This window comes from Micromonospora antibiotica, assembly GCF_017599305.1.
Lineage (GTDB): Bacteria > Actinomycetota > Actinomycetes > Mycobacteriales > Micromonosporaceae > Micromonospora > Micromonospora antibiotica.
Genome location: NZ_JAGFWR010000020.1, coordinates 56,587 through 112,648 on the forward strand (window position 1 = coordinate 56,587; position 56,062 = coordinate 112,648).

Consider the following 56,062-nt stretch of genomic DNA (forward strand, 5'->3'; position numbering starts at 1 on the left):
GAGGATCGGCAGCGCGAACAGGTCGGCCTGGGACGCCTCGTCGACGATGACGACGTCGAAGCGCGCGCCGCCGGCGAACTGTTCGATGGCCCGGTCGACGGACATCACCCACACCGGCACGGCGTCCACGGCGGCGGTCATCGCCTTCTGGGCGTGGGCCTGCCACTGGGCGGCGTTCTTCCCGGTCCCCTTTCCGATCTTGCGCAGCGCGGTGGTCCAGTCGGCGAGGGCGGCCCGCCGCCGGTCGTCCAACGCCAACGACACCTCCAACCAGGCGGAGGCGACCACGAGTTCCCTGGTGAGCTGGCGGATGCGTTCCCGGGTGCGGTCGACGCGCCGGCCCAGGGCCACCGGGTCGACGCTGCCGACGACCTGGTCGAACCAGGTCTGCGCCCGCCGCCACCGCCACCGGTCGAGGCAGTCCGCGCCGGTGCCGTGCAGGGCGACGGCGGTGCCGTCCTCGATCTGGGCGGCCCAGTCGGGGGCCACGGGTCGCAGCCGGTCGGTGAGCTGGGCGAGGCGTTGCGCCCCGGGGCGCAGGGCGGCGAGCCGGCGCACCTCGTCGAGCAGGGCGTCCCAGCCGTCGACGTCGCCCTGGAAGCTGTGGTCGAGCAGCCGCCACAGGTCGCTGGCGTCGACGCCGGACATGCCGTGTTGCAGCAACGCGTCGAGCCGGTGTTCCTCGGCCACCAGCTCGTCGTGGGCGAACACCGCCGTGGCCCGGCCGAGCAGGGTGATCAGCGCGGTCAGCCGGCGTACGTCGATGGTGTGCTCGGTGCGCGGCAGCACCCGGCGGACGGCGCCCAGCAGGGCCGGCCAGCGCCGCCGGTCCCAGTCCAGCGCGGTAGCGGCGGCGGTGAGCAGCTGGCCGGTCCAGTATTCCGGCTCGTCGCCGACCTCGGCGGGCAGCCCGAGCGACGCCCGCCACTCCGCCCACCGGGTGGCCAGCGCCTGCCGCAGCCGACGCCGGGTGACGTACGCGACGACGATGTCGACGTCGTCGGCGCTACGCAGCATCTCGCCGTCGATCCGGCATTCGGTGGCGATCCGGGCCAGGGTGCCCTGGAAGAGCCTGCTGACGCCCTTGCCGGTGGCGAACCGCTGCCGCAGCTCGTCGAGCAGGGCCAGCAACCGGCGCGGCTCGGTCAGGTGGACCTCGGCGACGGTGACCTCGTGCCCGGCGATGACCCGGGCGGCGGTGGCCAGGTCGGCGAGCGCCTGCTGGCTGGCGGCGACGTGGTCCTCCCACCGGATGCGCCAGTTGGCGTCGGCCTGCAACAGGGTGCCGAGCCGGTCGGTCCACGCCCCCTCCCGCTCGGTGAGCAGGGTCAGCGCCTCCCGCAGTTGCCCGCCGAGCTGCTCCATGGCGGGCTGCCCGACGGCGCGCACCTCGGCGACGAACATCCCGGCGTCGGCGAGCCGGTCCAGTTCGCGTCGGGTCGCGGCCAGCTCGTGGCGGTCCGCCCGGATCGCCTCGGCGGCCGGCAGGTCGGCCGCCGTCGGCAGCTGACGCAGCGCCTGCGCCCGGTCGGGTCGCCGGGTACGCCGGGCGATGTCGAGCAGTTCACTGAACTCCTCGCCGGTCAGCGGGGCGTCCAGGTCCGGGGTGAGCGGGTCGGGGATGTCGCCGTACCGGTCGGCCCGTTCGCGCAGCCACACCCCGACGTCGCCGGGGGACAGCCGGATGCCGTCGATCTCGTAGCGGGCGGACTCGTGTTCGGCCAACGCGCGCAGGCCGGCCAGGGCGAGCCCGAGGTCCCGTTCGGCCTCCTCCAGTTGCCGGCGCAGCCGGTCGACCCGCTGCTGCTCGGCGCGACGGTCCAGGGTGGCGCCCCGGTCGGAGAGTTCCCGGGCGGCGAGTTGGAGCTGCACCAGCTGGTCGGCGGAGCGGCCGAGCACCGCCAGGCAGAGCGGTTGGATCTCGGCCGGCAGGCCGTCGCGCAGCACCCGCAGCGGGTCCTCCTTCTGCGCGACGACCAGCACCCGCTTGCCGTGTGCCATCAGGTGGCAGATCAGGTTGCGGATGGTGTGCGTCTTGCCGGTGCCGGGCGGCCCCTGCACGGCGACGTTGCGGTGCTGGGCCAGCCGGCGGGCGATGGACTCCTGCGCCTCGTTGGTGGGCAGCGGCATGAGCAGCCGCTCCCCCAGCGGCTGCCACCGTTGCGGCTGGTCCTGCGGCATCTCCAGCCGGCTCGGCTCGTGGGCGAGGATGGCGGCCAGCGCGCCGATGCCGGTGGTGTCGCCGGCCAGCAGCCGGGCCCGCAGCTCCTCCAGGAAGCGGCGCAGCATCCGCTGCCGGGGCCGGACGAACAGCACCCCGGTGTCGTGTACGTACGCGCCGGTGGGGGCGGGGGCGTCGGCGTCGCGCAGCACCGGGTCGTGGCCGAGGCGGCGCAGCGCCCGCTCGAAGAACTCCCGCCGGTCGAGGTCCGCCCAGACGTCGAGGTCGAGTTGCCCGCCGACGCCGGCCAGGGCCAGCAGCTGCCGCAGGTAACGCTCGTCGAGGCCGGTCAGCGGGTCGGTCTGCAACCGGGCCGGCCCCTGCGGTACGACCCGCACGACCGACCGGTCCGCGTCGAACTCGACGGCGACCGGGGTCACCACCAGCGGGTACCGCACCGGGTGACCGGCGACCTCGACGCGGATGACGCCGTGGCCCCAGACGAGTTCGTGACTGGCGGCGGTCATGTCGACCCGGTGCATCAGGTCGAACAGGGCGCGGTGCAGTTGGCGTACCCGGTCGGTGCGGGCGGCCTGCTCGGCCCAGGGCCGCCAGTCCTGCTCCCGCCACTGCTCGAAGCGGGGTCGCAGCCGTGCGACCGTCTCCTCGTCGCCGGTCAATCTCGGCTCGGCCGGGTAGGGCGGGGTGTCGGCGAGGTGCGCGACGAACTCGACGGGGGTCTTCAGTCGCCGGGGTGCCGCCGGCAGGCCGACCTGGAGCCAGCTCACCCCGTCGGCCGAGACGCCCACCTGGCAGTCGGGGTGCTCGGGCAGGTCGTGCTGCCAGAGCGCGTCCGCCGTGGGCACCGTCCGGACCGGTTTCTCCAGCTGGGCGCGGACCGCCATCAGGTAGTCGACCAGCGCGGTGGTGCGCTCCAGGATCAGCGCGGGCGGTTCAGTGTCGGACGTGGCGCGGGGGAGCATGCGGCACCTTTGCTGGCTGTGGCGGTCCCCGGCACCCTACCGGCGAATTCCTCCCGGACGGGACCTCCGGTCGGCATTCCTGACCGCGACCGTGTCGGTGGTCCGTTGTCGGAGGTCCGTTCTAGCCTGGGCCGGCAACCACACCCGAGGGAGACCATCGTGCTCGACCACCTGGGCATCCAGGCCCGCGACATCCCCGCCAGCCTCGCCTTCTACGACGCCGTCCTCGCCCCGCTGGGCGCCCGGCGGCTGTTGGAGTACGGCGACGTGGTCGGCTACGGCGTCGAGCGGCCCGACTTCTGGCTCAGTCCGACCACGACGTCCGGCCCGGCCCACGAGGCGCACATCGCCTTCACCGCCGCCGACCGGGCCGCCGTCCGGGCGTTCCACGACGCGGCGGTGGCGGCCGGCGCCGAGGTGCTGCACGCCCCGAAGGTCTGGCCGGAATACCACCCGACCTACTTCGGCGCGTTCGTCCGCGACCCGGACGGCAACAACGTCGAGGCGGTCTGCCACCGGCCGGAGTGACGGTCCACCCCCGACCCACGGCTACCGGGCCCGACGCGCTGCCGGTCAGCCCGGCTCGGCCGCCGCCAGCGCGAGGTTCTCCGGCACGTCCCGGTCGTGATAGATCCGCTCGCTCGGCTCGATGCCGGCGAGGAACATCGCGTACACCGCCGCCATCCGCAGCCAGGCCACCGGCCGCAGCAGCGCCACCGCCCGTTCCGGCCGGCAGCCGGGCACGTCGGCCCGCCAGCGTGCGCACCAGTCGGCCACCAGGGCGGCGGCCGGCCCGGCGGGCAGCTGCTCGGTCAGCCGCAGGATGTCGAAGGCGGGGTGACCGACGAACGCGTCGCCCCAGTCGATGATGGTGTACCGCGACCCGTCGGCGCGGACGTTGCCGGGGTGCAGGTCACCGTGCACGAGGGTGTCGGGCAGCCCGCACCGGGCCACCTCGTCGAGCCGCCCCTGCAGCCCGGCGACGAGCGGGTCGGCGGCGGGGTGCGGGGCGAGCTTCGCGCGCAGCCACCGGGCCAGGGCGGCACCACGCAGGTCCGGCACGCCGGCGGCGACGAGCCCGTCGACGGTGGGCACCGTGCGCACCTGGAGGGCGTGATGGTCGACGGCGATCGCGGCGCGTTCGGCGGGGTCGGCGCCGTAGCGGTCCTCCCCCGGCACGTGGTCGAGCAGCATCCGCCCCTCGTCGTCGGCGGCGAGCAGCGTCGGGGTGGCCGGGTCGTCGGCGAGCAGCCGCAGCACCGCCGCCTCGTGCCGGAAGAACACCGGCACCTGTTTGAGCCAGGCGGTGCCGTGCGGCCCGTCGAGTCGCCATACCGCCGACAGGTTCCAGGTGCGCTCCTGGGCCGACACGGTCGCCGGCCGACCCAGCCGGTCGAGCTGCGCGGCGGCCCAGGCCAGGCTCACCGCCGGCCCGCCCGGCTGCGCGTAGGGCGCGCGCAGCGGATGCGCCGCCGGCTGCACCGCCTCCGCCGGCAGCAGCGGTACGCGCACCGGGCCGGCCACCTCGGCCAGGTAACTGACGTGGCCCCCGGGTGGCCGCCCGCGCTGCCCGGCGAGCAGCCGCAGCACCGTCACCTCGACGCCGTACGCGGCGCGGGCCCCCGCGACGACCGCCGTCGTGTCATGCCACCAGGGCACCGGCACGTCGAAGTCGGGCAGTGCGCCGAGGAGGCGGCCGGCGGGGTCGACCAGGACGAGTCGGATGGTGCGGGACATGCCCCGGACGGTAGCGGCGGTCCACGCGACAGGCGAGCCGAATACCGCCGGTCCGTAGGCCGCCGGTGGTCCGTCCGACGGCCGGGAGGCTGCGGTCAGCTGCCCGGTCGGGTGGCGAGGATGACGTCGAGGCCCCGGCGGAAGAGGTCGTCGTCGCTCCACTGTCGATCGTCGAGGTGCCCGGAGGCGGTGAGGGTGGGGTAGCTGGCGGCGTTCGCCACGAGGTGCCGGCGGGCCTCGGCACGTACCTCCGGGTCGCCGGTCTGGTGCCAGGTGGCTTCGGTCAGCGCGGCGCCGATCACGTAGTTGGCCACCAGTCGGGTGACGACGGCCAGGTCGAGGCCGGTGAAGCCGGCGCGGACCAGCGCCGACTGGAGGAACTCCGTGCGGGCGAGGACGTGCGGGCCGAGCATCGGCCGGCCGATCAGGCCGGGCGCCCAGGGGTGGCGGAGCATGGCCGCCCGCCATCCCGAGGTCAGCAGGTGTACGTCGTCCCGCCAGTCGGAGCCGGCTGCCGGCAGCGGCACCTCGCCGAAGATATGGTCGACGGCCAGGTCGAGGACGTCCTCCTTCGTCGTGACGTGCCAGTAGAGGGCGGTCGGGGTGACCGTCAGGTGTTCCGCCAACCGGCGCATCGTCAGCCCGTCGATGCCGTGCCGGTCGAGCAGGGCGACGGCCGCCGTCACGATCCGTTCCCGGGTCAGCGGGGTGGCCCGGCGGTTGCGGGTCGGCTCCGCGCGCAGCCAGACCGCGCCGGCCCTGGCATCGGACCGGCCGCCGTGCCGCTCGGCGGAAGCCCCACCCAATTCAGTCGCGTCCACCCGCAGCAGCCTAGTACAGTGCTCAGTTGAATTAACGTCGTTAAGTTAACTGTTCAGCGTTAGAGGAACTGCCTGAGCCGGACCCGCCGGACCCCTCGGCGGGCAGTGGCGATGCCAGGAGGGACGGTGGCACCCCGTGCCGCTGATGCGGATACAGCTGGACAGCGACCGGCAGACCGCCCGCCGGGTGGTGGAGCTGCACCGGACCGGGAAGGTCCATCGCGAATCCCGGGATGCCGCCCGCGCCGAGGTGTGGCGGCGCGGGCGCACCCCTGCCGGCGAAACGGTCTTCGTGGGCACCACCAACGGCGAACCCGTCCGGCTCATCTACGACGTCGAGGTCTACCGCGACGTGACGGCGTGAGGCGGGCCGGGCTGGTCAGCAGCAGCCGGTGCCCGTCGGCGGCGGGGCCACCGGACGGTCAGCGGACCGGGTCGTGGGTGCCGCGCGGGACGCCCGGCCGGCAGCGGCGCAGCCGGTCCGCCGCCATCCGGCCACCGACGGCCAGGCCGTGCCGTTCGACGGCGGTCAGGCCGTAGGAGCTGCACGTCGGGGTGTAGCGGCACTGGCCCGGCCAGCGGTGCGACAACCACCGCCGGTAACCGAGGATCGCCGCCCGGCCCGCCCGGTCGACCACCGGTGCCCGGCTCACCCGGGCCGTGGTCGCGCCGAGGGTGAGCAGCAGGGAGAACAGGCCGAAGTCGCAGCAGGGCAGGCTGTCGCAGCCGTCGCAGTCGGCATCGCACCAGTCGCGCTTCTTCTTGCGCTGCTTACGCTTGAAATGGATCACGCCGTACATGATGCGACGGCCGCGCCAGTCCCACTGTCGGGCCGATGGGCCGGAGCAGCGGTATCGGCCCGGGCCTGACACCGCTACTTCGCCCCAACCCGCGAGGAGCTCCGGTGGATCAGTGGTGGACGGTGCGGCGTACCCCGTCGTGGCCGGCGCAGGGCTTCGGCTGGCCGCCGGTCAGGCTGACCGCGCCGTCGCGGCACGACACCAGGTAACCCCGCCCGGCCCAGAACTGCGGCACGCAGTCGAACCAGTCGCAGACCCGGTGGTCGGGCTTACGCACCCGCTCGCCGCCGCAGTAGTCGTACCCCATCGGGTTGGCCGGTGCCCCGCAGCGTCGCTCCCGCACCACCGACGGGGACGGGACCGGCGACGGGGGTCGGGTCCGCGCCGGGACGGGGCCGGGCGCGGCGGTGGCCGCCGCCGCCACCTCCGGGGAAGCCGGCGGGTCCGACTCGACCAGCACCGCTGGCACCACCAGGGTCAGCGCGGCGGCCACCGCGACGGTCCGCCGACCACCGGGGATCCGGGCGCTGATCCGGGCCTGCGCGGGAGTGGCGATCTCCGGCCGGAACGGCGTGGCCTCGGCATGGGCGGCGATCAGCTCGTCGAGCTGGGCGAGGACGGCGGGCCGCTGCTCGATGGCGTCGGCGAAGGCCAGGGTCAGCACGAACCGGAACTCGGTCGCCACACCCGCCGGCAGCAGCAGACCCGAGGTCTGCCGCCGGTCCAGGACCTGGATCAGGCTCACCGGGGCCGCCGGATCGTGCAGCAACCCGGTCATCCTGCCGTACGCCCAGTCGCGCCGGCCGCGCCCGCCGACCAGGACCAACCGACGGTTGGTGACCACCGCGATGCCGGCGTCGGTGACCCGGACCCCGTCGGGCAACCGGTGGCGCAGCCGCCCCGGATCCGCCTCGACGACCAGGTCGGGGGCGGGCAGCACGGTGGTGTGCCGCAGCTCGACCAGCTGCACGCCGGGCGTCGTCCAGAGCACCGACTCACCGGGGCTCAACGCCAGCGGCAGGCCACCCCCGGCCGCCGCGCTGCCCCGCAGGCCGACGGCGAGGGCCCGCAGCCGACGCAGCTCGTCGTCACGGCGACGCCAGGCCCGCTCGGCGGTGCGGAAGACCCGCCGCCGTCGTTCGTTCTGCTGGCGAGCCCAGGTGTAGCGCCAGGTGGAACCCGTCGAATCAGTCATCGCCACGCCGATCCCTCCGCCGTGCGAGCCACCAACCGGTGTTCACCCGGCTCAACGGCAGGGACAAGCCCGACGGACCCGGCATTGCCGATTTACCACCCGATCGGGGGATGGATTTCCCGCCGGGCGGCGCACCGCACGATGCCTCACCTTCCGGTCCGACGCCGTGCGGGGTGCTGCCGGCGTGGGTAACGTCAGCCGCAGCCGGGCCGCACCGCCCGCACCGCCGACGCCAAGGGGGACCCGTGACCGGCCCGGACCAGCGCCGCCGCGTGGTGCTCGGCGTCGACATCGGCACCACCAGCACCAAGACCGTCGGGTACGACACCGACGGCCACCAGCTCGCCAGCCACTCCGTCGGCTACCCCCTCGACGAGCCGCACCCCGGCTATGCCGAGCAGGACCCCCAGCTCATCTTCGACGCGGTGGTGGAGACCATCCGCACCGTCGTCACCGAGCTGGGCACCGGCATCGCCGGCCTGTCGTTCAGCACCGCCATGCACAGCCTGATCGGCCTCGACCCGGACGGCGTACCGCTCACCCCGTCGGTGACCTGGGCCGACTCCCGGGCCAGCGGTCAGGCCGAACGGCTGCGTGCCGCCCCCTGGGGTCTCGCCCTGCACCGGCGCACCGGCACCCCCGTGCACCCGATGGCCCCGCTGCCGAAACTCCTCTGGTACGCCGAGCAGGAGCCGACGCTGCACGCACGGGTCGCCCACTGGGTCGGCATCAAGGACTACGTGCTGCTGCGGCTGACCGACACGCTGGTCACCGACCACTCGGTCGCCTCGGCCACCGGCCTGATGGACATCCACCAACTCGCCTGGGACGCGCAGGCGCTGCGGATCGCCCAGATCACCGAGGAGCAGCTCCCCCGCCTCGTCCCCACCACCACCGTGCTGCCGGGGCTGACCGCCCGCGCCGCCATCGCCACCGGCCTGCCCGCCGACACCCCGCTCGTCGTCGGCGCGGGTGACGGCCCGCTGGCCAACCTGGGTCTCGGCGCGGTACGCCCCGGCGTCGTCGCCTGCTCCATCGGCACCTCCGGGGCGATGCGGGTGGCCGTCGAACGCCCCGCCGTCGACCCGCTCGGTGGGGTGTTCTGCTATGCGCTCACGGAGGACCGGTGGGTCGTCGGCGGGGCGATCAACAACGGCGGGATCGTGCTCCAGTGGGCCGGCGACGCGCTCGCCCCCGAGTTCGGCGAGCACGGTGAGGAGGAGCTGCTGGCGCTGGCCGCCACCGCCCCGGTCGGCTCCGGTGGGCTGATCATGCTGCCGTACCTGCTCAGCGAGCGGGCCCCGCACTGGAGCGCGCTGCCGCGCGGGGCGTACGTCGGGCTGACCCACGGGCACCGCCGCGAGCATCTCGTCCGGGCCGCGTTGGAGGGGGTGTGCCAGCAGCTCGCCCTGGTCCTGGCGTCGGTCCGGGCCGCCGGCAACGAGGTCCGCGAGGTGCGGGCCAGCGGCGGCTTCGCCCGCAGTCCACTGTGGCGGCAGATGCTCGCCGACGCGCTCGGCATGCCGGTGCGGTTCCCCGCCGGCCACGAGGGCTCCAGCTTCGGCGCGGCGCTGCTCGGCATGCAGGCGCTCGGCCTGATCGACTCCATCGACGTCGCCGCCGACCTGGTCCGCATCGACGAGACGGTACGCCCCGAGCCGGCCTCCGCCGCCACCTACGCCGCCCTGCTCCCCCTGCACTCCGAGCTGTACGACGCGCTGGTGCCCACCTTCGCGTCGCTGCGCCGGCTGGCCCCCAGCCTGCCGGCGGAGCCACCGCCCACCCCCGCACCCATGTGACCGCCCGCACCGCACCGGGTCGGACACCGTCCGAAGGTCGTGATTACCGTGCTCACTCTCCTCGCCGCACCGGCGGAACCGGCCACCAACGCCGGTGACGCCCAGCTCGTCGTGGCCGCCCTGCTGGGCATCGCCGCGGTGGTGCTGCTCATCGCCTGGGGCAAGGTGCACCCCTTCCTGGCGCTGATCCTCGGCGCCGCGGTGCTGGGCGTGGCCGCCACCATGGCCCCCGACACGATGATCGAGTCGTTCAGCGCCGGGGTCGGCTCCACCGTCGGCGGGGTGGGGCTGTTGATCGCGCTCGGCGCGATGATCGGTGGGCTGCTCGCCGAGTCCGGTGGGGCCGACGGCATCGTCAACCGGGTCGTCGGGCGGGTCTCCGGCACCGCCCTGCCCTGGGCCATGGCCGGGGTCGCCGCGCTGATCGGCCTGCCGCTGTTCTTCGAGGTCGGCGTGGTGCTGCTGGTGCCGATCGTGCTGCTGGTCTCGCTGCGGACCGACGTACCGCTGATGAAGATCGGCATTCCGGCGCTGGCCGGCCTGTCGGTGCTGCACGGCCTCGTCCCGCCGCACCCCGGCCCGCTGGTGGCGATCTCCTCCCTCAACGCCGACCTGGGGCTCACCCTCGGGCTGGGCCTGATCATCGCCATCCCCACCGTGATCGTCGCCGGCCCGGTGTTCGGCAACTTCATCGCCCGGTACGTGCCGGCCACCGCCCCGGCCGCGCTGCTGCCCACCCGGCAACCGGCCACCTCCGGCGGTGGCCGGCGCGGGCCCGGCAGCCCCGACGCCCGCCCCGACCGGAAGTCGGCCGGCCGGGACGCCGGGCGGGGACCGGCCGGCGACGACGACCTGCTCACCGACGACGACCTGGTCAACCCGGGCACCGGCCGGCCGGGCGCCCCGGTCGACGACAGCGGCACCGAGACCGCCCGGCGTGCCCCGAGGTTCTGGCCGGCGGTGCTCACCGTGCTGCTGCCGGTGGTGCTGATGCTGCTGCGCGCCGTCGGCGAGCTGGCCCTGACCGAGGGGACCTTCGCCCGACAGGCCCTCGACATCGTCGGCACCCCGATCGTGGCGCTGCTGGCCGGGGTGATCGTCGCCATGTTCACCCTCGGCTACCAGGCCGGCTTCAGCCGCAGCCAGGTCTCCTCGGTGCTCGGCGGCTCGCTGCCGCCGATCGCCGGCATCCTGCTGATCGTCGCCGCCGGTGGCGGCTTCAAGCAGGTGCTGGTGGACGCCGGGGTGGGCGACCTGGTCGCCGACGCGGCCAAGGACGCCAACCTCTCCCCGCTGCTGCTGGGCTGGCTGGTCGCCGTCGGCATCCGGGTCGCCACCGGCTCCGCGACGGTCGCCACGATCACCGCCGCCGGCATCGTCGCCCCGCTGGCGGCCACCCTGGACCGGCCGGAGGTGGCGCTGCTGGCGCTGGCCGTGGGCTGCGGGTCACTGTTCTTCTCGCACGTCAACGACGCCGGCTTCTGGCTGGTCAAGGAGTACTTCGGGCTGACCGTGGGGCAGACCATCAAGAGCTGGTCGGTGCTGGAGACGATCATCTCGGTGGTCGGCTTCGCCGGTGTGCTCCTGCTCGACCTGCTCCTGTGACACCCCGACCCGGCGACGAGACGGGTCAGACCCCGGCGACGGTGCGGGTCAGGCGCCGGGGTCGTTGCGGGGCGGGTCAGGCGCCCGGGTCGTTGCGGGGCGGGTCAGGCGCCGGGGATGTTGCTGGGCGGGTCCTCGCCGATCAGGCCCGCCGCCGGCTTCTCCGCCGACACGGGCAGGCCGAAGTCCGCGTACGTCAGGTCGAGCGCCGAGGTCTTGCCCGGCTCGCCGGCCAGCTCGATCCGGTAGCGGACCAGCCGCCCCTGCGCGTCCACCGTCGCGGTGAACGGCACCGTGGCGGCCCGCTCGCCGAGCACCCCACCCACCCCGTCGCCGAGCACCTCGGTGCTGCGCCGCAGGTCCAGCGTGCCGGCGTAGGCCCGTTCGCCGGTGGCGCGTACCCCGGTGGCCGTGCCGAGGGTGCTGGCCAGCCGGGTGTTGTCCAGCCCGGTCCGCTTCGCGGCAGCGGCCTCGGCGGTGCCCAGGTGCCACCAGGTACGCCCGTCCCAGACCGGCACCCGCCGGTCCGGGGCGGTCACCTTCACGTAGACGTCGGTGCCGGTGGCGAGCCGTTCGATGACCACCTTGCCGTTCGCCACGGCCAGCGTCGTCGTCTCCAGTCCACGCCGGCCCTTCGGGTCCCAGACCAGGGTGGTGGTGTCCCCGCCGCCCGCGCCGTCGCCCAGGGTCAGCCGGTAGGACTGCTGGTCGACCCGCTGCGCGGCGGTGGCCAGTACGGCGGCCGGCTCGGTCGGGGCCGGTCCGGTCGTGGCCGACCCGGCGGTCGGTGCCGGTCCCGTGCCGCCGTCGTCCGAGGTGCAGCCGGCCACTGTCACCAGCGCGACGAGGGCGGCCATGGCGACGGCCAACTTCGGGTGCTTCACGGCGGTCTCCCCGGGTGACGCGCCCGCCGGCCGAGCCGATCGACGCTGGTGACAGAGCGGTCGCGCCAGCCTAGCCCGGCACCCGGCCGCCGACCGGCCACCCCCGACCGCACCGGTCCGGCCCGGGCGATGACGGGTCCGACCCGCGTACACCCGGACCCTCCGACCGGTCCGGCGACTGGACGCCGCGACCACCGCCGGGGCACCGGGGGCCACCGGAACCGGGTGTGCCCCGGCAGAAACGACAGGCCGGGGTCGGTCAGGGGGCCTCGACGGCGGAGATGCGGTAGCGGTGCACCTCCGCGCCACGGATCGTCGCGACCTGCTCCTGCTCCGGGCCGGACCCCCGGAACGCCAGCAGCTCGTCGTCGGACTCCCAGCGTTCGTAGACGTTGATCCGGCCCGGCTCGACCAGGTCGGCGCCGATGGCGAAGTCGACGCAGCCGGGCGCCGAGCGGGCCTGCCGGACCACCTCCATGCAGGAGGCCAGGTAGGTGTCCCGCTCGGCGGGTTCGACGTAGAGACTTCCGGCGACGATGAACACGGACGACCTCCGGTGGGTGGGCGGGACGAACCCCCATCCTCGCCCACCGCGGGCGGCACCGTTCAGGCCCGGCTGATCGCGTTGGCGTGGATCGCCTCCGCCAGGTACTCCGTCAGCCCCGGCACGATCGCCTCGTAGTGGGCGGTGAACCGGGGATCGGCCAGGTACATGTCGGCCAGCCCGGTGTGCACCTCGTACGAGCAGTCGTAGAACCATCCGACGATGAGCTGCCGGTGTTCCTCGGCCAGCGCCATCGCCTCCGCCGAGTCGGCAGGCGTCCCGGCGGTCAGCGCCGCCACGATCCGCCCGCCCCACTCCTCCTGCGCCGCCTTGAGGCGCAGCCAGTCCTCCTTCGAGTAGTTCGCCGCCCGCTGGGTCGACACCCGGTACGCCTCGGTGTCGCCCCAGCGCTCCCGGGCCTCCTCGGCGTGCTCCTCCGGGTCGACGTCACCGAAGACCTCGAACCGTTCCTCCGGGGTCAGTTTGAGTTCCATCCGTCTCGCCTCCATCGCGATCTCGATCGCCGCGACCATCTCCTGGAGTTTCCCGATCCGCCCGGTCAGCAGGTCGTGCTGCCGGCGCAGGTGCGCCGCCGGGTCGGCGGTCGGGTCGTCGAGGATCGCCGCGATCTCCTCCAGCGGAAACCCCAGCTCCCGGTAGAAGCGGACGTGCTGCAACCGCTCCAGGTCCGCGTCGTCGTAGCGGCGGTAGCCGGCCGCCGTCCGGCCGCTCGGCGAGAGCAACCCGATCTCGTCGTAATGATGCAGCGTCCGGACCGTCACCCGGGCCGCCTTCGCCACCTGACCCACCGTGTACGCCATGGTCTCCTCCTTTCCGACACCAAGGTTCCGGCCTGCCGCGACGTGAGGGTCAAGCCCGATTCTGCGCCGCGTCCCCGACCCGTGGGCCCGCGCCACCGCACCGCACCACAAAGCGCCGGGCCGGAACGGGCAGGCCGGAAGCGCCGGGCCGGAAAGTGCAGGCGGAAAGGGCAGGCCGGCAGCATCGCGCCGCAACGGGCGGTCCGGAAGGGGCGGGCCGGGGAGGGCGGAAGGCCGGGTGGGTCAGCGTGGGGTGTGCAGGGCGGCCAACCGGCCCGGGCGGCCGTACCGGTAGCCCTGGCCGTGGACACAGCCGATCGCCGTGACCGCCGCGTGCTGCCCCTCGGTCTCCACCCCCTCGGCCACCACCTCCATGTCGAAGGCCCCGGCCAACCGGGTGACCATCTCGACCGTGGCGTACGCCCGCGCGTCGGTGTCCAGCCGGGCCACGAACGACCGGTCGATCTTGAGGTCGGTGGCCGGGATGCGGTGCAGGTAGCTCAGCGACGAGTAACCGGTGCCGAAGTCGTCGATGGCGATCCGGATGCCCAACTCCCGGAGCTGGGCGAGCCGCTCCAGCACCGCCTCGCTGCCGTCGATCAGCGCCGACTCGGTCAGCTCCAGGGTGAGCGCGCGGGGCGCCAGGCCGGCGGTGGCGGTGGCCGCGGTGACGGTGGCGATCAGGTCGGGGCGGCGCAGGTGCGCGGCGGCGATGTTGACCGCCACGGTCGCCTCGGGCACCAGGGCCCGCCAGGTCGCGGCGGCCCGGCACGCCTCGTGGATCACCCACCGGTCGATCGGCACGATCAACCCGGTCTCCTCCGCCAGCGGCAGGAACGCCGCCGGGGCGAGCAGGCCGAGCCGGGGGTGCCGCCAGCGGACCAGCGCCTCCGCGCTGCGGACCACGCCGGTGGCCAGGTCGACGATCGGCTGGTACTCCAGGTGCAGTTGCCGCTCGTCGACGGCGCGTCGCAGGTCGGCGATCAGCTCGGCCCGGCTGACCGCCGACTCCCGCAGCGCGGGCGTGCAGGTGCGGTACGCGGACTTCCCGGCGGCCTTCGCCGCGTACATGGCGATGTCGGCGTCGCGCAGCAGGTCGGTGTGGGAGGCGTGCTGCGGGCCGAACTCGGCGATGCCGATGCTGGCCGACGGGTGCACCCCGACGTCCTCCTCGCCGACGGACGGCTCCAGGGCGGCGAGGAGCCGTTCGGCGAGCCGTTCCGGGGCGACCGGGCGGTCACCGGCGACCAGCACCGCGAACTCGTCGCCACCGAGCCGGGCGATGGTTCCGTCGCCACCGACGGCCGCCCGCATCCGGACCGCGATGCTGGACAGCAGGGTGTCGCCGGTGGCGTGCCCGAACCGGTCGTTGACCTGCTTGAAGCCGTCCAGGTCGAGGAGCAGGACGGCCACCGGCGGCCCCTCGCGCAGGGCCTGGCGCAGCCGACGGTTGAACATCAGCCGGTTGGGCAGGCCGGTGAGCTGGTCGGCGTAGGCGAGCCGACGCAGCCGGGCCACCAGCCGCAGGTTCTCGTTGGCCGCCAGCCCCTGCCGCAGGGCGAGCACCCCGAGCAGCGTCATCATGCCGACGAAGACCAGGGGCGGGGTCTGCCCGGTGGGTCGGCGGGCCAGCACCACCGCGATGATCGCCCCGCCGACCGGCAGGTAGGGCAGCGCCACCCGCCACCACGACGGGAGCGGGGACTCGCCGATCTCCTCGGCGCCGTCGCAGGTCGGCGGCGGTGGTCGGGTGGTGGCGATGCCGATCAGCAGGTAGCTCAGCGGCCAGCAGACGTCGATCGGGTGCCCCGGGGCGTAGGTGCCGTGCGCGACCAGCGAGACGTAGACGGCGTCCGCGCCGGCCCGGGTGACCAGGCTCGCCCCGATCAGGGTCAACGGCGGCCACACCGGGCGGGCCGAGCCGGCGACCGCCACCAGGATGGTCAGCTGCATCAGGTCGATCATCGGGTAGAGCAGGCCGAGGGTCCGCAGGGGATCGTCGAGGTCGGCGGCGGCGATGTCGCGGAACACCACCACCCAGCCGATCGGGATCAGGGCCAGTCCGACGATCACCCCGTCCAGCACCGTGCGGGCCCGGCCGACCACGCTGCGTGGTGCGGTCAGCGCGGCCAGCAATGCGGCCGTGCCGGTGACGATGCCGGCGGTGAAGACCGCCCCGATCAGCGGGGTGTGCGGCAACTCGTCGGCACGCAACCGGTCCACCGTCCACAGCAGCCGACCGGCGGCCGCCAGGCCCATGGTGAGGGCGAGCAGCGCCCAGAACCGGCGCAGCGGGGCGGGGTGCCGACGAATCGTCCGGGTGCAGGCGTAACTTGCCCAGCTCGCCAGTGCCGTGGCGGTCACGTCGCTGGCCAGGGCCGCCCCGGGCAGCGCGGCGAGCAGCCAGCCCAGCTCCAGCACGACGACCACCGCGGCGACGATCGCACCCACCCGGGGAAGGGCCAGCGGTCGGGTCGGGGCGCCGGAGACGGCGTCCTGGGGTAGCACGGTGATCGCTCCGGCTCTCTCTCCAACGCGCACCTCGACCGTGCGGACGGGCCACGGACGGCGAACCATCGAAGCCTAGCCAGCCGGGCGGGTAGCCGCCACACTCACCGGGTCGGTTATCCGACCACTGAGGACAGCCCGGACGAGGGGTCGGTGAGCGGTGGCCCGCCGTGCGTCCACGGTGTCTCGTCCGCCGTCGGAAACGCGCCGGCCGGCAGGAACGCCTCCGACAGGGTGGTCAGGCAGAGCCGCTCCCCCACCTGCGGCACGGTGCCCGGCGGCGCGGTCAGCCCCCGGCCCATCCCGCCCGACAACTCCAGCACCACCTCGGTCCGGCCGTCCGCCGCCGGGGTCACGAAGACCACCTTCGCCTTCTGCCCCGGCCGCGCCGTCGACCACAGGGTCGCCCCGACCGGCACCCGGACCGCTTCGGTGGTCACCACCTGGATCCTCGGCCGCAGCACCGGTCGTTTGCCGCTGTCGTCCACCCGCGCCGGGTCGGCCAGCGTCACGTCACCGACGAACGCCTCCCCGGTCAGCCGGTGCTCGGCCATCACCAACGGGTCGTCGTAGGCGCGCTGCACGGCGTAGCTGGTCGCGGCGCGTTCCAGCCGGTGCAGCCGGACCGCCGCCGCGACCGCGCCGTCGTGTCGGGGCTGCGGCCCGCCGTCGGCGTCGAGATGCTCGGCATACGATGTGAAGGCGTCCCGGTCACCGGCCCACCGCCCGGCCACCCGGGCCCCCGGTGGCAGCGCGCCGAGCAACCCCAGGCCACGCCACATCAGCTCCCAGGTGGGCGCGAGCTGCCCGCGCAGCAACCCCACCAGCTCCGCGTACGCCTCGTCGCGCGCGGCCGGGTCGTCGTCGGCCGCCGCCCACGAAGCCATCGCCGGGGCGAGCGCCGCGTTGTCGAACTCCGGGTCGGTGGCCGGCCCGGCCGGCGGGCACACCGCCGGGTCCTCGGCCCGGGCGGCGACCTCGACCCCGGTCGAGCCGGCCGGCGGGTCGATCCAGCCGAGCAGCGCCGGCAGGTGCAGGTCCTCCACCGCGCTCTGCCCGGTCGCCCAGTGCAGGGTGAGCGCGTCGGTCATCGCCAGCAGCGCCGACGAGCCGGGCTGCTCGGCCCGTTCGGCGAAGAAGGTCAGCCAGCGGCCGAGCAGCGGCACCGCCGGGTGCACCGGATAGTCGCCGTCCGGCCGGCGGAACCGGGTGGACCGGCCGAGCAGCCGCAGGAAGGTGATCCCGGCCGGGTTCGGCACCCACAGCTGCGGGGCGTCGGAGTAGCGGTAGCGGACGTCACGTCCCCGGTCCACGGCCACCGCCTCCGCCACGCCCCGGAAGTCGTCCAGCCAGGGCAGCACGATCCCGGCCAGCTCGGTGACGAAACGGAACCGCTGGTCCCGGTTGCGGGGCTGCGGCACGATCAGCAACCGGGCGTCGTCGGGGGCGGTGCCGACCAACGCGGCGAGCGGGGCATGCGCCTCACCGGCCATCGCCAGCGGCACCAGCACCAGTGGGCGCTGCGCCACGTGCAGGTGCCGGACCGTGGCGACCGGCTGGGCCACCCCGGCGGCGACGGCCTGCGCCCGGGCCAGCGCGCGCAGCGTACTCATGCGTGGTGGCCGGCGAGGGCGTCGGCGCGCAACCGGGCGGCGGCCCGCAGCAGCGCGGCGGCCTCCTCCCGCTCCGGGTCGGCGGCCCGCTCGCCGGTCGCCAGGGCCAGTACCTCGGTCACCTCGGCGATCCCGCCGAGCGCCTCCCGCACCGGCCGACCCAGCGCGCCGGTCTGCCCGCGCGCCTCGTCCCGGCAGAAGTACGCCAGCTCGCAGCCGGCCAGGCAGTCCGGCGCGTAACGGGCCGGCACGGTACGCAGCGCGGCGGTCAGCGTCGCCGGCTCGGCGGCCGGATCGGCGGTGAAGCCGGCCGGTACGGCGGTGAGCAGGTCGTCCAGCCGGGCCATCCGGTCCAGCTGGCGACGCAGCACCAGCAGTTGCTTACGCACGTCGATCAGGCTGGCCACCGGTTGGTTGGCGAAGTCACGTGGGCAGACCAGCACCACCTCGTGCGACACCGACTCCGGGTCCCGCCCCTCGGCGGCGAGCAGCTCCCGCAGCGCCAGCACGTAGACGGCCGACTGGACGGCGGCGGCGGACACCTTCGCCGGGTCGGCCTGGCCGTCGATCACCGGGAACGACTTGATCTCCACGACGTGGAACCGGCCACCGAGCCGGGCGGCGACCAGGTCCGGCTCCAGGTGCACCCGCTGACCCGCGACGTCCAGGCCGAGCAGCGGATGGTCGAACAGCGCCGCGTCCGGCCCGGTGGCGGTCAACGCGGCCCGGGACCGTTCCCGCCGGTCCGGCAGGTCGTCCGCGCCACCCAGGTCCGTCCAGCTCGCCCGCTGCGGCACCGGTACGCCCAACCGCGTCGCGACCAGCCGCAGCAGCTCCGCCCCGCCGTCCGCCTTGACCTGCGCCTCGAACGCGTTGCCGCGGGTGATGGCGAACCGGGACTGGCCGAACCGGGCGGGGAAGCCGACCCGCTGCGCGAGCGCCGACTTGTCCACCCCGGCCCCGTCCAGCACGGCCCGCCGGGCGCAGCCGGGGTTGCCGGTGAGCGCGGCGATCGTCCGGGCGTTGTGGCGTTTCGGGGGCGCGTCGCCCCGGATCGCGGCCAGGCGTCGTGCGGTGCTCGTCACGACAGGCCACGATAGCGGCCCCGACCGACCCCGGCCGACAGCCGACGGTGCGGGGTGGCGCGGGCGGGTCAGCGGCCGGCGGACCGGTTCCAGGGCGAACGGGGCGAACGGGCACCGGCAGCCGGCCGGTGGCGGCGGCGCGACGGGCGACGACCGGGGGTGCAGGGTGGGCGGGAGGCGGCGGGCACCGGCGCGGTCGGCGGGCCCGGTGGGCGGCCGACCAGCCAGCAGAGGAAACGGGCCACGGTCAGCCGACCGGGAGGCGGCGGGCCTCGTCGGCGTCGACGGCGTACTCGACGCCACAGAACGAGCACTGCTGCACGTATTTCGTCCGGATCGGGATCAGCGGGACGAAGAACAGGGTGAACTTCGTCGACCGACGGCTGATCACCTGCGCGGCCTGGTTGCCGCAGTGCCGGCAGACGGCGGTCATCACCCCCGACCGGGTGACCTTGGTACGGAGTCCGAAGATGAAGAACATCGCCCGGCATTACCCCGCCCGACACCCCGGGAACCACCGGCGGAAAAATCCTGCCCACCGCTGTCCGGAACCGTGCCTCCCGAACGTCACGCCGGTGACGACAACGACACCGAGGAGCGTCCCGATGAAGTACCTGATGCTGGTCTGCACCGACACCGCACCGGACACCGACCCGGAGGCCGCCCCCGACATCGAGGCATGGGTCGCCGAGCGAGACGGCAGCGGGCAGCGCGTGCTGGGTAGCCGGCTGGCGGACGTGTCGGCGGCCACCACCGTCCGGGTACGCAACGGTGAGCTGCTGCTCACCGACGGGCCGTTCGCCGAGACCAGGGAGGTGATCGTGGGCTTCGACCTGCTGGAGTGCACCGATCTCGACGAGGCGGTGGAGGTGGCCCGTCGCCACCCGATGGCCTACGAGGGGCGGCTCGAACTGCGTCCCCTGGTCGACCTCTGAGGGCCACGGCCGTCGACCCGTGCGGACCGCCGGGCCCGCACCACGGGGGTGGGCCGGCGGGCCCGGTCGCCGGGGACCCGGTCGGCGCGGTCGCGGTGGCGGGCGCCGAGGCGTACCCGCGGATCGTGGCCGCGCTGATCCGGGTGACCGGGGACTGGACGCTCGCCGAGGACTGCGCCCAGGAGGCGCTGGTGGCCGCCGTGCAGCGCTGGCCCCGCGACGGCGTGCCGGGCAATCCGGGCGGCTGGCTGATGACGGTGGCCCGGAACCGGGCGACGGACGTGCTTCGGCGGGCCACCGTGGAACGCCGCAAACTACGCGAGCTGGCGGTGCTCACCGACCAGCACCCCACCCCGGACGATCCGGAGGACGTGGTGGACGACCGGTTGCGCCTCGTGTTCACCTGCTGCCATCCGGCGCTGACGCTGGAGGCCCGGGTGGCGCTGACGCTGCGTACCGTGGCCGGGGTGCCGACCGCCGACATCGCGCGGGCCTTCCTGGTCGGCGAGTCCACCATGACCCGGCGGATCACCCGGGCCAAGGCCAGGATCGCCGCCGCCGGCGTCCCCTACCGGGTGCCGACCGGGTCCGCGCTGGCCGAGCGGCTGCCGGGCGTCCTGGCCGTGCTCTACCTGCTCTTCACCCGGGGGTACGACGCGGACGGCGAGCCCGCCTTCGCCGACGAAGCGGTCCGGTTGGCGCGGCTGCTCGACGAGCTGATGCCGGCCGAGCCGGAGGTCGCCGCCCTGTGTGCGCTGCTGCTCTTCCAGCACTCCCGGCGGGCTGCCCGCCGCGACGCCGCCGGTGATCTGCTCACCCTCGCCGAGCAGGACCGCTCCCGCTGGGACCACGCCGCCATCGCCGAGGCCCTGACCGCCCTGGCCCGTGCCGAGCGCCGGTCGGCACCGCCCCCCGCCGACAGCCCGTCGACCACGGTCCCCGCCGACAGCCCGTCAGCCTCGGCCCGCACCGACAGCCCGTCAGCCTCGGCCAGGGCCGACAGCCCCTCGGGCGCGGCCCGCACCGACCGGCCCGGCCCGTATCTGCTCCAGGCCCGGATCGCCGCCTGCCATGCCACCGCGCCGGACGCCGGCCGTACCGACTGGCCGGCCATCGCCCACTGGTACGACGAACTGTCGCGGCTGCGGCCCACCCCGGTGATCGGGTTGAACCGTGCGGTGGCCCACGGCTACGCGTACGGCCCCGCGGCCGGGCTGGCCCTGCTCGCCGAGGCCCGCGCCGACGGGGCGTTGGACGGCCACCCGCCGGCGCTGGCGGTGGAGGCGGAGCTGACCGCCCGCAGTGGCGACCCGGTCCGGGCGGCCCTCCTGTTCCGGGCCGCCGCCGACCTGGTGGGCTCGGCCGCCGAACGCCGGGCCCTGCTGCGCCGCGCGGACGGGCTGACCCCGCCCCGCTGAACCGCCCCCGCCTCGGCCGGCCCGGCCTCGCCCTGCCGGTCCGACCCTGCCCGCCGGTCCGACCCTGCCCCCACTGGTCCGGCCCTGTCTCGCTGACCGGGAAGCGGGGCGGGTCAGCTCGCGGTCAGTCGGGCGACGACCTGGCGGACGGTGTCCACCGGGATCGCGAAGCCGAGGCCGACGCTGCCCTCGTCCTCTCCGGTGGTGGCGATCGCGACGTTGATGCCCACCACCCGCCCGGCGGTGTCGACAAGCGCGCCGCCGGAGTTGCCGTGGTTGATCGCCGCATCGGTCTGTACCAGTCCGGACAGGTCGTCCACCGACCGGTGGAGGGCCGACACGATTCCGGAGGTGACCGTCCCGGCCAGCCCGAGCGGGCTGCCGAACGCCAGCACGGTGTCCCCGACGGTCAGGGTCGAGTCGCTGCCCAGCGTCGCCGGGGTGAGCCCGGACAACCCGGTCGCCCGCAGCAGCGCCAAGTCCGCCGTGGCGTCCTGCGCGACCACGGTCGCCGGGGCGGTACGGCCGTCGGAGAGGGTCACGTCGACCTGGCCGCCGGAGTCCACCACGTGCTGGTTGGTGAGGACGAGTCCGTCGGTGTCGAGAATGACGCCGGATCCGAGGCTGGACTCCCGGGCCCCGGTCACCTCGACGGTGACGATGCTGGGCGACACGACGGCGACCACCGTGGCGAGGGAGTCGATGGTGGCGGCGGAGACCGGGGCGGCGGCCGTCGTGCGAGTGACGGACGAAGCCGGGGCGGTGAACCGGTCCACGACCAGCGCGCCGGTGCCACCGCCCGCGAGCATCAGCGCCATCGCCGCGCCGCCGGCCACCACCCGTCGACGCCACCGCGACGACGGCGGCGACGGCGAGGACGGCGACGATTGCGGTGGCGAGAACGGCGGCGGTGCGGGTAGGGACGGCGGTGGCGGCTCGGATACCGGGCCAGCCGGTGGGGTCGGGCCAGCCGGTGGGGTCGGGTCGCCGGTTACCGATACCGGGCGCAGCATGGTGTCGGACACCAGGTCACCGCCCCTCGACGAGGATCGACCGGCCGGGCCGAAGACGGTCGGGCCGGTGGCTGTCGGACCGGTGGCGGTGGTTGTCGGGGTGCGGCATGGGCCCTCCTCGGTACGGCGATGGAGCCACCGTGCCGCGCCGCGCTGAGGCCCCCTTGTGGCGTGCCTGTGCGTCCGCCGTGCATGGTGGGCGGACCCGGTGTGTCCTGCCCTGCCACCCGTGAATCGGCAACGTCATCAGCTCTACAGGAGTCGCCTACATGACGCCACCGCCTGGCGGTCCGGGCCGGGCCACTCCGGCCAGGGACAGGCCAGAAACGGCCGCGCCCACCCCGCACCTGCGCCCGAACCTCGAAGACCGGCCCGGGCGCAGGTGCGGGGTGGTGGTGGTTCAGGTGCCGGGGGCACCGGTGTGGATCTCCTCGGCCACCCAGATCGGCTGCCAGTCGGCCATCTCGTGGAAGCGGCGCAGCTCGGACAGGCCGGCCACCGACCCGCTCCACGCCGCGTACGGCGGGTTGCCCTCGTCGAAGCCGCTCTGCACGAAGGTGAGCCGCGTCTTTCCGCCGGACTCGGCCAGCTCCCAGGTGGTGACGCCGACCGGCCCCCAGTCCACCGACATCTTCCGGCCGGGCTCCAGGTCGATCACCTTCGCGGCATATCCGCTGTCGAAGCCGCCCATGGCGTACCGGCCGCCGACCCAGGGCTCGATGCCGATCGGGTAGCCGAACCAGGCGCTGGCCTGCGCGGAGTCGGTCAGCGAGGTCCAGACCCGGTCGATCGGCGCGGCGATGGTCAGCTCACCGCGCAGGTCGGTGGAGGTGAAGTCGGTCCTCGGCAGCAGCGGGCGGCCCTCCAGGTGCGCGGCGAGGTTGGCGATCGACAGCGACCACCAGGTCTGCAGGACGCCACGGATGCTGCTGCCGTCCATCGCCTCGGCGAAGTCGAAGTGGCTCTGGCTGAGGGTCAGCGACGTGGTGTCCGGCCCCTGCGCCGTCAGGCGCAGCTCGCTGGTCGTCTCGACCCCGTCGAGCAGCCAGTCGAAGCGCAGCGTGTACGGGTCGGCGTGCCGCAGCCGCTGGTGGGGCGCGTCGCCCTCGGGCGTGTGCCGACCCCAGAACTCGTACCGGCCGGGCAGCTCGACCTCGGCATGCTCGGTCAGCCAGACGCGCAGCTCGGCCGGGTCGGTGAGCGCCCGCCAGACGGCCTCCACCGGCGCGGCGAGCCGGACGCCCAGCGTGAGTGGTTCAGCCATGCTCTTCCCCCTTGGGGTAACAGGCCACGGCGAGTTTGAAGGCGTCCCCCTCGACGCCGCCGTAGCGGGTGAACAGGTCCTGCAATGTCGACTGCAGGTCGTGCAGAAACTCCTGTCGGCGCTCGGCCGGCACCCGGATCTCGCCGGACACCCCGATCGAGGGCAACTCCGGCACGCTCCGGTCGAGCGCGGCGACGTCGGCCTGCACCTCCTCCATCAGGTCGAGCAGGTGGCCCAGGCTCAGCTCGTCGGAGGCCCGGCGGACGCCGCCGATCCGGCCGACCAGCCGGGGCGAGAGCCAGTACGACCGGGCGACGGCCTGCCAGATGCCCTCGCTGATACCGCGCACCTTCCGGCTGGCCACCTGCTCGACCAGGCCGGCCGTGGCGAGCTGCTTGACGTGGTAATAGACCCGTTGCGGGGTCTGCTCCAGCCGGGCCGCCACCTCGGTACAGGTGCGGGGCTCGGCCAACTGCCGCAGCACGTCCACGCGCTGCGGCTTGAGCAGGGTCTCGGCCTGCTCGATCTGCTCCAGGTACAGGACGTCTCTCATCTCAAAAACAATCCTGTACGTAAAAATTCTCCTTGTCAATCGGACCGACGAAAGCCGCGCCGAGGTGGCGCGGCTTTCGTCAGGGCGTCGGCGCGTGCGGTCGGGGCGTGCCGCGCAGGCTGGTCAGGGCGTCCAGTTCGGGCGCAACGGGTAGCCGTTCACGCCGTGCGGGGCGTTGCGGGTCGCCAGCACCTGGTGCAGTTGGATGCCGTTACGCTCGAAGGCCAGCCGCGACCCCGCCATGTAGAGGCCCCAGACCCGGGCGGTGCCCAGGCCCACCTCGGCGACGCAGGAGTCCCAGTTCGCCACGAGATTGCGGCACCAGGCGGCCAGGGTCAGCGCGTAGTGCTGCCGCAGGTTCTCCTCGTGGTGCACCTCGAAGCCGGCGTCGTGCACCTCGCCGACCAGGCGGCCCGGCCCGGCCAGCTCGCCGTCGGGGAAGACGTACCGGTCGATGAACGCGCCGGAGCGGTGCGGGGCCCGGTTGTCGGCCCGGGTGATGCAGTGGTTGAGCAACCGGCCACCGGGCCGCAGCCGGTCCCGCAGCGCCCGGAAGTAGGCCGGATAGTTGCGCACCCCGATGTGTTCGGTCAGCCCGATCGAGGAGATCGCGTCGAACTGCTCCCGGGGCGCGTCGCGGTAATCGAGGTGGCGCACCTCGGCCAGGCCGGTCAGCCCCTCCCGCGCGATGGCCTCCTGCGCCCACTGGGCCTGCGCCCGGGACAGGGTCACCCCGATCGCCTTGACGCCGTACTCGCGGGCGGCGTGCCGGACCATGCCGCCCCAGCCGCAGCCCACGTCGAGCAGGCGCATCCCCGGCTGGAGTGCCAGCTTGCCGGCGACCAGTTCGTACTTGGCCGCCTGGGCCTGCTCCAGGGTGTCGGTCGGGCTGCGGTACACCGCGCAGGTGTACGTCATCGAGTCGCCGAGCACCTTCTCGTAGAAGGCGTTCGACACGTCGTAGTGGTGCGAGATGGCGGTGCTGTCGCGGCCCCGGGAGTGCCGCAGCCCACCCATCACCCGCCGCCAGCGGGGCAGTGCCTCCTGGGGTGGCGCCGGTGGGGGCCGCAGCCGTTCCCAGCCGAGGCCACGCACCAGGGCCAACCCCTCGGCCACCGAGGGCACCCGCAGCCGCAGGTCCAGGAGCACCCGCAGGGCCTCGTACGGGTCGCCGGGGTGCACCCCGCCCAGCCCGAGGTCGCCGCTGACGTAGGCCCGCGCCATGCCCAGGTCACCCGGGGCGGTGAGCAGGTAGGACAGGCCCCGTTCGGAGCGGATGTCGAGGGTGATCCCGGCGTCGGTCGGGCCGATCACGCTGCCGTCGTAGCCGGTGACGCGGACCGGCAGGTCATGGGTGGTGACCGCGCGGACGACGTCGGCGACGGTCGGGCCGGGCCGACTTCCCGCCGGCGGGCTGGCCGGGGCGCTCGCCGCCCCCTGTTCTCGGTCGGTCAGGCTCATTTTCGGGCAACCGCCTTCTCGTAGAGTCCGGTGAGCCGATGGTCCGGGTCGTAGCGGTCCTTCACCACACGCCAGGTCTCCCCGCCGTAGAGCTGGTCGAAGGCCGCCCGGTCGTAGTACGCGTCGGAATAGAGCGACTTGTGTCCACCGAATTCCGACACCGCCCGCTCGATGGAGCGGTTCACGTCGCCGTCGACGGCACCGTCCACGACCTCGACGGTGCCCCAGAAGCCGATGTTGAGGTAGGTCACGCCGGGGCGCAGCGGGTAGAGCGGCCACGCCCGGGCCGAACCGGGACCGGCGGGCTCGCGCAGCCGCAACGGGCACAGCCACACCGGGGTCATCCCGACGTTCCGGTCGAACCAGCGTAGGAAGTCGGCCGTGCCGTCGAGCGGGATCTCGACGTCCTGCACGACCCGTTCCCGGGCCGGCCGGCCCCGCCACCGGTCCACCCGGGCGGCCACCTGGTGCCGGTGTTCCAGCCGGACCAGCCGGTGGTAGACGTCGCTGCGCCGCCAGCGGGCCGGCCAGAGCCGACGCACCACCGGATGCTGCGCGCCGAACGCGGCCGAGCACCAGAACCAGTCGGTGTCCCACCGCCACAGGTAGTCGTAGGTGCCCAGGGTGTCCCGCACCCGGCGACGCAGCGACCGGTAGTAGATGTCCTGGTCGGTGTAGTCGCTGAGCCGTTCGGGCTCGTCGGTGAAGGAGCCGAGCACCAGGTAGGACTCGCCGGGGCTGAACATCACGCCGTCCATCGCGTCGACCGGCCGCCCCTCCCACTCCCCCTTGGCGGTCACCTCGGCGACCGCGTCGGTCAGCTCCTCCAGCCGGGTGAACCGGATGTTGCGCAGGGCCACCGCCCGCCCCACCGGCTGGAGTTCGATGCGCAGCCGGGTGGCGTACCCCAGGCTGCCCAGCGAGTTGGGGAACGCGGCGAACAGGTCGGCCTGCGGGCCGTCCGGCCGGGCGGTGACGACCTCGCCGGCACCGGTGAGGACGTCCAGCTCGACGACCGACTCGTGTGGGAGCCCGTTGCGGAACGACGTGGACTCGATGCCCAGCCCGGTCACCGCGCCGCCCAGGGTGATCGTGCGCAACTGGGGCACGACCAGCGGCATCAGCCCGTGCGGGAGGGTCGCGTCGACCAGGTCCTCGTAGGTGCACATGCCCTGCACCTCGGCGGTGCGGGTGACCGGGTCGACCGACAGCACGCCGTCCAGCCCGCTGACGTCGAGGCCGGGCACGCCGGTGGCCGACCGGGGCCGGAACAGGTTGGAGGTGCGTTTGGCCAGTCGAACGGGTTGCCCCGCAGGCACGGCGGCGTACGACCGCCGCAACGCGTCCACCGCCAGTTCATGATCACGCTGCGCGCGCATGAGATCACTTTACGCGCGAAGCGCCGTTCTGGGGGGACCCCACCGCTGGCCGTTTCGGATCAGCCGAGCCCTCCGGGAGGCGGGTGCGGGGCGGGGCCCGGCGGCCGGCACCCGGGCACCGGCCGGAACCGCCGGCGGCGAGGGGTGCGGGAGCATCGACCGGGGTGGGGCGTAGCGTGGTGGCATGCCGAAAGCCGTGTGGAACGACCAGGTCGTGGCCGAGAGCGACGACACCGTCCTGGTGGAGGGCAACCACTACTTCCCCCGCAGCACCCTGCGCGACGACCTGATCACCGAGTCGACGACCCGGACGGTCTGCCCGTGGAAGGGCACCGCCTCCTACTACTCCCTCACCGACGGTGGCCGGACCAGCCCCGACGCGGTCTGGTACTACCCCGACCCGAAGCCCGAGGCGGAGCAGGTCCGCGACCGGGTGGCGTTCTGGAAGGACGTCCGGGTCGTCGACTGATCCCTCTCGGGAGCGGGCCGACTGGCCGTCGGCCCGCCCGGTGGGTCACCATGCCTGCATGGCCGTCCCCGATCCGCACCGCGACCCGTCCGGCACCGTGTACGGCGCCCGGCGGGCCGCCCGCCCCGGGCTGCCCCGTGATCCGCTGATGCGGTTCGCGCTGGCAGCCGGGCTGGCCGGCGTACTACTGGGGGTCTTCTTCGCCACCGGCGTGCTGGGCGGCGGCGACGGGCGGACCCAGCCGGTGGTGCCGGCCGCCGCCGCGCCGACCCCCGCCGCGCCGGCCACGGCGGCCCCGGAGACCAGCGCACCACCGGCGACCACCCCGCCGCCCTCGCCGACCCCGCCACCCACCACCCCGGCCACGTTCAGCGGGCCGACCGTGCTGCGGGCGGTCACCTCCGGTCTCTGTGTCGGCACCGACGGCGCGGGTGAGACGGCCACCGCCGAGTTGGCGCCCTGCACCGGTGGCGCGGAGCAGCGGTGGGTCGCCAACCCGGTCGCACCGGACCTGGTGACGCTCACCAACGCCGGGCACGGCCAGTGCCTTGACGTCGAGGGCGGCAGCGGTGACGACGGAGCCAGGATCCAGCAGTTCGGCTGCCACGGGCAGGCCAACCAGCAGTGGCGGCTGACCCCGGTCGGCACCGGCCCGGTCCTGCTGGTCGGCGTCCAGTCAGGCAAGTGCGTGCAGGTCAGGAATGACGGCACCGCGGCCGGCGACGACCTGGTGCAGGCCACCTGCACCGCGTCGGCCGGCCAACAGTGGGCACTCGGCTGACGGGTGCGGCGGGGGTGGCCGTAGCCCGGACCGACCTCGACCCCGCTGTCCGGCCGGCGGACCGGCGGCAGGCCCGACCGGCGTCGGTCAGCCTCGGTAGCTCCACGCCCCGGCGGGGCGGGCCGGCACCAGGAGCGGTGGTGGCAGCGACCGACGTCGGCGCAGCAGCAGCGACAGCACCGCGGCGCCGACCGAGAGCGCCCCCGCCACATACCAGGCCAGCGCGTAGTCACCGAGCCGGTCGCGGACCAGACCGGCGCCGGTCGCCGCGACCGCCGCCCCGAACTGGTGCGCGGCGAAGACCCAGCCGAAGACCACCGCCGCCGAGGCGCCGAAGTACTCCCGGCACAGGGCCACTGTCGGCGGCACGGTCGCCACCCAGTCGAGGCCGTAGAAGACGACGAAGACCAGCATGCTCGGCCCGGTGCCGCCGGTGAACAGGCTGGGCAGCAGCAACAGCGACAGACCGCGCAGCGCGTAGTAGCCGGCCAGCAGCAGCCGGCTGTCCACCCGGTCGGTGAGCCACCCCGAGGCCACGACGCCGCCGATGTCGAAGAGCCCGACCAAGGCGAGCAGGCCCGCCGCCGTGGTCTGCGGCATCCCGTGGTCGTGTGCGGCCGGCACGAAGTGGGTGCCGACCAGACCGTTGGTGGTCGCGCCACAGATCGCGAAGCCGCCGGCGAGCAGCCAGAACGGGCGGGTCCGGGCGGCGGCGGTGAACGCGCCGACGGCCCGCGCGGCGGCCCCGCCGGCTGCCGGGGGCCGGGGCGTCACCTCGGTCGCGCCGTAGGCGGGCAGGCCGAGGTCCGCCGGGTGTTCCCGCAACCACCACACCACCAGTGGTACGACCGCCAGGGCGGCCCCGGCCACCACCAGTGCCGCCGTCCGCCAGCCGTGGTCGCGGACCAGCACCGCGAGCAGCGGCAGGAAGACCAGTTGACCGGCGGCCCCACCGGCGGTGAGCACCCCGGTCACCAGCCCCCGTCGGGCGACGAACCAGCGTCCGGTGACGGTGGCGACGAACGCCAGCGCCATCGACCCGGTGCCCAGCCCGACCAGGACACCCCAGCAGAGGATCAGCTGCCAGCTCGCCGTCATGAAGACGGTCAGGCCGCTGCCGAGCGCCACCAGTGCCAGCGCGCAGGTCACCACCCGGCGGATGCCGAACCGTTCCATCAGCGCGGCGGCGAACGGCGCGGTCAGGCCGTAGAGCAGCAGGTTGACCGAGACGGCGGCGGAGATGGTGGCCAACGGCCAGCGGAACTCGGCGTGCAGCGGGTGCAGCAGCACCGACGGGGTGGCGCGGAAGCCGGCCGCGCCGACCAGCGCGACGAAGGCGACGGCGGCCACGGTCCAGGCCGGGTGGAGACGACGGGCTCGGGTCACGCTCCGAGTCTCGGGGCCCGACCCGACCGGCGACGAGTGGCCGGAAAGCCATCGTACGCAATAATCGGGCCATGACTCTCGTCCCGCACCGGATCGGCGTGCTCGCCCTCGACGGCGTCGTCGGCCTCGACCTGGGCACCCCGGCCCAGGTCTTCGGGGCCGCCTGCACCGCCGACCGGCAACCGCTCTACACCGTCGACACCTGCACCCCCGGCGGCCACCCGGTCCGCAGCTCCTCGGGTTTCCGAGTCCTCCCCGACCACGGGCTCGACCTGCTGACGACCGTCGCCACGGTGGTGGTGCCCGGCCTGCACGGCGGCCCACCGATGACCGACGGCACCGTCGACCCGGCGGTGACCGAGGCCCTGCGGCAGGCCCACGACCGGGGCGCCCGGATCATGTCGATCTGCACGGGCGCGTTCGCGCTGGCCGCCGCCGGGCTGCTCGACGGGCACCGGGCCACCACCCACTGGGCGCACGTCGAACCGTTCCGCCGGCTGTACCCGCAGGTCGACCTCGACCCGGACGTGCTCTTCATCGACTCCGGCCAGCTGCTCACCTCGGCCGGGGTGGCCGCCGGGATCGACCTCTGCCTGCACGTCATCCGCAGCGACCACGGCAGCGAGGTCGCCAACCGGGCGGCCCGGCGGTGCGTGGTGCCGCCCTGGCGCGACGGCGGCCAGGCCCAGTACATCGAACGACCGGTGCCACGCAGCCCGGCCAGCGGCACGGCGGCCACCCGCGAGTGGGCCCGCCAGCAGTTGCACGAGCCGGTCACCCTGCGGGAACTGGCCGCCCATGCCCGGATGAGCGTACGCACCTTCACCCGGCACTTCCGCTCGGAGACCGGGCTCAGCCCGGCACAGTGGCTGCTCCAGCAGCGCACCGACCACGCCCGGCTCCTCCTGGAGACCACCGACCTCACCGTCGACCAGGTGGCCCGTCGGGCGGGCTTCGGCACCACCGCCGCCCTGCGCCAGCACCTGCACACCCGCATCGGCGTCTCCCCCTCGACCTACCGGCGCACCTTCCGCCGCCCCCCACCCTCCGTCGATCATGCGGTGGTGGGGTCCGCCACGACCGCATGACCGACGCGGGGTGGGTGGGGGTCAGGTCGTGTGGCGCGAGCGGAGATAGTCGGAGACCACGTATTCGCCCAGGTCACCCAAGTCGGGGGTGAAGAGGCGACCCCGGGAGCGCTTGGCGACGGCATCCATGAAGCGCCGCAGGCCGGGGTCGTCGCCCAGCAGGAACAGGTTGAGGGTGACACCGGCGCGGGCCAGCCGGTCCACCTCGCGGATGGTCGCCTGGACCGTCTCGGGCAGCGTCGGCCAGTGGAAGTACGCCTCGCCGTCGTCCGGGTCGAGATGCGCGGTCGGCTCACCGTCGGTGACCACCAGCACCACCGGCTCGGCCCCCGGATGCCGGCGCAGGTGCCGGCCGGCCAGCCGCAACGCGTGCTGCAGGTTGGTGCCCTGCTCCATGTCCGGCTCCACCGCCGCCAGCTCCCGCTGGGTCAGCGTCACCGCCTCCCGACCGAACCCGACGATCTGCAACGCGTCCTGCGGGAACCGGGTCGCCATCAGGTGCGACAGGGCCAGCGCCGTCTGCTTCATCGGCCCCCACCGCCCCTGCGACACCATCGAGTACGACAGGTCCACGCAGAGCGCCACCGCCGCCGACGCCCGCCGTTCCGTCTCCACCACCTCGAAGTCCTCGACGGCGAGCTGGAGCGGCACGGTGGGGCCGGCCCGGCGGACCGCCCGGGTGAGCGTGCGCACCACGTCCAACGGCTGCTCGTCGCCGTACTCCCACTGCCGGGAGGCGCCGCTGACCTCGCCGGCCGCCCCGGCCGTACGCAGGTCGTGCTGGCCGCGCGGGCCGGCGGTGAGATCGGCGAAGACCCGGCGCAGCGCGGTCCCGGCCAACCGGCGCAACGCCTTCGGGCTGAGCGTCAACCCGTCGGCGTCCCGGCCCACCCAGCCCTGCCGGCGCAGCTCCCGCTCCAGCTCCCGCAGCCGGCGTACGTCGTCGGCGGCGTCGCGGCCCAACGTCCGGGCGACCGCCTCGACGTCCACGTCGTCCAGGGTGGCCCCCGGCTGCTGCTGGTCGAGGGAGTCGAGCAGCTCGTCCAGCTCGGCGATCTCGTCCAGCGCCCCCGTCGCCTCGCCGTAGCCGAGCGGCTGGTCGCCCCGGACCCGCTCGCCGCGCTGCCAGTTCAGGTCGGGGCGCAGGGCGCGCAGGTGGGCGTCGAGGGCGGACAACTCACCGGCGAGCCGGTCACCGAGCGACTGCCGCATCAACCCGGCCAGCTCCTCGCGCTGGCGGTCGGACAGCGACCGCATCAGCCGCTCACCGGCCGCCGACCGGCGGGCCAGCACGTCGACCAGTTCGTCGACGGTGCCCGGCTGCTCCGGGAAGAACTCGCCGTGCCGGCGCATGAACTCGGCGAACGCGTCGGTGGTGTCCTCCGCACGGGCGTGCCGGGCCAGCAGGTCGTTGAGGTCCCGCATCATCTCGGCGAGCTGCGCCTGCACGGCCGGGTCACCGGCGGCCCGCGCGGCGTCGCGCAGCCCGGCGAACCGCTGCTCCAGCACCTCCCCGCGCAGCCCGTCGAGAATCCGCTGGTACGCCTGCCGGGCCTCGTCGCTGGTCCACCGGTAGCCGGCCAGCTCCTGCACCGCGCGGGCGGTGGACCGGGGCAGGTTGTCGAGCACCGCCTCGGCGAACCGGGCGTCGTCGTCGGTGCGCTCACGCAGCGCGTCCCGCTCCGCCGCGAGGGCCTGGTCGAGCAAAGCCCGGGACCGGGTCACCGCGCCGTCCAGGTCACCCCGGCGCAGCGCCTCCCGGCGCAGCCGGCGGGCCCGGGCGGCCAGGTCGTCCAGGCCGCCCCGGCCCTGGGGGCCACGACGCAGCAGGTCCCGCAGCGCCTCCCGCAGACTGCCGCCGGCCAGCACCTCCGCGCCGACGGAGTCCACGGCGGCACGCACGTCGTACGGCGGGGCGAGCGGGTCGGGGCCGCCCTGCCACTGGCCGTACCGGAACCGGTTGCCGGCCATCCTCAGCTCCGACCGCCGTAGACGGTACGACCGGAATCGGTGACGTCCTTGCCGAGCCGGCGGGTCAGGTGCAACCCCTCCAGCACGAACTCGACCCCGGCGGCGGCCTGCTCCGGGGTGGGCGCGTCGCCCAGCCCCAGCCGGTCCAGCGCCTTGGCCAGCCCCGGCACGGTGCCGACCTGACGCAGCAGCTCCGCCGAGGAGACCAGCTCACCGGTCTCGATGACCGCCCCCTCGGCGACCAGCGCGGTGAAACCGGAGAGGTCCAACCCGGCCAGCCGGGCCAGGAACGTCTCGGCGGTGGCGGCCCGCAGCAGGTGGGCCAGGACCTCGATCTCCCGCCCCTCCTCGCCACTTTCGAACTCCACCTTGCCGCGCAACGTCGAGGTCACCGACACCGCGTCGCCGACCCGGGCGACCGGCTGCTCGGGCCGTACCGTGGCGTCGCCGGCACCCGACGCGGAGCCGGCGGCCGACGCGCCGGCCGGACCGGCGAGCAGACCGGCGCGGCGCAACGCGGCGGCGGCGACCGTCTCGGCGGCGGCGATGGCGAACCGGGCCGAGACACCGGAGCGCGGATCCACCGACGGCGACTCGCGCACCGCGCGGGCGAACCGGGCCAGCACCTCCAGGACGTGCTCCGGCACCTCGGCGACCAGGTCGGCCTCCTGCCGGATCAGGGCCAGCTCCAGCTCCAGGTCGACCGGGTAGTGGGTGCGGACCTCCGCACCGAACCGGTCCTTGAGCGGGGTGATGATCCGGCCCCGGTTGGTGTAGTCCTCCGGGTTGGCGCTGGCGACCAGGAACAGGTCCAGCGGCAGCCGCAGCTGGTAGCCGCGGACCTGGATGTCCCGCTCCTCCAGCACGTTGAGCAGCGCCACCTGGATCCGCTCGGCCAGGTCGGGCAGCTCGTTGACGGCGAAGATCCCCCGGTTGGTGCGCGGCACCAACCCGAAGTGGATGGTCTCCGGGTCACCGAGGGTACGACCCTGGGCGATCCGGATCGGGTCGACGTCACCGATCAGGTCACCCACGCTGGTGTCCGGGGTGGCCAGCTTCTCGCCGTACCGCATCGAACGGTGCAGCCAGCCGATCGGCAGGTCGTCGCCGGCCTCGGCGACCGACGCGCGGGAGGCCGGGGTGAGCGGGTGCAACGGGTGCTCGTTGAGCACCGAGCCGGGCAGCACCGGGGTCCACTCGTCGAGCAGCGCCACCAGCGCGCGGATCAGTCGGGTCTTGCCCTGGCCGCGTTCGCCGAGCAGCACCATGTCGTGGCCGGCGAGCAACGCCCGCTCGACCTCGGGCAGCACGCTGTCGTCGTAGCCGACGATGCCGGGGAAACGGTCCTCGCCGGAGCGCATCCGGGCCAGGAGGTTGTGGCGGAGTTCCTGCTTGACGGTCTGGTACCGGTGTCCGGCGGCGCGCAGTGCGCCGAGGGTGCCCGGCAGGTCGGCGGGCGGGACCGGGAGAGCCTGGTTGGGCGCAGTCACCCGACCCACGCTAGCGCGGTCGGGCCCCCTGTGCCGCTGGCACCGGGATCGCTCTTCCGACATGCCGGCCCGGGCCGGGCGGCGGGGCTAGGGTCGACGGCGTGACCTACCTCGCCGCTGACGACCGCTACGACCAGCTGACCTACCGCCGCAGTGGGCGCAGTGGCCTGCGACTGCCCGCCATCTCGCTCGGGTTGTGGCACAACTTCGGGCCCGACCGCCCCTTCGCCCGCCAGCGGGACATCGTCTGCCGGGCGTTCGACCTCGGCGTCACCCACTTCGACCTGGCCAACAACTACGGCCCACCGCCCGGCGCTGCGGAGGAGGCGTTCGGACGGCTGCTCGCCACCGATCTGAAGCCGTACCGCGACGAGCTGGTGGTGTCCAGCAAGGCCGGCTACCTGATGTGGCCCGGCCCGTACGGCGAGTGGGGCTCCCGCAAGTACCTGATCTCCTCGCTGGACCAGTCGCTGCGGCGGATGGGCCTGGACCACGTGGACATCTTCTACTCCCACCGTTTCGACCCGGACACCCCGCTGGAGGAGACGATGGGCGCGTTGGACGCCATCGTCCGGTCCGGTCGGGCGCGCTACGTCGGCGTCTCCAACTACGACTCGGAGCAGACCACGCGGGCCGCCGCGATCCTGCGTGACCTGGGTACGCCGCTGCTGATCAACCAACCGTCGTACTCGATGTTCAACCGGTGGACCGAGGCCGACGGGTTGCTCGACACGCTGGCCGAGGTCGGTGCGGGCTGCATCGCCTACAGTCCGCTGGCCCAGGGGCTGCTCACCGACCGCTACCTCGACGGCATCCCCGCCGACTCCCGGGTGCGCACCAGCGTCTTCCTCGACGAGAACGACGTGACCGAGGAGAAGCTGGCCACCATCCGGGGCCTGGCCGGGATCGCCGGGCGGCGGGGGCAGACGTTGGCCCAGCTCGCGCTCGCCTGGGCGCTGCGGGACCCCCGGATGACCAGCGTGATCATCGGGGCGAGCAGCGTGGCCCAACTGGAGGGCAACATCGCCGCCGTACGCCATCTCGACCTCACCCCCGACGAGCTGACCGAAATCGATCAGCTCCTCCCCTGACCCGCCCCGCCGGGGGGTGACTGCCGGGCGAGGCCGGGGGCGACCGTGGCGACGGGGTGGAGACGGACGTCGCGGCGGGACCGCCGCGGATGCCCGGACGAGGCGCGTCGGCTGAAGTAGCGGTAGCCCTGCCTGGGGATACCGCTACCTGGGCGACGTTGTGTGGATCATGCGGGCCCGGGTGGCCCGCACGGCGGGCTCACCAGATGCGGCGGCGGCCGGCACGGTGGTTGCGGACGCCACACGGCCGGCCGGGCGGTACGGGAGCCGGTCGGCGCAGCCTGGTCGCCACCGCCGCCACCAGCAGTACGGTCACCACCACCGCCGCGCCCACCACCAGCCGCAGGTTGCCGCCCCCGACCTGGGTCACCGACGCCACCGGCACGCCGGCCTCCTCCCCCGCGCCGCCGGACCCGTCGACGTCCGACGTGGCGTCGGCGGGGGCCACCGGGTCAGGGTCGGCACCGGTCGCCGCAGCGGTCGACGACGGGGTCGGGGCGGTGTCCGTCGGGGTGGCCGCGAGCACCCTGCCCGCCGATCGGAACAGCACGTCCGAGCAGGAATAGTAGGTGTCCGGGGTGTCGGAGTTCTGCCACACCGTGTAGATCAGGTGCCGGCCGGTCAACCCGGCGGGCAACCGCCCCGGGATCTGGTACGACCCGTCCCGCAACGGCGGGTCGGTCACCGACAGGAACGGGATCGTGTCGAGGTCGGCCCAGCGCAGCGGCGTCCGCGGGTCGTACCCGGAGCGGGTGGTGTAGAGCCGGAAGGTGCCCTTGTGCGGGATCGTGCCCCGGTAACGGAACGTGTACCTCGCCCCGGCGGTCAGCTCCGTCGCCGGCCAGTCGGCCCGGGCCAGGTCCAACCCCCGGTAGGCGGAGAGCCCGCCGCTGCACAGCTCACCGTCGGGGATGCGTTCCCGGTCCCGGCCGGCCACGCCGTACACCCGGATGTTGTCCCACTCGCGCAGCGCCGCGCCCGCCGACACCGCGGCCAGGCAGGCCGGCGTGGAGACGTGCGGCCCCTCCGGGCCACAGGCCGCCGAACGGCTCAGCGGGCTGGTCGGAGCGCCGTGCGCGGCGGCGGGAGCCGCCGGGAGCAGCACGGTCACCGCCACGACCGCGAGCGCGGCGAACGTTCGGCGTACGGTCATCTGGTCGACCTCCCGCCCTTGGTACGGATGCGGGCGGGCAAAGGTTCGACGATCCGACGCGCCGGTAACGGGGCCGCAGCAGGGACCGGCTCGCTCTACAGTGACCGCACTTCCCGCATCAAGGAGCACACCGTGTCCGAGCCGGAGCCGACGAAAGACTCCCCGGGGGGCAGCCCACCGCCGCCCGGGTCCCCGCCCGCCGACGGGGTGCCCCATCTGCTGACCATGCCCACCGTGGCGGGGATGCCCCCGGCCATCAGGTGGCCCGGTCGGGAGGGTGAGCCCGGGTGGGCCATCCCCGTCCAGGTTCCGGACGGCACCCTCGGGTACGCCATCTTCCTGCCGCTGGTGCCGGCAGGCGACGTCACTCCGGTCGCGGTCCCGCCCGCCGTCGCGCCGGCCGACCACGGAGACGGCAACCCCACCGCGCCGCCCGGCGACGAACCGGCCGGTGGGCCGGCAACCGGTGCGCCGACTCCCGGTGCGGCGGCTCCCGGTGCGCCGACGGCGACTGCGTCCGGTGGGTCGGTGGTCGGCGAGCAAGCCAGGTCGGTGACCGTCCCGGCACCACGCACCGCCGCCACCCCGACCGGCAGCACTCCAACCGCCGCCACCACGGCCGATGGCACCACGGCCGATGGCGCTCCGACCCCACCGACCTCGACGGTGGGCGACCCGCAGCCCGGCACCGGCCAACCCGCGACGCCCGCCACCAGCGGGCCCACGCCGTCCGGGGCCGGCCAACCCGCGACGGCCGGCGGCGGCACGGCGACGCCGGGCGCGGCCAGCCAGCCCGCGACGCCCCGCACCGACGGGACGGCGACCCCCGGGCCCGAGCAGCCCGGGGTCGGGCAGCCCGCGACACCCGGCACCGGCGGGACGGCGACGGCGGGACCCGGTTGGCCCGGGACGCCCGGGCCGGCGGCCGGTGGGCGGCCGGCTCCGCACTGGGGTGGCCCCCCGGCCAACTGGCACCCGACCTCACCCCCGCCGTCGTTCCTCAGCACCCGGTGGCCCGGCCCCCGGCCCGCCACCGGGTGGGCGGTGCCGGCGGGGGTCCTGGCCGGGGCGTTGGGCGTGGCGTTCTTCGTGCCCCTGAGCCGCACCGGCATCGGCTGGTTCCTCGGCTGGTTGATCCTGACCGTCGGGGTGGTCGCCGCCGTCCGCCACAGCACCGGGACGCTGACCCGCACCGACCGTCTGATCCGGGGTGGCTGGGCGGCGGGCGCGTTGGCGTTGCTGGCCGTGCTGGCCTTCCGCAACGCCTGGTGGTTGGTGACGTTCTGCGTGCTCGGGGCGCTGGGCTGCGCGACGTTGGCCATCGTGGGCGGAAGACAGGTCCGTTCGATCCTGTTCAGCCTGGTCGCGGCCCCGTTCGCGGCGCTGCGCGGGCTGCCCTGGGTGCGCCGGCACGTGAGCGCCACCGGCTCCGGCCAGCTGGTGCCCCGGGTCGTCGGATCGGTCGCCGCCACCGCCGTGGTGCTGCTCGTCTTCGGGCTGCTGCTCTCCTCCGCCGACGCCGCCTTCGACCAGGTCCTCGGCGCGATCGTGCCCGAGATCAACGCCGGTACGGTGTTCCGCTGGCTCTTCCTGGCCGTGGTGGGTGGGCTGATCGCGGTCGCCGCCACCTACACCCTGGCCGCCCCGCCGGACCTGTCGACGGTCGACCGGGAGGGTCGACGTCACTGGGGGACCCTGGAGTGGGCGCCGGCCATCGCCGCCCTGACCCTGCTCTTCGTCGGCTTCGTCGCGGTGCAGTTCACCGTGCTCTTCGGCGGGCAACGGCACGTCCTGCGCACCGCCGGCCTGAGCTACGCCGAGTACGCCCGCAGTGGGTTCTGGCAGCTGACCGTGGTCACGCTGCTGACCGTGGCGGTGCTGGGCGGGGTCAGCCGGTGGGCCCGCCGGGAGACCAGGGTCGAACGGATCCTGCTGCGGGTCCTGCTCGGACTGATCAGCGCGCTCAGCGTGGTGATCGTGGTGTCGGCACTGTCCCGGATGTACACCTACCAGAAGGTCTACAGCTTCACCGGTGAGCGGATCTTCGTGATGGCCTTCGAGCTGCTGCTCGGCGCGGTCTTCCTGATGATCCTGGTGGCGGGGGTACGGTGGCGGGGCCGGTGGATCCCCGGCGTCACCGTCGGGCTGGCCGTGGTGATGCTGCTCAGCCTGGCCGTGCTCAACCCGGAGGACTACGCGGCCCGCCGCAACATCGCCCGCTACGAACAGACCGGCAAGATCGACGCCTGGTACCTGCGGGCGCTCTCCGCCGACGCCACCCCCGCCCTGGCCAACCTGCCGGACCGGGTCCGCCGCTGCACGCTGAGCTGGATCGACGACGACCTCGCCGAGCCCGACCCGTGGTACGCCTGGAACCTGGGCCGCAGTCGGGCCCGTGCGGAGCTGGACCGGCTGGGCCCCCGCGCGATCGGCGGGCAGAAGGACTGCAAGGCCGCCGACCAGTTCGACCTGCCGAAGACCCGACGCACCCCGCGCTGACCTACCTGCGCCGCCCGGCACCCGGCCTCCGACCGGGGGCCGAACCGACCTCGCTGCCCGGCCCGGTGACGCACCGGCCGGGCAGCGGCGTCAGGTGGGCCCGGCGACGGCGCGGGCGGGCCACCACCGGACCACCGGTGAACGTTTTCCGCCCGCCCAGGCAACCCCCCGCCCCGAAACCGCGTGACTATCTCGAATCGGTGCTCGGAGGCCTGAATGGGTGATCGCGACACGGCGTTCGCGGCGTACTTCGCGGCGAGATCGGAGGCGATGCGCGGCACCGCATACCTGCTCTGCGGCGACTGGCACCGGGCGGAGGACCTGGTGCAGACCGCGTTCACGAAGCTCTACCTGGTCTGGAACCGGGTGTCCCGGCACGAGGTGCTGGACGCCTACGTACGCCAGATCCTGGTCCGGACGTTCCTCGACGAACGGCGGCGCGGCTGGTGGCGGCGGGAACGGGTGGGCGACGAGCAGACCGACCGGCCGACACCCCCCGAGTCACCGGAGACCCGGTTGGTGCTGCTCCAGGCCCTGGCCGCCGTACCGCCACGACAACGGGCCGTCCTGGTGCTCCGCTACTGGGAGGACCAGTCCGTCGAGGAGGCCGCCGCGTTGCTCGGCTGCTCCGCCGGCACGGTGAAGAGTCAGTCGGCGCGTGGCCTGGACACCCTGCGCGGCCTCCTGTCGCCCACCCCCAGCGGAGCTCGGAAGGGACAACCATGAACGGCGAAGAGTTGCGCGAGGCACTACGGACCGAGATGGCGGTCGCCACCCGACCGCCGTCGTTGAGTGTGGACGCCGCGCTGCGTACCGGCCGCCGGGCCCGGGTACGCCGTCGTGCCACCTGGGCCGGCGTCGGGTTGACGGCGGCGCTGCTGACGGTGGTCGGGGTCGGGGCCATCGGGGCCGTCGGCGCACCCGGCTCCGACGGGTTCACCCCGGGCGTCGGCCCCGTCCCGCCGCCGTCGGTGCACGACACCAAACCGGCCTGGCCGACCGGGCCGGACGGTCGGCCCCAGGAGGACCGGACGGCCCGGGCCGGCACCCGGTACGACCAGGCGGCCCAGCTGCTCGACGACCTCGTCGCGGTGGTGCCGGCCGGCTACACCGTGCCGGCGGACCCGGCGAACCCCCCGGCCGGCCAACCACTGCTGCGCGACCACCAGGCACAGTTCGACGACAGGGTGAACGGGGTCGAGGTGTGGAGCTACACGTCCTCGCTCACCCTGCTGCAGGGGCAACGGATGGGCCGGTTGCTCGTCGAGGTGCACAGTGCCGGTAACCAACTGCCGACCGAGCCGTGCCCGCTGGCCCGGCAGTTCTGGGGCATGCCGGGCGACTGCGAGGTGGTGACCGTCGGGGCGACGCAGGTCGGGGTGGTGGTCCGCCCCGGCGACGACGACCGGTTCGACCAGTGGGCGGCGTACCGGCATCCGGACGGGGCGGTGGTCTTCGTGGCGCAGTCGCGGCGGCTCGGCGACGGGCAACCGGAACTGGCCGCGCTGCCGTTCACGGTGGATCGACTCGCGGCCCTCGCCGCCGACGACCGGTTTCAGGTGCGCTGACCCGACGTGACCGGGATGAGCGGGTGGCCTGATTGGCGACGGCCATCCGCAATTCCAGCATCCGTCCGATCACCCGCCGGATCACCGTCGATGGCGCATTTCCCCTGGTAGGACAGTATTCGATCAGCCGGAAAACGGCTGTCAACGGAAACCTCGGAGAAACGGGGGCTGGTTAGCGTTCGCGATCGTTGAACGCTCAACTCGCTCCGAGGAGAATCCTTTGACGGTACGAACATCGAGGAGCATGCGCGTACTCCTCCCGGTGATCGTCGCGATGACCGCCCCGCTGGCGCTGGCGGCGCCGGCCGCCGCGGCGTCACCCACCGTGGTCGCGCCGCCCCCGGCGTCCACGACCGACCTGCCCGACCCGACGGCCCGTGGCCCCTTCGGCCACCAGGCCGTCCAGGAGGCCAAGTTCGGCCTCGCCAGCATCCAGGAACCGAACTCCTCAGGCGCCGACCCGACGGCCGGGACCGCGCAGGCCGCGGAGCGGATCGAGATCCGGGGCCAGCTCTACACACCGGACTTCACCCGTCGCACCACGCCGTCGCCGGTGCTCGTCCTGGTGCACGGCAACCACGGTTCGTGCGACTCCGGTCAGGACACCGCCCAGCTCACCTGCGCCCAGTTCAAGCACAACGAGAACGGCTACGCCTACCTCGCGGAGAACCTCGCCACCTGGGGTTACACCACCTTCTCGGTGTCCCAGGACCAGCTGATGATGCGGCAGGACGGCAACAAGGGCAAAGGCATGCACAGCCGCCGGATGCTCATCGCCGCCACCCTGGACGCGCTCAGCGCGGCGAACCGCCCCGGTGGGCTGCCGGTCGACGCGCACACCACCGTCGGCACCACGCTCGCCGGCCGCCTCGACCTGACCCGGATCGGCCTGATGGGCCACTCGCGCGGTGGTGACGCGGTGTCGAGCTTCATCGACTACAACCGGATCCGCACCGACGGGCCGCGTTACCCGCTGCGCGGGGTCATCTCGCTCGCCCCGGTGGACTACGAGCGCAAGGCCCCGTACGGGATGCCGTACCTGTCGATCCTGCCGATGTGCGACGGTGACGTGTCCAACCTGCAGGGCGCGCGGCTGTTCGAGCGCAGCCAGTACGTCAACCCGGGCGACCCGTTCCCCCGCATCCAGGTGGAGCACCTCGGCGCGATCCACAACTGGTACAACACCGTCTGGTACGCCGACGGCGGCGCGGACGGCCAGGCCAACAACGACGCCGCCTGCGGCAACTCCGCGCCGTTCGCGACGAACAACATCCACCCGAACAACCTGCGGCTCAGCGGCGCGGCCAGCTACACCGACCCGGCCCTGAACTACGCCATCGACAACTCCGACCCGCTGAACCCGGCCGTGAACACCAAGTTCTCCGGTGACCCGGCCCGGATGGGCGACCAGGAGAAGCTGGGGTTGGCGACGATGGCCGCGTTCTTCCGCCGCTACGTCGGCGGCGAGGGCGCGTTCCAGCCCTACCTGACCGGTGAGCTGGCGAACACCCCCGGCGGGTTGCAGGTCCCCGCGTCGGCCTGCCCGACCAGCCCGTCCGGCACGGCGATCGGATGCAACGAGCGGGTCAACACCAGCTACTTCGCGGCCCCGCAGGAGCGGGTGGACGTGATCCGGCCCGAGGTGAACAGCCCGCTGACCCGTAACGCCCTCGGCGGCACGCTGACCGGCACCGGCTTCGCCGACCCGTACGCGCAGGCCGCCGGGGTCACCCCGAAACCGGCGGGCACCCCCGGCGGGTACGACTGGTGCAACCCGGAGCCGCAGGACTTCGCCCCGACACAGCTCGGCAAGACGGGGCTGCCGACCGCCGCCAAGCCCTGCCCACTGCCGGCGGCCGGAGCGCTCGGCGGGCAGAACGGCACCCGGGAGAACAGCCCGATCAACCACTCCTACGGCCGACAGCTCACCCTCGCCTGGGAGCCGGGTTCGGCCGCATCGCTGACCGCCGCGATCCCGGCCGCGTCCGCCGACGTACGGCACCTGAAGGCGTTGGCGCTCAGCGCCGCCGTCAACTTCTTCGACACCCGCAACCCGGGGGCCGACAACCGGGGCGACAATACCCGGGACACCACCGTCAACGGCACCCCGACGAACCCGGTGTGGCCCAACGAGAAACCCACGTCGTACGACCCGGCCTCGACGACCCAACGGTTCCAGATCGCGCTGCGCGACGCCGCCGGTCACGAGGGGACCGTCGACGCCGGTGACCCCCGCTGGGGCAACGCCCTGCACATGTCGACCGGCACGAACACCCCGAACACCCACATCGTCCTGGACCAGATCCGGGTCCCGCTGGCCGAGTTCGCGGCGCAGGGCGTGGACGTGGGCGCGCTGGCCAAGCTGGAACTCCGCTTCGGCGTGGGCGACCTGCCGAAGTCCGGTTCGATCGAGCTGGCCGACGTACGCTTCCAGGAATCCGACGCGGGGGCTTCCCTGTTGTCCGACGGCGACCGGGCCGACGGCGCGGGTCACGGCCCGTCCGCCCTCGGCGGCCCCGACCCGGCGACCTACCTCGCCGGCTTCGACAACACCCCCGGCAACGTCGCGCTCGTCGACCCGGTGGCGAACCCGCAGGGCAACACCACCTGGACGGTCGACGACGACCGCAAACAGTGCCCGACGGCGGACTTCACCTCCATCCAGCGGGCCGTCGACTTCGCGTCGCCGTGGGACACCATCGTGGTCTGCGCGGGCGTCTACCAGGAGTCGTCGACGCCGGTGAACCACGCGTCCAACCCGGTGCAGACCGGTGCCCGCAACGGCCTGACCATCACCAAGCCGCTGAAGATCAAGGGGGCCGGCGCGGACAAGGTGACCATCAAGCCGGACCCGTCGCTGGGCAACCTGGCCGGCGACCAGCCGTACCTGCGTGACGGCGGCGGCAACGTGATCACCGTGTCCCGGCAGTCGCTCGGCTCGACCGACACCAACGAGATGTTCCTCGACCTCTCCGGCGTGACGGTGACCTCCGGCGACGTCTGGGCCGAGGCGGGCATCGCGTTCTTCGGCGCGGCCGGCCGGGTCGCCGACAGCGTCGTCGGCCCGCTGCGGGTGGCGACCACCGACGAGGAACTGGCCGCGCACCCGCACGGCTGGGGCATCGTCAAGACCGGCATCATCCGGGGGGCGGGCACCGGCACCGTCGAGAGCGAGGTGACAGTCACCGGCAGCGTGGTCAGCGGCTACCAGTCGGGCGGCATCCTCTTCGACGGCGCGCGGGGCCGCGACGGCACCCCCGACACGACCGTCCGCTCCGGCATCCGCCAGCACGGGTACGTGACCGACACCGTCGTCACCGGCGAGCCGAACAGCCGCTTCCCGCAGACCGGCATCGCGTACACCAGCGGGACTGACGGTTTCGTCACCACCAGCCGGATCACCGGGAACTACTTCACGCCCGCACCCCAGCGGTCGTACGGCATCCTGCTGACCGACGCCGGCACCGAGACGGCCGGGGCGCTCACCGGCACCCGCAACGTGCTCACCGGCAACGGGTTCGCCGTCTACAACGCCAACGCCGACAACACCGCCGTACGCGAGGGTGCCCCGTTCGCCCTGACCGGCAGCTACCTCGGCGCGGGGCCACCGGTGTCGGGCGGGCCGGCGGTCCCGGCCACCGGCGTCGAGGCGATCTCCGGAGTGGACGGCACCGGCACGGCCACGGTCACCGTCACCAAGCGCCGGCCGACCCCGCCACCGGCGGTGCCGACCACGGTGGGTCGGGTCGCCGACGCCGCCCCCACGGCCGAGGTGGCCGACCCGGGACGCGGCGCGGTGCTCCAGGTCGGGTCGACGGTGCACCCGCTGATCCGGGGCACCGACGACTTCGCCATCGCCTCGACGAGCCTGTTCGTCAACGGCACCCTGGTCGGCACCAGCACCACCGCCCCCTACCTGTTCGACTGGACACCGGCGGCGAAGGACGCCGGTAGGCAGGTCAAATTCCAGGCGATGGTCGTCGACTCGTCCGGGCAGTCGACGCTGTCCAAGCCGATCGTCGGCACGGTCGACCCGGCGACCCCGGCCCCGACCGTACGGATCGGGTCGGTGCAGGCCGACCCCATCTCGGGTACGGCGACGCTCACCGCGACGGTCAACACGGCCGGCACCCTCACCCTCAGCGGAGAGAAGGTGAATGTGGTCAGCCGGCAGGTGGCGAAGGCGAACACCGTGACGGTGACCGTGACGGTCGCGCCCGCGTACCGGCAGACGCTGGTCAAGACTGGTCGGCTCGACGTGACGTTCACTGTCGGGTTCGCCAACACGGCCGGTCAGAGCCCGGGTGAGACGGTGCAGGTGACCCTGATCAAAACCTGACGCTCCGGTGCCGGAAGGACCCCTGCGGGTCCTTCCGGCACCCTCAGGTCGTGCGGCCGCCCGGAACCCCACCCGGCCACCTGCTCCCTGACGGGGCAGGACGTACTCCTTCCGCCCTCGTGCTGACCCTTGGCAGGGCATCAGCAAACTCCGTCACCTGCTCCGGCTCGGCCACGTAACGCCAGGCGGGCACTCGGTGTACGGGCGTAAGCCCGCCAGAAAGCCCTCCGTCACAACTGCCCCTCAATCGCAAGCCAAGCCTGGACTTCCCGACGAACTTCTGGATTCGTCAAGTGATCGATAATCCATGGCAGCGCGGACAATATTCTCTCAACCCCCATTAGCGCCGACTCTTGGGCATCAGGCTCCTGACTTGCAGAGTCGTAGAGAGACCCGACATGAGCGAAGAATGATTCATCGGCGGCCAAGTACTGCCCTCGCCTAGACTGAGCCGCTGCCACTGCCTCCGCCCGCGGCAACGGAACATGCTCCAGCGCCCAAGCAGCAGACCCGTCAGGCGTCAGCACGACCGGCAAATCACTATCCGGCAAGTCGAGACGAACCGCTGCCGCCGCAAGCCTAAGCAACCAGTACGCCCCCAACGATGCATCAATATCATGGCGCTCGACAGCCAGAATTACAGCCACAGCACCGAGCCTCAGGTCGGCTATCCGTTGAGAGTGATCAGCGTTCCTCAGCGGGCTAACGGCCGATTCGACCGACTCGAACAGCGCCTGCCACCATTGGGGCGACACCCGTCGCGGGAACCGAGCACGCAGCCACTCACCGAACGAGTCGAGCGGGACCGATCGAAGTTCCTGCAACTCTGATTGCGCTTCCACTATGGAGCCCTTCCGCCGTAGTCTCTAATAACTCTTAGCGGGATCCGTATGCCTGCCTCACCAAAGGCGTCCACGCCTCGCTGAATGAACGCACCAGCACAACTGGGACACGGAGTATAGTGGCCAGCCATGTTGTCGAACGACGTCACAGCACCATTCCGAAAAGAAATCTGCCCTGCTCCCATAACAGGAGCACCACCCGACGCTACCGTGTGATAAATACCGCGCCCCGCAGCAACCATGTTCAGATTTCCCCCCTCCCCCACTGTCCAGAGAAAATCCCCGCTTCCCGAGGCCGCGCGCGAGAAGCCGGAAGTACCCACCGCAACAGGTGAAACCCCCGCAAGATCTGCTTCCATCAGCTCTATAGCAATATCCCCAGGAGGTCGGTTGCTTGGAACTGGTCCGCATTTGTGTACGAGGACCGGCGTCGTGCCGGCTATCACATAGTAATTGTGGAGGGTTTCGACGGTGAGGTTGTGTACCACCTCGGGTTGGGTGCGGTGGCGTGTGCCGGCTACCGCTGCTGGTCAGTGGTCGGCGGTCTCGAAGGTGTAGCCGGGCTTGAGGTCCTTGGCTTCGCGCCATTGCTGCTGTTCGGCGACCCAGAAGGGGTGTCCGGCGGTGGCGGTGATCGTCTCGGCGCGGCTGCCCTGGGGGCCGTCCACGGTGACGGTGATGTCGACGAGTTGCTTGGTACCGCTACCGACGATCAGGGCGGTGACCACTCGCGGCGCGGTCCGCCCCGTGGTGGGGTCGGTGGCCAGGACCTTGTCGCCGAGCTTCACGTCACGGATGGGCTTGTGGCTGCCATCGGCCATCAGGACCTTCGTGTCGCCGGTGAAGCTGTTGCCGGGGCGGCCGCCGCTCCGGCTGCCGTCTGTCACCTCAGCGCGTCGGAGAATGGTCAGACGAGCAATTCGTCCTCAGCTGCAGCCAGCGCCCCTGTCCTGAGCCGGCTCGCTCTCGCATGGCGACTCCCGTCGCGCCCTGAGCAGCAGAGCACTACGGAAGGGCGGGACGGGCCTCCCCCGAGGGGCCCGTCCCGCCCGTAAGCCGCGTCGGCGCAACCGGTCACCCGGTCAGCTCGGCTCCCCCGACAGCGAGGTCCGTCGCTGCGACGCCATGACCAGGGAGTACACGTGCTCGCGGAGTTCACCGAAGAGCGGGGTCTGCTTGGTGGCGATCTGGTCGCGGGGCCGGTCGAGGGTGACCGGCAGGTCCGCCACGACGACGGAGGGACCCTGCGACAGCACGACCACCCGGTCGGACAGGTACACCGCCTCGTCGATGTCGTGGGTCACGAACAGCACCGTCGTGCCGGTCTCGGCCCAGACTTTGAGCAGCAGGTCCTCCAGGCTGGCCCGGGTCTGGGCGTCGACCGAGGCGAACGGCTCGTCCATGATCAGCATTTCCGGTCGTACGGCGAGCCCCCGGGCGATGGCGACCCGCTGCTGCATCCCGCCGGAGAGCTGCCACGGGTGCAACCCGGCGGCGTGGGCCAGGCCCACCATCTCCAGCGACTCCTGCACCCGCTGTCGGATCTCGGCGCGGGGCAGGCCCCGGTCGCGCAGCGGGAGGGCGACGTTCTTCTCGACCGTCAACCAGGGGAACAGCGATCGGCTGTAGTCCTGGAAGACGACCGCCACCCCGTCGCGGGGGCCGGACATGCGTTCCCCCCGGAACATGACCGCGCCGCCGGAGATGGGCAGCAGCCCGGCGATGCACATCATCAGGGTGGTCTTGCCGCAGCCGGAGGGCCCCACCACCGACACGAACTGGCCGGCGTGGACGGCGAACTCGATGCTGCGTACGGCGGGCACGTCGCCCTTGCGGGACCGGTAGGACTTGCTCAACTGCTGCACGTCGAGCACGGCGGTGTCGAGGGCGGCGCCGGGCTGCTGCGGTCGGGTCGTCACGGGGTTCATCCGTAGCTCCTACGTGGTGTCGGCTAGTGGCTTTCCGCGCTGTCGGGGCGCACGTTGCGGTGCCACCGCAGCAGCACCCGCTCGACCAGGGCGAAGATGGCGTTGAAGAGGATGCCCAGCAGCGCCAGCAGGACGATCGCCGACCACAGTTGCGGGAACTGGAACAGCCGTTGCTGGCTCACGATGTAGAACCCGAGGCCGGCGGTGGCGGCGTACAGCTCGGAGATCACCATCAGGACCAGCGCGATCCCGATGCTGATCCGCATCCCCGCGAAGATCGCCGGGCTGGCGCCGGGCAGCAGGACCCGCAGGAAGTAGCGTCGCCGGGTCAGTCGCAGGCTCCGGGCGGCGGTGACCACCGTACGGTCGATGCCCCGGACGCCGTCGTAGGTGTTGATCAGGATCGGCCAGAGGCAGCCCAGCGCGATGAGGAAGACGTTCATCCCGCTGGTGATGCCGAACAGCACGATGGCGATGGGCAGCAGAGCGGTGACCGGCACTGACATGCCCAGTCGGATCAGCGGGTTGAAGAACGCGCCGGCCGGCCGCCACACCCCGATCAGGATGCCGAGACCGACGCCGAGCACCGTCGCCGCGCCGTAGCCCAGGCCGAGCCGGACGAGACTCGGCAGAACGTCGGCCCGGAACTGGGAACTGAGGAACAGCGACGACGGGGACGCGGACAGCCAGGTGTCGACGAACGCTCCGAAGATCTGCGACACCGGCGGTACGAACAGGGAGCCCACCATCCGGGCGGCCACCTCCCACACCACCAGCAGCAGGGCGAGCAGCCACAGCGACCGTACCCCGCGTCCCACCGCCAGTGCCGAAGTGGCAATCGGCCGGCTCAGTGCCTGCCCGCTCATCGCCCACCCTCCCGTTGTGCCTGGCCCCACGGGACCACCAGGCGTTCGACCAGGTTGAAGCCGTAGTAGAGGCCCATGCCGAGCAGGCCGACGAGCAGGATGCCCGCGTAGACGAAGTCGGGTCGCTGCGCCTGCTGGTACGTGGTGATCACCGTTCCGACGCCGTTGGTGGCGCCGAGCAGTTCGGCGGAGAGCACCACGATGAGCGCCGTCGAGCTGGCCACCCGCAGCCCGGTGGCGATGGCCGGGGCAGCCGACGGCAGCACCACCCGGGTCAGCAGGCGGGTACGCGTCCAGCCCATGCTCCGCCCCGTCGCCAGCATCAGCGGTTCGGTGTCGCGGACGCCGTACATCGAGTTGAGCAGGATCGGCCAGAAGATCGCGTAGATCGCCAGCGACACCTTCATCTGGGTGCCCAGGCCGAACATCAGGATGGCGATCGGCAGGAACGCCGAGGAGGGGATCGACCGGCCGGCGTGCACCACCGAGGACGACGGCCGGTAGAGGGCGGAGAAGTAGCCCAGCAGCAGCCCCAGCGGAATGCCGACGGCGCTGGCGACGAGCATGGCGAGCAGCCACGCCCACAGGGTCTGCACCACCTCGGTCAGGAACGTCGCGTCGACGAGCAGTTCGCCGGCCCGTTGCAGGGTGTCCGCCGGGTAGGGCAGGGAGTCCACCGAGACCGCCCCGGCCCGGACCACCAGGTCCCACAGCACGAACATCGTGACCACGCCCGCCACTCCCAGCACCCAGTCGGGTGTGGGGCCCCACCGGCGGGCCGCGACGGGCCCGCCGGTGGGCCGGGCGTCCGCCTCGACCTGATCAATCACGTGGACGTCCGACGCCATGTCACGTCCTCTCCCCTCATGGTGGCCCGCCGACCTCGGCGACAGGACAGGTCAGGACCGTGCGAAGTCGGTGACGAAGGGCCCCAGGTCGGGCTTCTTCTGGAGCATCTTGAGGTCGACCATCTGCTGGGCCATCCGGTCCAGCGCGGCGACGTCGACGGCGGCTTCGAGGGCGTTCTGTGGTTGTGCGGCGAGGGTCTCCGCCGGCACCTTCTGGCATTCGGAGAGCAACTTGAACGCCTCGTCCTTGTTGGCCGGGTCGTTGAGCTGCTGGGCGGTCTCGGTGATCGCCTCGTGGAAGCGTTTGGCGGCGTCGCCCTTGCCGACGAAGCTCTTGGCGGCGACGTAGGTCGCGATGTAGATCTTGTCGTTGCTGGCGAAGGGGTCGGCCAGGCTGCGTACGTTGTCGTTGTTGTTGCCCAGCAGCGAGTAGCCGAGTTGCGCGGCGTCGACCCGTCCACTGAGTACGGCGGGGATCTGCTCGGTGAAGGGCAGTGCCACGAAGCTGACGCTGTCCGGCTCGACCCCGTTGGCCTTCAGCCAGCTGGCGGTCACGATCTGGTTGATGCCGTTGATCTCGTTGACGGCGATCTTCTTGCCGGCGAGGTCGGCGGCGGCCTTGATCGGGGAGTCCTTGCCGACGAAGACGCCCTGCGCGGGCTTGGCCGGCGGCAGCGCGTTGACGTTCACCCCGGACACCATCTGGATCGGGAAGCCGGTGTTGTAGGCGTTGATCGCGGTGTAGCCGTTGACGTAGCCGAAGTCGGCTGCCCCGGACAGCACTGCGGCGACCGCCGCCGAGCCACCCCCGGAGCGGACCAGTTCGACGTCGAGGCGGTGCTTGCTGTAGACGCCCTTCCCGATCGCCCAGGTGTTCCAGATTTCGCAGCCGAACGTCGTGACGGAGACCTTCGTGGTGCCGTCCGCGTTGTCCGCAGCGCCTTCGGCCCCGCCGCAGGCGCTCGTGAAGAGCAGCGCGGCGAGGGCGACCACCGCACCGGTACGTCGTGTGTTCATCGTGATGCTCCTATGTGCTTGGCGCGTGCGCCCGACGTCTCCGCCGCCGATGCCGGTGGCGGGAATGAGGGCGTTCGGTGGATACGAAGGGACGGCTCTGCCGCGACGGATACGACCGCCTGGCTGCTGCGGTGTGGTTCCGACGCGAGCTGCATCGACTTGGTGATGGTGCTGAATGCCTGAATTGCCAGATTGGGAGGATCAATCAGGGCCGCGAGAACCGCAGACGGCGTCACGGCACGGCCGGGCAACGCTGGTCACGGCCGGTTCGGGCGGTCGGGCTGCACCCCAGCAGCACCCTGACGCCTCGCCGACTTGCAGCGAAGGTACGGGGCCCGAAAACCCCTGTCAAGATGCGGAATGTTATCTCGCATTGCGTCAACAATGTCGGGCGCGATACGCCGACGCACAGCACGAACGGGCAGGTCGGCGGGTGGATAACTATCGTCTCCACCTGTTGACCGGGCCGGCAGCGGCGGCTAGCTTCTCCACCAGATGCCATCGGCCCCCGGGAGTGAACATGAGCGCGGAAGAGCCCATCGCGGCCGTTCCCGCCATCACCCGCGCGCCGATCGGCCACTGGAAGGGACCAGAGTTCCCCGCCATCCGCCCCGGCACCGGCGCGGGCAAGGCACTCGTCCCGTTCTGATCGGCAGCTCCGCGCTCAGGCGTACCCTGCCCAGATCCGGAAACACCGACCGCGTCGGCCGCTGCTGTCCACACCGTGGCTGAGCTGCCCGTCGTCGGTGACCCCAGCACACCGGAAGCTGCGGCAGCGCGTCGCCCACATCCCGCGACGGCCTTCCCACCGTCCCGGTCGACCCCGGCGCAGGAGTCCGCCGTCCACCCCCGCAAACCCCAGCCGGGCAGGTGGCACGGTCTCCACACCCCAGCGCGCGGGGGCCAGCCCGGTACGGGGCGGAGTCACCACGACCCACCGCTACACCTCAGCCTCGCGGGAGACCTGCACCCCTGACGCCCACCCTGCCGGAAAGGTGAACCTGACGACCGATGCCGGACTGCGCCTGAGCCTGCCGCCAGGTACAGCCGGCACTCCCTCAGATGTTGGACCCGTCCGGCGGCAGGCCGGACGGCGGCTGGGGCGATCCGCCCCGGCCGTCGAACTGCGGGCAGGACATCCCCAGGGTGTACGCGGTCATCGACAACGAGCCGTAGGCGTAACCGTCCACGAGAATCTCGGTGTCAGGCGCGTCCGTGGCAGCGGCGAGACCCGCGAGGTATAACGCGGGAATGAAGTGATCAGGCGTCGGCACCGCCCGGCGGAAGTCCCCGTGGGCGTCGAGAGTCGCGTACTCGCCCGGGTCGGTCAGCATCCGGGAGGTGGCGTCCTCGTCGAAGCCTCAGGAAAGGCGTGCGTCAGCACCGACCAGGTGCCATGGTCGATGCCCCAGCTGTCGACGTCGGCCCCGACCCAGGTCGGATGGACGACGTCACTGACCTCCTCGGCCAGTTCGGGCAGCCCCGGAGCCGGGTACTGCACCTCGAACAACTCCCGGGGAAACCCGTAGAAGTCGTGGATGGTCCTCGGCCGGGGCATCGCGGTGACGGCCGTGGCATTGATGTACCAATGAGCACTCACCACCAGGATCGCGCGTGGACGCGGCACCGCAGCGCCGAAGGCTCTCCACGCCGAGGTGTACCGGTTGACCTCGAGAGCGTTCATCGGGTTGCCGTGGCCCAGGAACGCCGCGGGCATCACGACCTCCGGGGCGGGCGGTACGTCTGAAGACACGTGGGCTTCCCTCCGGGGCGGACTTACGGCGCGGGCTGCCGGCCCTGAACCTCACGATAGTGCCACCGCGCGTCAGCTCCGGCCCGAAGCACGCTCCTCGCGGATCGTAGATCGGGCTACGTCGAGGGCTACGGATCGAGATACTGTCCCGCAAGCACGGCTGCCGAGGGAGCCGCAGACGGTCACCTGTCCGGGCCTGGCTCCGACCAGCCTCTCCCCCGAAGTCGACTACCGATCAAAGGCGGTACGCGTGCCTCTTACCAGCCTGGTGGTTGGCGTCGACCCCGGCTGCCCGGTGTCCAGGCGCCCGGCAGAGTGTGCCGTGCGAGGCTGAGGTGAGAGCCCGTCGGACGCCGGGGTGGAAACGAATCAGCGACCCGGTCGATGATCACTCGACCAGGTCGCTGACCTGACACTTCAAGGGTGGAGCCGAGGGGACTCGAACCCCTGACCCCCACACTGCCAGTGTGGTGCGCTACCAGCTGCGCCACGGCCCCTTGCGGTCGTCCCGGTCGCCCGGGCACGGAGAGAACTATACACACGACGCCCGGCATGGTCATCTCACGGGGGTACCCCCCGGACCGGCCCCGGGAGCGCCCGACGGATCAGTTCAACGCCACGTCCGGCGGGAAGTGCGCGACCGCCGCCATCATGCCGCCCTGCCTGCGCAGCACCATCGGCCAGAGGTCGTCCGGACGGTCGACGAAGGCGTCGCCGGGCAGCGCGTCGAGCACGAACCAGGACCCGTCCTCGATCTCCTGCTCCAACTGCCCGGAGCCCCAACCGGAGTAGCCGGCGAAGACCCGGATGCCGCCGATGCTGTCCCGCATCCGCTCCGGGTCGGCCGACAGGTCGACGGTGCCCACCGCGCCGGAGATCGGCTGGAAACCCTTCAACCGCCGCATCGGGTGCCGCATCCGGGCCAGGCAGATCGCCGACTCCGGCTGCACCGGGCCGCCCTCGAAGAGCACCGCCGGGTGGCGGGCGAGGTCGCTCCACTCACCGAGGACGTCCGCGACGGCGACCTCGGTGGCCCGGTTGAGCACCACCCCGAGCGCGCCGTTGGCCTCGTGGGCGACCAACAGCACCACCGTACGATCGAAGTTCGGGTCCTTGAGCGCCGGTGTCGCGACCAGCAGCCGCCCGGTCATCGACTCCACGGCACGACCGCTGATCGCCGGTCCCTCCCCCTGCATCTCGGACATCGTCAGCCGCGCACCGGGTCCGACAACCGGGCACCACCGACCATCCGTGCTGTCACCGCCATGTCTGGCACCATAGCCTGCACCCGGTGCGGTGGCTAAGGTCTGACCGACAGGTGATCGAAGGCGGTCGAGGGAGGATCGATGGGTCCGACGGCGGACATCGCGGTGATCGGTGGTTCAGGGCTGTACGCGCTGCTCGACGACGCGACAGAACACCAGGTGGAGACCCCGTACGGCGCCCCTTCGGACGTGGTCACGATCGCGTCGGTGGGCGGTCGACCGGTGGCCTTCCTGCCCCGGCACGGGCGTGACCACCGCCACCCGCCGCACCTGATCCCGTACCGGGCGAACCTGTGGGCGCTGCGGTCCCTCGGGGTCCGCCAGGTCCTCGCCCCGTGTGCCGTCGGCGGGCTCCGCCCCGAGTTGGGCCCCGGCACCTTCGTGGTGCCCGACCAGCTGATCGACCGCACCAGCGGCCGGGTGCAGACCTACTACGACCAGGGCGCGGTGCACGTCGCGTTCGGTGATCCGTACTGCCCGGTGGGGCGGCGTACCCTGCTCGGCGCGGCGGCCGGGCGGGACGTCCCGGCGGTGGACGGCGGCACGGTGGTGGTGGTCGAGGGGCCCCGCTTCTCCACCCGTGCGGAATCCCGCTGGTACGCCTCGATGGGTGGCACGGTGGTCAACATGACCGGCCACCCGGAGGCCGTGCTCGCCCGCGAACTCGCCCTCTGCTACACCTCCATCGCGCTGGTCACCGACCTGGACGCCGGGGTGGAGGCGGGCGACTCGGTCACCCAGGAGGAGGTCTTCCGGGTCTTCGGGGAGAACACCGACCGGCTGCGGGGCGTACTGCTGGACGCGGTGGCCGCCCTGCCCGCCGACCGCGACTGCCCCTGCGGGCACGCGCTGGACGGCATCAGCACCCCGTTCCCCCTCCCCTGAGCCGTTCCCGCACCCCCGCGACCGCACCCCCACCGCGCCCACCGCGCCGCCACCGCTTCCCGCGACCGCGTCCCCACCACGCCCCCACCCCGCCGTGCCGCCACCCCAGCCGGCCGGGTGCCCGGGCGCCCGGACGCCCGCCGAGGCGACGACGCGCTGCCCCGGTGGCTGTGCCGCCATGGTGGCGGCACAGCCACCGGGGCGATAGCCGGCAAAGCACCCGAACCACCGCCTGCCACCCGATAGATTCGGCAGGTCGGCGGCGGACCATCGGCCCCGGCAGCAGCGGCACCGGGCCGGGGACACGGAGGCGGGGGCGATGGCGACCGTCCGGGAGACCACCTACGACCTGCTCCGGGCCCTCGACCTGACCACGGTCTTCGGCAACCCCGGCTCGACCGAGGAGCCGTTCCTCCAGGACTTCCCGGCCGACTTCCACTACGTGCACGCCCTGCACGAGGCGTCGGCGGTGGCGATGGCCGACGGGTACGCCCAGGCCACCGGCCGACCGGCGCACGTCAACCTGCACACCGCCCCGGGCACCGGCAACGCCATGGGCAATCTCGTCACCGCGTGGCACAACCGGACCCCGCTGATCGTCACCGCCGGGCAGCAGAGCCGGGAGATGCTGCTGCTGGAGCCCCGGCTGGCCAGCCGACGCCCCACCGAACTGCCCCAGCCGTACGTGAAGTGGAGCCACGAGCCGACGCGGGCGCAGGACGTACCGGCGGCGTTCATGCGGGCGTACGCCACGGCGGCCCAACCCCCGGCCGGCCCGGTCTACCTCTCCCTGCCGCTGGACGACTGGCAGCAGCCGGCGGACCCGCCGCCGCCGGTGCGCACGGTGGCCACCCGGTTCGCCCCCGACCCGCGTCGGCTGCGGGAGTTCGCCGCGTTGCTGGCGGCCAGCCGCAACCCGGTGTTGGTGCTCGGTGCGGCGGTGGACCGGGCCGCCGGCTGGCCGGTGGCGGTGGCGGTGGCGGAGCGGCTCGCCGCGCCGGTCTGGTCCGCGCCGGCACCGGAGCGGGCCGCCTTCCCGGAGCACCACCCGCACTACCAGGGGGTGCTGCCGTACGCGATCGCCCCGCTGGCCGAGAAACTCACCGGGCACGACGTGGTGCTGGTGGTCGGTGCGCCGGTGTTCCGCTACTACCCGCACCTGCCCGGTGACCACCTGCCGCCCGGGGCGCGGCTGCTGCACGTCACCGACGACGCGGACGAGGCGGCCCGCGCCCCCGTCGGCGACAGCCTGCTCGGTGACGCCGGGCTGACCCTGGCCGCGCTGCTGGACCTGCTGCCGGCGGCCGACCGTCCCCCGCCCGCGCCCCGCCCGGCCCCGTCACCACCACAATTCGGTGACCCGCCCGACGCGGACGCGCTCTTCGCCGCCCTGGCCGCCTGCTGGCCCACGGACGGGGTACTGGTGCAGGAGTCACCGTCCAACCTGGCGGCGCTGCGACGCCGGCTCCCGGTGACCCGCCCGGCGTCGTACTTCACCATGGCCAGCGGCGGGCTCGGCTACGGGTTGCCGGCCGCCGTCGGCATCGCCCTCGCCGAACGGGACACCGGGCGGGGCCGGCCGGTGGTCGCGGTGATCGGGGACGGCTCCTTCCACTACTCGGTGCAGGCACTGTGGACCGCCGCGCGACTACGGCTGCCGGTGGTCGTGCTGGTCCCGGTGAACCAGCAGTACGCGATCCTCAAGGCGTTCGCCGAGTTGAAGTCCACTCCCGGCGTGCCCGGGCTGGACCTGCCGGGCCTGGACCTCACCGCCATCGCCCGCGGTTACGGCTGCGCCACCCGCGTCATCGACGCCCTGCCCGACCTCGCGCCCGCCCTGACCGAAGCCCTCCACGCCGACACCCCCACCCTCCTGTCCGCCCCGATCGACCCCACCCCTCCCAAACTCCTCTAACCCCCCGCCCTCCCACCCACCCACCCACCCACCCGCACCCCGCCCCCACCCGCACCCCGCTCCCGCCCCGCCCGACCCCGCTCCCGCCCGTGTTGATCAAGAGGTTTGCGTCATTTTTGGAGATCAACTTGACCCAAACCTCTTGATCAACCCAGCTGGGTGGGGGTGGACGGGGAGGGGGTGGGGTTGGGTGGGATGCTCCTATGGAAGTCAAGGGGTGTTGAGGGTGGTGAAGTCGGCGAGGAGGGCGGTGTGGACCTCGCGGACGATGTAGCGCTTGAGGCAGCGCATGATCTCTTTTTTGTTGAGGCCTTGTTTGGTGCGTTTGT

The 56,062-nt window shown here is 73.1% G+C and carries 47 protein-coding genes and 1 tRNA gene (1 of these 48 cut by a window edge); 17 read left to right on the plus strand and 31 right to left on the minus strand.

Translation table 11 applies throughout. The annotated features are described in order from the left end of the window. On the minus strand, nucleotides 1–3,144 hold the 5' portion of the coding sequence (locus JQN83_RS25180) for a PDDEXK-like endonuclease domain-containing protein (RefSeq protein ID WP_208569634.1). The gene continues 1,161 nt to the left of window position 1, outside the view; the window shows 3,144 of its 4,305 coding nt (coding positions 1–3,144); it begins with the start codon at nucleotides 3,142–3,144; its stop codon lies off the left edge, out of view. Nucleotides 3,145–3,303: 159 nt separating this feature from the next. Here JQN83_RS25180 and JQN83_RS25185 point away from each other — a divergent pair, with 159 nt between their 5' ends. Next, a complete protein-coding gene (locus JQN83_RS25185; protein ID WP_208569635.1) occupies nucleotides 3,304–3,672 on the plus strand; it encodes a VOC family protein in 369 nt (122 codons plus the stop codon). A gap of 45 nt (nucleotides 3,673–3,717) precedes the next feature. Here the strand turns inward: JQN83_RS25185 and JQN83_RS25190 are convergent, their stop codons facing one another. Together JQN83_RS25190 and JQN83_RS25195 are read right to left on the minus strand one after the other, a co-directional pair. Continuing rightward, on the minus strand, nucleotides 3,718–4,881 hold the full coding sequence (locus JQN83_RS25190; RefSeq protein ID WP_208569636.1) for a phosphotransferase family protein: 1,164 nt from the start codon (nucleotides 4,879–4,881) through the stop codon (nucleotides 3,718–3,720). A gap of 95 nt (nucleotides 4,882–4,976) precedes the next feature. Further along, nucleotides 4,977–5,702, minus strand: coding sequence for a TetR/AcrR family transcriptional regulator (locus JQN83_RS25195; protein ID WP_307799690.1), 726 nt, complete (start codon nucleotides 5,700–5,702; stop codon nucleotides 4,977–4,979). Between the two features lie 145 nt (nucleotides 5,703–5,847). On the opposite strand from JQN83_RS25195, the gene JQN83_RS25200 reads away from it, so the two are divergent. After that, nucleotides 5,848–6,066 (plus strand): hypothetical protein, encoded by a 219-nt coding sequence (locus JQN83_RS25200; protein ID WP_244253162.1) that lies wholly within the window; start codon nucleotides 5,848–5,850, stop codon nucleotides 6,064–6,066. Nucleotides 6,067–6,124: 58 nt separating this feature from the next. On the opposite strand, the gene yidD is transcribed toward JQN83_RS25200, so the two are convergent. Both yidD and JQN83_RS25210 read right to left on the minus strand, forming a co-directional pair. Then, on the minus strand, nucleotides 6,125–6,502 hold the full coding sequence (gene yidD, locus JQN83_RS25205; protein ID WP_208569638.1) for a membrane protein insertion efficiency factor YidD: 378 nt from the start codon (nucleotides 6,500–6,502) through the stop codon (nucleotides 6,125–6,127). A gap of 109 nt (nucleotides 6,503–6,611) precedes the next feature. Beyond that, entirely contained in the window at nucleotides 6,612–7,703 is a 1,092-nt protein-coding gene (locus JQN83_RS25210; protein WP_208569639.1) for a hypothetical protein, read from the minus strand. Between the two features lie 239 nt (nucleotides 7,704–7,942). Between JQN83_RS25210 and JQN83_RS25215 the strand changes: the two genes are divergently transcribed. Beyond that, the gene (locus tag JQN83_RS25215; protein WP_307799694.1) at nucleotides 7,943–9,496 is read left to right on the plus strand and encodes a gluconokinase; all 1,554 of its coding nucleotides are present in this window, start codon (nucleotides 7,943–7,945) and stop codon (nucleotides 9,494–9,496) included. 48 nt (nucleotides 9,497–9,544) lie between these two features. Beyond that, entirely contained in the window at nucleotides 9,545–11,101 is a 1,557-nt protein-coding gene (locus JQN83_RS25220) for a GntT/GntP/DsdX family permease (RefSeq protein ID WP_208569640.1), read from the plus strand. Between the two features lie 104 nt (nucleotides 11,102–11,205). Here the strand turns inward: JQN83_RS25220 and JQN83_RS25225 are convergent, their stop codons facing one another. The 7 genes from JQN83_RS25225 to JQN83_RS25255 all read right to left on the minus strand — a co-directional run bounded on the left by JQN83_RS25225 (nucleotide 11,206) and on the right by JQN83_RS25255 (nucleotide 19,037). Beyond that, complete coding sequence (locus JQN83_RS25225; protein ID WP_208569641.1) at nucleotides 11,206–11,985, minus strand: hypothetical protein; 780 nt, start codon at nucleotides 11,983–11,985, stop codon at nucleotides 11,206–11,208. 259 nt (nucleotides 11,986–12,244) lie between these two features. Next, nucleotides 12,245–12,529 (minus strand): putative quinol monooxygenase, encoded by a 285-nt coding sequence (locus JQN83_RS25230; RefSeq protein WP_208569642.1) that lies wholly within the window; start codon nucleotides 12,527–12,529, stop codon nucleotides 12,245–12,247. A gap of 62 nt (nucleotides 12,530–12,591) precedes the next feature. Then, a complete protein-coding gene (locus JQN83_RS25235; protein WP_208569643.1) occupies nucleotides 12,592–13,350 on the minus strand; it encodes a MerR family transcriptional regulator in 759 nt (252 codons plus the stop codon). 243 nt (nucleotides 13,351–13,593) lie between these two features. Continuing rightward, nucleotides 13,594–15,858 carry a putative bifunctional diguanylate cyclase/phosphodiesterase gene (locus JQN83_RS25240; protein ID WP_307799696.1) on the minus strand — a complete coding sequence of 755 codons (2,265 nt, stop codon included), beginning with the start codon at nucleotides 15,856–15,858 and terminating at the stop codon, nucleotides 13,594–13,596. A 116-nt stretch (nucleotides 15,859–15,974) separates the two neighbouring features. After that, a complete protein-coding gene (locus JQN83_RS25245; RefSeq protein WP_208569645.1) occupies nucleotides 15,975–17,471 on the minus strand; it encodes a hypothetical protein in 1,497 nt (498 codons plus the stop codon). Continuing rightward, nucleotides 17,468–18,556 carry a hypothetical protein gene (locus JQN83_RS25250; RefSeq protein WP_208569646.1) on the minus strand — a complete coding sequence of 363 codons (1,089 nt, stop codon included), beginning with the start codon at nucleotides 18,554–18,556 and terminating at the stop codon, nucleotides 17,468–17,470. Before JQN83_RS25250 ends, JQN83_RS25245 begins: the two co-directional genes overlap by 4 nt. A 247-nt stretch (nucleotides 18,557–18,803) precedes the next feature. Then, entirely contained in the window at nucleotides 18,804–19,037 is a 234-nt protein-coding gene (locus tag JQN83_RS25255) for a zinc-ribbon domain-containing protein (protein ID WP_091251437.1), read from the minus strand. Nucleotides 19,038–19,161: 124 nt separating this feature from the next. Here JQN83_RS25255 and JQN83_RS25260 point away from each other — a divergent pair, with 124 nt between their 5' ends. Both JQN83_RS25260 and JQN83_RS25265 read left to right on the plus strand, forming a co-directional pair. Next, nucleotides 19,162–19,491 carry a YciI family protein gene (locus tag JQN83_RS25260; protein ID WP_208569647.1) on the plus strand — a complete coding sequence of 110 codons (330 nt, stop codon included), beginning with the start codon at nucleotides 19,162–19,164 and terminating at the stop codon, nucleotides 19,489–19,491. A 95-nt stretch (nucleotides 19,492–19,586) separates the two neighbouring features. Further along, complete coding sequence (locus JQN83_RS25265; protein ID WP_208569648.1) at nucleotides 19,587–20,909, plus strand: RNA polymerase sigma factor; 1,323 nt, start codon at nucleotides 19,587–19,589, stop codon at nucleotides 20,907–20,909. A 113-nt stretch (nucleotides 20,910–21,022) separates the two neighbouring features. On the opposite strand, the gene JQN83_RS25270 is transcribed toward JQN83_RS25265, so the two are convergent. From JQN83_RS25270 to JQN83_RS25290, 5 genes are all read right to left on the minus strand, one after another. Next, nucleotides 21,023–21,748, minus strand: a complete 726-nt coding sequence (locus tag JQN83_RS25270; protein WP_307799700.1) for a S1C family serine protease — start codon at nucleotides 21,746–21,748, stop codon at nucleotides 21,023–21,025. 574 nt (nucleotides 21,749–22,322) lie between these two features. Beyond that, on the minus strand, nucleotides 22,323–23,186 hold the full coding sequence (locus JQN83_RS25275) for an SRPBCC family protein (protein ID WP_208569649.1): 864 nt from the start codon (nucleotides 23,184–23,186) through the stop codon (nucleotides 22,323–22,325). Beyond that, nucleotides 23,179–23,739 carry a winged helix-turn-helix domain-containing protein gene (locus JQN83_RS25280; protein WP_208569650.1) on the minus strand — a complete coding sequence of 187 codons (561 nt, stop codon included), beginning with the start codon at nucleotides 23,737–23,739 and terminating at the stop codon, nucleotides 23,179–23,181. The genes JQN83_RS25275 and JQN83_RS25280 overlap by 8 nt, the downstream gene beginning before the upstream one ends. A 123-nt stretch (nucleotides 23,740–23,862) precedes the next feature. Next, nucleotides 23,863–25,200, minus strand: coding sequence for an SAM-dependent methyltransferase (locus JQN83_RS25285; RefSeq protein ID WP_208569651.1), 1,338 nt, complete (start codon nucleotides 25,198–25,200; stop codon nucleotides 23,863–23,865). Further along, on the minus strand, nucleotides 25,197–26,579 hold the full coding sequence (locus JQN83_RS25290) for an FAD-binding oxidoreductase (RefSeq protein ID WP_208569652.1): 1,383 nt from the start codon (nucleotides 26,577–26,579) through the stop codon (nucleotides 25,197–25,199). Before JQN83_RS25290 ends, JQN83_RS25285 begins: the two co-directional genes overlap by 4 nt. 184 nt (nucleotides 26,580–26,763) lie before the next feature. On the opposite strand from JQN83_RS25290, the gene JQN83_RS25295 reads away from it, so the two are divergent. Beyond that, nucleotides 26,764–27,048: a DUF427 domain-containing protein gene (locus JQN83_RS25295; RefSeq protein ID WP_208569653.1), complete on the plus strand. Its 285-nt coding sequence runs from the start codon at nucleotides 26,764–26,766 to the stop codon at nucleotides 27,046–27,048. Nucleotides 27,049–27,106: 58 nt separating this feature from the next. Continuing rightward, on the plus strand, nucleotides 27,107–27,829 hold the full coding sequence (locus JQN83_RS25300) for an RICIN domain-containing protein (protein WP_208569654.1): 723 nt from the start codon (nucleotides 27,107–27,109) through the stop codon (nucleotides 27,827–27,829). An 87-nt stretch (nucleotides 27,830–27,916) separates the two neighbouring features. On the opposite strand, the gene JQN83_RS25305 is transcribed toward JQN83_RS25300, so the two are convergent. Next, the gene (locus JQN83_RS25305) at nucleotides 27,917–29,215 is read right to left on the minus strand and encodes an MFS transporter (RefSeq protein ID WP_208569655.1); all 1,299 of its coding nucleotides are present in this window, start codon (nucleotides 29,213–29,215) and stop codon (nucleotides 27,917–27,919) included. 71 nt (nucleotides 29,216–29,286) lie between these two features. Here JQN83_RS25305 and JQN83_RS25310 point away from each other — a divergent pair, with 71 nt between their 5' ends. Beyond that, on the plus strand, nucleotides 29,287–30,303 hold the full coding sequence (locus tag JQN83_RS25310; protein WP_208569656.1) for a GlxA family transcriptional regulator: 1,017 nt from the start codon (nucleotides 29,287–29,289) through the stop codon (nucleotides 30,301–30,303). A gap of 21 nt (nucleotides 30,304–30,324) precedes the next feature. Here JQN83_RS25310 and JQN83_RS25315 read toward each other — a convergent pair whose 3' ends face one another. Both JQN83_RS25315 and JQN83_RS25320 read right to left on the minus strand, forming a co-directional pair. Continuing rightward, nucleotides 30,325–32,274 (minus strand): VWA domain-containing protein, encoded by a 1,950-nt coding sequence (locus tag JQN83_RS25315; RefSeq protein ID WP_208569657.1) that lies wholly within the window; start codon nucleotides 32,272–32,274, stop codon nucleotides 30,325–30,327. Nucleotides 32,275–32,276: 2 nt separating this feature from the next. Then, nucleotides 32,277–33,773 carry a magnesium chelatase ATPase subunit I gene (locus tag JQN83_RS25320; protein ID WP_208569658.1) on the minus strand — a complete coding sequence of 499 codons (1,497 nt, stop codon included), beginning with the start codon at nucleotides 33,771–33,773 and terminating at the stop codon, nucleotides 32,277–32,279. A 92-nt stretch (nucleotides 33,774–33,865) separates the two neighbouring features. Between JQN83_RS25320 and mgrA the strand changes: the two genes are divergently transcribed. Further along, a complete protein-coding gene (gene mgrA / locus JQN83_RS25325) occupies nucleotides 33,866–34,855 on the plus strand; it encodes an L-glyceraldehyde 3-phosphate reductase (protein ID WP_208569659.1) in 990 nt (329 codons plus the stop codon). A 199-nt stretch (nucleotides 34,856–35,054) separates the two neighbouring features. Here the strand turns inward: mgrA and JQN83_RS25330 are convergent, their stop codons facing one another. Continuing rightward, nucleotides 35,055–36,008 (minus strand): lytic polysaccharide monooxygenase auxiliary activity family 9 protein, encoded by a 954-nt coding sequence (locus JQN83_RS25330; RefSeq protein ID WP_208569660.1) that lies wholly within the window; start codon nucleotides 36,006–36,008, stop codon nucleotides 35,055–35,057. Between the two features lie 132 nt (nucleotides 36,009–36,140). On the opposite strand from JQN83_RS25330, the gene JQN83_RS25335 reads away from it, so the two are divergent. The 4 genes from JQN83_RS25335 (at nucleotide 36,141) to JQN83_RS25350 (ending at nucleotide 44,414) form a co-directional block, all read left to right on the plus strand. Next, on the plus strand, nucleotides 36,141–38,507 hold the full coding sequence (locus JQN83_RS25335) for a DUF4153 domain-containing protein (protein WP_307799704.1): 2,367 nt from the start codon (nucleotides 36,141–36,143) through the stop codon (nucleotides 38,505–38,507). Between the two features lie 216 nt (nucleotides 38,508–38,723). Continuing rightward, on the plus strand, nucleotides 38,724–39,233 hold the full coding sequence (locus JQN83_RS25340; RefSeq protein ID WP_208569661.1) for a SigE family RNA polymerase sigma factor: 510 nt from the start codon (nucleotides 38,724–38,726) through the stop codon (nucleotides 39,231–39,233). Further along, nucleotides 39,230–40,075 carry a hypothetical protein gene (locus JQN83_RS25345; protein WP_208569662.1) on the plus strand — a complete coding sequence of 282 codons (846 nt, stop codon included), beginning with the start codon at nucleotides 39,230–39,232 and terminating at the stop codon, nucleotides 40,073–40,075. Before JQN83_RS25340 ends, JQN83_RS25345 begins: the two co-directional genes overlap by 4 nt. 244 nt (nucleotides 40,076–40,319) lie before the next feature. Continuing rightward, on the plus strand, nucleotides 40,320–44,414 hold the full coding sequence (locus JQN83_RS25350) for an Ig-like domain-containing protein (RefSeq protein WP_208569663.1): 4,095 nt from the start codon (nucleotides 40,320–40,322) through the stop codon (nucleotides 44,412–44,414). A 230-nt stretch (nucleotides 44,415–44,644) separates the two neighbouring features. On the opposite strand, the gene JQN83_RS25355 is transcribed toward JQN83_RS25350, so the two are convergent. The 6 genes from JQN83_RS25355 to JQN83_RS25380 form a co-directional block, all read right to left on the minus strand. Beyond that, nucleotides 44,645–45,061, minus strand: coding sequence for a hypothetical protein (locus JQN83_RS25355; RefSeq protein WP_208569664.1), 417 nt, complete (start codon nucleotides 45,059–45,061; stop codon nucleotides 44,645–44,647). 725 nt (nucleotides 45,062–45,786) lie between these two features. After that, entirely contained in the window at nucleotides 45,787–46,143 is a 357-nt protein-coding gene (locus JQN83_RS25360; protein WP_208569665.1) for a Hint domain-containing protein, read from the minus strand. Between the two features lie 195 nt (nucleotides 46,144–46,338). Continuing rightward, nucleotides 46,339–47,184 (minus strand): ABC transporter ATP-binding protein, encoded by an 846-nt coding sequence (locus tag JQN83_RS25365; protein ID WP_208569666.1) that lies wholly within the window; start codon nucleotides 47,182–47,184, stop codon nucleotides 46,339–46,341. Nucleotides 47,185–47,207: 23 nt separating this feature from the next. Then, on the minus strand, nucleotides 47,208–48,050 hold the full coding sequence (locus JQN83_RS25370) for an ABC transporter permease (protein WP_208569667.1): 843 nt from the start codon (nucleotides 48,048–48,050) through the stop codon (nucleotides 47,208–47,210). After that, nucleotides 48,047–48,898: an ABC transporter permease gene (locus JQN83_RS25375; RefSeq protein WP_208569668.1), complete on the minus strand. Its 852-nt coding sequence runs from the start codon at nucleotides 48,896–48,898 to the stop codon at nucleotides 48,047–48,049. Before JQN83_RS25375 ends, JQN83_RS25370 begins: the two co-directional genes overlap by 4 nt. A 51-nt stretch (nucleotides 48,899–48,949) precedes the next feature. After that, a complete protein-coding gene (locus JQN83_RS25380; protein ID WP_208569669.1) occupies nucleotides 48,950–49,915 on the minus strand; it encodes an ABC transporter substrate-binding protein in 966 nt (321 codons plus the stop codon). Between the two features lie 520 nt (nucleotides 49,916–50,435). Between JQN83_RS25380 and JQN83_RS33905 the strand changes: the two genes are divergently transcribed. After that, complete coding sequence (locus tag JQN83_RS33905; RefSeq protein WP_279632855.1) at nucleotides 50,436–50,564, plus strand: hypothetical protein; 129 nt, start codon at nucleotides 50,436–50,438, stop codon at nucleotides 50,562–50,564. Between the two features lie 409 nt (nucleotides 50,565–50,973). Here the strand turns inward: JQN83_RS33905 and JQN83_RS33385 are convergent, their stop codons facing one another. From JQN83_RS33385 to JQN83_RS25395, 4 genes are all read right to left on the minus strand, one after another. Next, nucleotides 50,974–51,249, minus strand: coding sequence for a hypothetical protein (locus JQN83_RS33385; RefSeq protein WP_244253165.1), 276 nt, complete (start codon nucleotides 51,247–51,249; stop codon nucleotides 50,974–50,976). Continuing rightward, complete coding sequence (locus JQN83_RS33390) at nucleotides 51,243–51,668, minus strand: dioxygenase family protein (RefSeq protein WP_307799707.1); 426 nt, start codon at nucleotides 51,666–51,668, stop codon at nucleotides 51,243–51,245. Before JQN83_RS33390 ends, JQN83_RS33385 begins: the two co-directional genes overlap by 7 nt. 424 nt (nucleotides 51,669–52,092) lie before the next feature. After that, nucleotides 52,093–52,165, minus strand: a tRNA-Ala gene (locus JQN83_RS25390). 108 nt (nucleotides 52,166–52,273) lie between these two features. Further along, a complete protein-coding gene (locus tag JQN83_RS25395) occupies nucleotides 52,274–52,864 on the minus strand; it encodes a YqgE/AlgH family protein (RefSeq protein WP_208569670.1) in 591 nt (196 codons plus the stop codon). Between the two features lie 150 nt (nucleotides 52,865–53,014). Between JQN83_RS25395 and JQN83_RS25400 the strand changes: the two genes are divergently transcribed. Next, nucleotides 53,015–53,818 carry an S-methyl-5'-thioadenosine phosphorylase gene (locus tag JQN83_RS25400; RefSeq protein WP_208569671.1) on the plus strand — a complete coding sequence of 268 codons (804 nt, stop codon included), beginning with the start codon at nucleotides 53,015–53,017 and terminating at the stop codon, nucleotides 53,816–53,818. Nucleotides 53,819–54,137: 319 nt separating this feature from the next. After that, entirely contained in the window at nucleotides 54,138–55,733 is a 1,596-nt protein-coding gene (gene mdlC, locus JQN83_RS25405) for a benzoylformate decarboxylase (protein WP_208569672.1), read from the plus strand. Nucleotides 55,734–56,062: the final 329 nt, after the last annotated feature.

Bases quoted from the DNA above. Each gene is read 5' to 3' on its own strand.
- JQN83_RS25190 (WP_208569636.1), bottom strand. From the start codon at position 4,881: ATGTCCCGCACCATCCGACTCGTCCTGGTCGACCCCGCCGGCCGCCTC.
- JQN83_RS25200 (WP_244253162.1), top strand. From the start codon at position 5,848: ATGCGGATACAGCTGGACAGCGACCGGCAGACCGCCCGCCGGGTGGTG.
- yidD (WP_208569638.1), bottom strand. From the start codon at position 6,502: ATGTACGGCGTGATCCATTTCAAGCGTAAGCAGCGCAAGAAGAAGCGC.
- JQN83_RS25235 (WP_208569643.1), bottom strand. From the start codon at position 13,350: ATGGCGTACACGGTGGGTCAGGTGGCGAAGGCGGCCCGGGTGACGGTC.
- JQN83_RS25245 (WP_208569645.1), bottom strand. From the start codon at position 17,471: ATGAGTACGCTGCGCGCGCTGGCCCGGGCGCAGGCCGTCGCCGCCGGG.
- JQN83_RS25255 (WP_091251437.1), bottom strand. From the start codon at position 19,037: ATGTTCTTCATCTTCGGACTCCGTACCAAGGTCACCCGGTCGGGGGTG.
- JQN83_RS25260 (WP_208569647.1), top strand. From the start codon at position 19,162: ATGAAGTACCTGATGCTGGTCTGCACCGACACCGCACCGGACACCGAC.
- JQN83_RS25275 (WP_208569649.1), bottom strand. From the start codon at position 23,186: ATGGCTGAACCACTCACGCTGGGCGTCCGGCTCGCCGCGCCGGTGGAG.
- JQN83_RS25280 (WP_208569650.1), bottom strand. From the start codon at position 23,739: ATGAGAGACGTCCTGTACCTGGAGCAGATCGAGCAGGCCGAGACCCTG.
- JQN83_RS25285 (WP_208569651.1), bottom strand. From the start codon at position 25,200: ATGAGCCTGACCGACCGAGAACAGGGGGCGGCGAGCGCCCCGGCCAGC.
- JQN83_RS25290 (WP_208569652.1), bottom strand. From the start codon at position 26,579: ATGCGCGCGCAGCGTGATCATGAACTGGCGGTGGACGCGTTGCGGCGG.
- JQN83_RS25295 (WP_208569653.1), top strand. From the start codon at position 26,764: ATGCCGAAAGCCGTGTGGAACGACCAGGTCGTGGCCGAGAGCGACGAC.
- JQN83_RS25300 (WP_208569654.1), top strand. From the start codon at position 27,107: ATGGCCGTCCCCGATCCGCACCGCGACCCGTCCGGCACCGTGTACGGC.
- JQN83_RS25310 (WP_208569656.1), top strand. From the start codon at position 29,287: ATGACTCTCGTCCCGCACCGGATCGGCGTGCTCGCCCTCGACGGCGTC.
- JQN83_RS25315 (WP_208569657.1), bottom strand. From the start codon at position 32,274: ATGGCCGGCAACCGGTTCCGGTACGGCCAGTGGCAGGGCGGCCCCGAC.
- JQN83_RS25330 (WP_208569660.1), bottom strand. From the start codon at position 36,008: ATGACCGTACGCCGAACGTTCGCCGCGCTCGCGGTCGTGGCGGTGACC.
- JQN83_RS25340 (WP_208569661.1), top strand. From the start codon at position 38,724: ATGGGTGATCGCGACACGGCGTTCGCGGCGTACTTCGCGGCGAGATCG.
- JQN83_RS25345 (WP_208569662.1), top strand. From the start codon at position 39,230: ATGAACGGCGAAGAGTTGCGCGAGGCACTACGGACCGAGATGGCGGTC.
- JQN83_RS25350 (WP_208569663.1), top strand. From the start codon at position 40,320: ATGCGCGTACTCCTCCCGGTGATCGTCGCGATGACCGCCCCGCTGGCG.
- JQN83_RS25365 (WP_208569666.1), bottom strand. From the start codon at position 47,184: ATGAACCCCGTGACGACCCGACCGCAGCAGCCCGGCGCCGCCCTCGAC.
- JQN83_RS25370 (WP_208569667.1), bottom strand. From the start codon at position 48,050: ATGAGCGGGCAGGCACTGAGCCGGCCGATTGCCACTTCGGCACTGGCG.
- JQN83_RS25375 (WP_208569668.1), bottom strand. From the start codon at position 48,898: ATGGCGTCGGACGTCCACGTGATTGATCAGGTCGAGGCGGACGCCCGG.
- JQN83_RS25380 (WP_208569669.1), bottom strand. From the start codon at position 49,915: ATGAACACACGACGTACCGGTGCGGTGGTCGCCCTCGCCGCGCTGCTC.
- JQN83_RS33905 (WP_279632855.1), top strand. From the start codon at position 50,436: ATGAGCGCGGAAGAGCCCATCGCGGCCGTTCCCGCCATCACCCGCGCG.
- JQN83_RS33385 (WP_244253165.1), bottom strand. From the start codon at position 51,249: ATGCTGACCGACCCGGGCGAGTACGCGACTCTCGACGCCCACGGGGAC.
- JQN83_RS25395 (WP_208569670.1), bottom strand. From the start codon at position 52,864: ATGCAGGGGGAGGGACCGGCGATCAGCGGTCGTGCCGTGGAGTCGATG.
- JQN83_RS25400 (WP_208569671.1), top strand. From the start codon at position 53,015: ATGGGTCCGACGGCGGACATCGCGGTGATCGGTGGTTCAGGGCTGTAC.
- mdlC (WP_208569672.1), top strand. From the start codon at position 54,138: ATGGCGACCGTCCGGGAGACCACCTACGACCTGCTCCGGGCCCTCGAC.